This window comes from Pseudomonas sp. LARHCG127, assembly GCF_052871455.1.
On sequence record NZ_JBIXJT010000021.1, the window covers coordinates 1 to 57,671 of the forward strand.

The following is a 57,671-nucleotide window of genomic DNA, read 5'->3' on the forward strand; positions in this document are numbered from 1 at the left end:
AAAGGAGCGAGATCGAGAAAGGGATTGCGGGATAAAGAATCTGTAAAAAATATTGGCTGGGCTGGCCTCATCGCGAGCAAGCTCGCTCCCACAGGTATTCTCAGTGGACGCGGATTCTGTATTCACAACAGAACCATTGTGGGAGCGAGCTTGCTCGCGATAGCGGTGTACCAGTCAATCATTACGCAAGCTGACACACCGCTATCGCGAGCAAGCTCGCTCCCACAAAAGGAAAGTCCCATAGGGGGAATACGGTGGGTTCAGGACTTTCCGAAGCAACTCGCGATCAACTTGTCGAGCACCTTGTCGGACTTGGCCTCGGCCTTTTCCATCGTGGCGTGCCAGGTCGGTACGCAAGCGTGCAGATCGGTTTCTTCCTTGGCCCTGGCCAGCCATTGCCAGCAATCATGCCAGTCGCCCAGCGCGCCCTGGGCGGATTTGAGTCGGGGCATGGCCGCTTCGGGCAGGCGGTCGAGCTCAGGGTAAGCTTCGATGGCGTAGCGCACACGCTTGATCAACAAGCGCAAACGGTGGCGGTCATGGGCCGGATCGCGCAGGGCTTCGTCGAGTTTCTTCCATTGCTTGTCCAGGCGCTTTTCGATGCGTTTGCGCAAGCCCTTCAGCAACCCCTCACGCTGGGCGGCGCGAATGAAGCGCGGGAACGCATCGAGGATCATCAACAACTGGGCCAGCTCGACACTGGCGGCCACGGCGGGATAGGCATCGGCCATTTGCACCTGGCGTCGCCGCGCCGCCGCGATCTGGCCGTGTTGCTCAAGGTAAGCCGCCAACACTTCGCGGTCGCGCAGGGGGGTGGTCAACGTACCGACCGCCGAAGCCGCCGTTTCCAGTTGTTCGACGCCAGGCAATCCACGCAGCGGACGCAACAAGCTGCGCAAACGGCGTACCGTCGTGCGCAGGTCATGCAGGGCTTCGCTGTCGGTGTGGGCATTCAAGCGGGCCTGACAGGCCAGCAGGCGGACTTCCAGGCCCAGTATGCGGGCCACCAGCCGATCGATCATTGGGCGCACTCCGTACGCAGCTTCAAGTCGGGAGCTCAAGCCGCAAGTAAGGAGCGCGTCGCACGTTCCTTACTTATAACTTGTAGCTGTTTTTATCGTCCCGCGCGGGATTCGCGGATGTAGAAACGCGCCTTCTCGGCTTTTTTGGCGCAGCCTTCGAACGCTTCGAATTGCTGCTGGGTCTTGGCGCCAGTCAGCAGGGACAAGGCCTTGGAGTAGCTGACGGTGCCGGCAAAACCTTCGGCCTTGGCCAGGTCCAGTTCACGCCAGGCGCTGTCGAGTTGGCTGCCACAGCTGTCACGGTAAGCGGTTTTGCCTGCGCAACCAGCCAGGGCCAGAACCATCAGGGAAGCCACCAGGGGCAGGCAGATCCGGGCTTTCATCGATTACACCTCAAGTCAGGAAAACAGTCGTGCTGGTAAGACGGTCGCACCGGCAAAAAGTGCCAAGGCCCGACCGGGTAAATTCCAGTGTGGGAAAGAATACGCAAATGCCGCGCTGGCGTATCAAATAACGACGCGTGCGCCACAATGATTGAGCCGAGCCGTCGATGAGTGCATTGTTGAAGCCTGTTCGACAAGAGGCCGGGTCATGACAAAACGTGTCGCATTGGTATTGGGTTCGGGTGGAGCCCGGGGCTATGCCCATATCGGGGTGATCGAAGAAATCGAACGACGCGGCTATGACATCGCCTGCATCGCCGGTTGTTCCATGGGCGCTGTCGTCGGCGGGATCTATGCCGCGGGCAAGCTCAAGGATTACCGCGACTGGATCGAAAGCCTCGACTACCTGGATGTCCTGCGGCTGGTGGACGTCAGCTTTCGCCTGGGGGCGATTCGCGGTGAGAAAGTGTTCGGGCAGATCCACAAGATCGTCGGCGACATCAATATCGAGGACCTGCGCATTCCCTACACCGCCGTGGCCACCGACCTGACCAACCAGCAGGAAATCTGGTTCCAGGAAGGTTGCCTGCACCAGGCAATGCGCGCCTCGGCGGCGATTCCCAGCCTGTTCACGCCGGTGATGCAAGGCAATCGTATGCTGGTCGATGGCGGCCTGCTCAATCCGTTGCCGATCGTGCCGGTGGTGTCGAGCCACTGCGACCTGATCATCGCCGTCAACCTCAACGCCACCAATCAGAAACAATATCGCTTACCGGTGATTCCGCGCCCCGCCGCGTTCAGGCGTCGCTTCGACACCCTGGTCAGCTCGCTGGGTTCGCGCCTGCCGTTTCGCCGCAAGCAGGCCGAACAACTGTTGCTGCTGGAGCAGGAAGCCTTGAAGGCCGAGGCCGCCGACATCAACCCGTGGATCGACTCGGCCGAGCCCGAAGGCCAACAACCGGCTGCCGCGCCGGAGAACGAAGGCGCGCCGAAATCCGCCACCGGTTCATTCATCATCGATAACGTCGGCCCGGCCTCGTTGCTGGACTTGATCAACCAGAGTTTCGAAGTGATGCAGACCTCCCTGGCCCAGTACAAGATCGCCGGTTACCCGCCGGATGTGCTGATCAACGTGCCGAAGCGGGTGTGCCGGTTCTTCGAGTTCTACAAGGCGCCGGAATTGATCGCCCTGGGGCGGGAGATTGCCAGCGATACCCTGGATCGGTATGAGCGTGAGCAGAACTAGGGATTTGCGGTGGCTGTGCGGGCCTCATCGCGAGCAAGCTCGCTCCCACATTGGATCTGCGGTGGACACTGCCCCTGTGGGAGCGAGCTTGCTCGCGATGGCCACAGCCCAGACAACACAGAACTAAAGCCCACCCTCCCCCAACAACCGATACCCCACCCCCGCCTCGGTCACGATGAACCGCGGCCGGGTCGGGTCGTCGGCCAGCTTCTGGCGCAGGTGACCGACCACGATCCGCAGGTAGTGACTGTCTTCGGTGTGGGTCGGGCCCCAGATGTCCTTGAGCAGTTGTTGCTGGGTGATGACCCGCCCCGGATGCCGCGCCAGTTGCGCCAGGACGGCGTACTCCTTGCGGGTCAAGGCCACTTCGGTGTCGTCCAGCAGCACCCGTCGATAGGCCAGGTCCACCGTCAGCGGTCCGAACTTCAGCGCAGCCTCCTGGGGCTCGCCGGTCGGGGCCTGGCGCAACAGGGCGCGAATACGGGCGAGGAATTCCTGGATGCCGAACGGCTTGGTCACGTAATCGTTGGCGCCGTTGTCCAGCGCCTCGACTTTTTGCGCTTCGCTGGCCCGCACCGAGAGCACCAGCACCGGCACCGTCGACCATTGGCGAAACTCGCGCAACACCTGCTGGCCGTCCATGTCCGGCAGGCCCAGGTCGAGCACCAGCAAGTCGGGTTTGTTCAGCGCCGCTTGGGCCAGCCCTTCGGCGCCGGTGCCGGCTTCCAGCACCTTGTAGCCTTGGGAGCTCAGGCTGATGCGCAGGAATTTGCGGATCTGCGGTTCGTCATCGATGACCAAAAGGGTCGCGGTCTGGCTCATGGGGCTCGTTCATTGCAATCAAATGGAAAGGCTAGCAGGTCGCAAGCTGCGGGTAACAAAAGAGTATCTCAGCCGGGCTCAAGCTTCATCGTCCATGCCTGGTTGCGCCTGCAACGGCAGGTGCAACGTGATGCAGGTGCCGCGTCCCTCGAGACCTTCGGCCACGCTGATTCGCCCGCCGTGGGCGCCGACCATGCCCTGACAGATCGCCAGCCCCAACCCCGTGCCCTGCCCGCCCCGATCACCGCGCGCGGCGGTATAGAACATGTCGAAGATTTTCTCCCGTTCCTCTTCAGGAATCCCGGGCCCTTCATCGGCCACGGCAAAAAACACCTCGCTGTCGGTCGCCCCGGCGCTCAGCAACAGGCGTCCTTGGGCCGGCGAGAAGCGCGCCGCGTTCTCCAGCACGTTCACCAGCGCCTGCTCGATCAATGCTGCATGGACATGCAATAAGGGAAGTTCGGCAGGCACCTCGATACTCAGCGTCAGCGGCGCCAACACCGCCCGCAAGCGGCTCAGCGCGCTGCCGACGATATCAGCCGGCGCAACCCAGTCCCGCGCCAGTTTCAGGGCACCGTGGCCGAGGCGGGTCATGTCCAGCAGGTTCTGGATGTAGCGATCCAGCCGCTCGGCCTCATCGCGGGTGCCTTCCAGCAGCTCGCGACGATCGGCCAGCGGGATCGCCTCACCCAGCGCCAGCAGGCTGTCGATGCTGCCGCGCATGGCGGTCAGCGGTGTGCGCAGGTCGTGGGACACTGAAGCCAGCAAGGCGCTGCGCAGTTGTTCGGTTTCACCATGCAGACGCGCCGCCTCCAGGTCCTGGGCCAGTTGCGCCCGCGCCAGCGCCTGGGCCAAGGGCTGACTGAGGGCCGCCAGCAAACGGCGGCGCTGGCCACTCAACGGCTTGCCTTCTTTCGGGCATACGCCCAGCAATGCCAGCGGCCCCCCTTCCGCCGATAACGGCCACCACCACCAACGCCCGGAAGGCAGTGTCCCGGTGCCGGCGCCAGCCGGCTGGTCGTGCTGCCAGGACCAGTCGGCCGCCGCCCGTTCGGCCTCGGTGAAGGTCAACGGCTCACCACTTTCGGCCTTCCAACCGCCCTGGCCATCGCGATTGAGCAGGCACAGTTGCAAGTCGTGCCAATCGTTGAAGTGCTGCACGGCGGCGCTGATCACCGCCTGGCGGTCGGTGGCGGCCGTGAGTTTGCGGGACAGGTCGAGCAGCTCGCCGGTTTCCTGTTGGGTATCGCGCAAGGCCTGCAACTGGCGACGCTGGCGAGCGGCAAGATTGCCGGTCAGGGCCGCCATGAGCAGGAAAAACACCAGCGTCAGCACGTCTTCTTCGCGCTGGATGGTCAGGGAAAAGTTCGGCGGGATGAACAGGAAGTCATAAGCCAGGAACGACAGCGCCGCGCAGGCCAGCGCCGGGCCGAGACTGCTGCGCACCGCCACCAGCAAGACCGCCATCAGGAACACCAGGGAGATATTGGGCAACGCCAGCAACCCCGAGATACCCCAGGCCAATGCGCTGGCCGCCGCGGTCGCCAGCAATGCCAGCACATAATCGAACCCGGTCTGGACGGCGCTGGAACGCACGCGGGCAGGACGCGGTTGCTCATCGCTGTCCAGCACGTTGATCTCCAGGCCCCGGGCATCGCGCAGCAAACGCGAAGCGAGGCCGCCGCCAAACAGGCGTCGGCGCAGACGTGGCCGGGACTGCCCCACCAGCAGCAGCGTGGCACGCCGTTCGCTGGCATGCTGGATCAGCGTCCTGGCCACTTCCCCGGCCCGCAGCAACACGACCTCGCCACCAAGACGTTCAGCCAGTTGCTGGGCGTTCTGCAAACGCTGGCGCGAGAGTTCGTCACGGGCACTGCCGTTGTCCACATGCACCAGGCTCCACGGCAGATGCCGACGCTGGGCGACGCGGCTGGCATGGCGCACCAGGCGTTCAGCCTGCACGTCACCGTCCACACCTACCAGCAAGCGTCCGCGCACCGCCGGCGCGGCCTGGCCCAGTTGTCGATAACCCTGGGCCAAGTCATTGTCGACCTGGGCGGCGGCCGTCTGCATCGCCAGCTCACGCAACGCGGTGAGGTTGGTCTGGGAGAAAAACGCATCGATCGCCGCCCGAGCCTGCTCCGGCACGTAGACCTTGCCATCGCGCAGGCGCTCCAGCAGCTCACGTGGCGGCAGGTCAATCAGCAGCAGTTCATCGGCTTCCTGCAGGACCCAGTCCGGCAACGTCTCGCGCACCTGCACGCCGGTGATGCCGCGTACCTGGTCGTTGAGGCTTTCCAGATGCTGGACATTGACGGTGGTGTAGACATCGATGCCCGCCGCGAGCAGGTCCTGAATGTCCTGCCAGCGTTTGGCATGGCGGCTGCCGGGCGCGTTGCTGTGGGCCAGTTCGTCCACCAGGACCAAGGGCGGCCGGGCGGCGAGCAGACCGTCGAGGTCCATTTCCTCGAGCATCACACCGCGATATTCCGAACGCACCAACGGCTGCTGTACCAGGCCGCCGAGCAGCGCTTCGGTTTCGCTGCGACCGTGGGTCTCCACCACCCCGGCCATGACCCTCACGCCTTGGCGCAATTGGCTGTGGGCCGCTTGCAGCATGGCGTAGGTCTTGCCCACACCCGGGGCCGCGCCCAGGAAGACCTTGAGCCGGCCACGGCCGTTGCGGGGCAGATTGGCTAACAGTGCGTCGGCGCGGCCGGAGTCGCTCATGTTGGGGATTCTCATCTTTCGAATAGGTCAGTCACCCTGTGGGAGCGAGCTTGCTCGCGATAGCGACAGGTCAGCCGACATCGATGGCGACTGATACACCCTCATCGCGAGCAAGCTCGCTCCCCACAGGTTCCTACAGTTTTTCCAGGGCCAGGTTCAGCGCCAGCACATTCACCACAGGCGGTCCCACCAAGGGTTGCTCGGTGTTGGCATCGAGCAATGGCTGCAACGTCGAGATCGGCAGGTTGCGCGCCGCGGCGACACGCGCCAGTTGATAGGCAATCGCCGCCGGAGGCAAGTGCGGATCCAGCCCGCTGGCGGAGGTGGTCAACAGCGCCAGCGGCACCGGGCCCTGACCGGGCACCTGGAGCTTGCCGGCGGCATCGATCACCCGTGTGGCCAGGGCCGGGTTGCTCGGGGAGAAGTTGCTGGCACCGCTGGCGACCGTGGCGAAGGCACCGGCCGATGGCCGTGGATGAAACCAGGCATCACCGGTGAAATCCTGGGCGATCAGCGTAGAGCCTCGGACCTTGCCGGCGGCGTCGACGACCAGGCTGCCGTTGGCCTGGGCGGGAAACGCGACTTGCGCCACGCCGGTGACTACCAGCGGGTAAGCGACACCGGTGATCAGGCTCATCAGTAATAACAGGCTCAAGGCCGGGCGAATCAGAGTGGACATCTCAAAACCCTCGAATAAGAAAACAGCTGATTTGCAGGCACATCCATTTGTGGCGAGGGAGCTTGCTCCCGCTGGGCTGCGTAGCAGCCCCGAAGACCTGCGACGCGGTGTGGCAGATAGATTGCGTTCAGCTTCTTTGGGGCTGCTTCGCAGCCCAGCGGGAGCAAGCTCCCTCGCCACAAAAGCTTCTCCTGTCACAACAACCAAGCATCAGGCTCAAACCAGCCCCAACGCCGTCAGCAACATATCGATCGCCTTGATCCCCACGAACGGCACCACGATCCCGCCCAGGCCATAGATCAACAGATTGCGCCGCAACAACGCCGCCGCGCTTGCCGCTTGCACGCGCACGCCGCGCAGGGCCAGGGGGATGAGCACGACGATGATCAAGGCGTTGAAGACAATCGCCGACAAAATCGCGCTCTGCGGGCTGCTCAGGTGCATCACGTTCAACACACCGAGCTGCGGATAAATCGAGGCGAACAGTGCCGGCAGGATCGCGAAGTACTTGGCGATGTCGTTCGCGATGGAAAAGGTGGTCAGCGCCCCACGGGTCACCAGCAACTCCTTGCCGATCTGCACCACGTCCAGCAGTTTGGTCGGGTCGCTGTCGAGATCGACCATGTTGGCCGCCTCCCGAGCGGCCTGGGTACCGTCGTTCATCGCCATGCCGACATCGGCCTGGGCCAGGGCCGGGGCGTCGTTGGCACCGTCGCCGCACATGGCCACCAGCCGACCGTCATTTTGTTCGTGACGGATACGCGCCAGCTTCTTCTCCGGCGTAGCCTCCGCCAACACATCATCGACACCCGCCTCGGCGGCAATCGCCGCGGCAGTCAGCGGGTTATCGCCGGTGACCATCACCGTGCGGATCCCCAGCTTGCGCAACTCGGCGAAACGCTCGCGGATGCCCGGCTTGACCACGTCCTTGAGATGGATGGCTCCCAGCAACCTGCCGTCCATGCACACCAGCAGCGGCGTGCCGCCACTCTGGGCGATCTTGTCGACCTCCCGCGCCAGTGCCGACGGCAACTCATTGCGTGCGAGGCCGATGAAATCCAGCAAGGAATCCACGGCGCCCTTGCGGTAGATGCGGCCCTGATAGTCGACCCCGGACAAACGGGTTTCAGCACTGAACGGCACAGCCGTCAGCGCTTCGATGCCAGGCTCGGGCTGTGGTTGCAAACCGCGCAGGTACTCGACGATGGACTTGCCCTCCGCCGTGTCATCGGCCAACGAGGCGAACAGCGCGCCTTCGGCCAGTTCCTTGGCAGTCACACCGGGGGCGGCATAGACCGCCGTGCAGCGACGATTGCCAAAAGTGATGGTGCCGGTCTTGTCCAGCATCAACACATGCACATCCCCCGCCGCCTCGACCGCGCGGCCGGATTTGGCAATCACATTCAGGCGCACCAAGCGGTCCATCCCGGCGATGCCGATGGCCGACAGCAACCCGCCGATGGTGGTGGGAATCAAGGTGACCAGCAGGGCCACCAGAAACACCAGCGGCAGGCTGGCGTTGGCGAAATGGGCGAACGGCTGCAGCGTCACCACCACCAGCAGGAAGATCAGCGTCAGGCCGATCAACAGGATGTCCAGCGCCACCTCGTTCGGCGTTTTCTGGCGCTTGGCACCTTCCACCAAAGCGATCATGCGGTCCAGGGTGGACTCACCAGGATTGCTGGTGATGCGTATTAGCAGCCAGTCGGAGACCAGTCGCGTATTGCCGGTGACGGCCGAGCGATCGCCGCCGGATTCGCGGATGACCGGCGCCGATTCGCCAGTGATCGCCGCCTCATTGACCGCGGCGATGCCTTCGATCACTTCACCGTCGCCGGGGATCATGTCGCCGGCCTCGACGCGCACCACATCGCCTTTGCGCAGACGGGTGGCGGGGATGATTTCAAAACCGCTGGCGGTCTGGCGACGGGCATTGAGGCCTTCGCTGCCGGCCTTCAAGCTGTCGGCCCGGGCCTTGCCCCGCCCTTCGGCCAAGGCTTCGGCGAAGTTGGCGAACAGCACCGTGAACCACAACCACAGCGCAATTTGCGCGGCGACGAAGGTCGGCACGGCGCTGTCAGGAATGAAGCACAACACGGTGGTGAGGATCGCGGTCAGCTCCACCACCAGCATCACCGGTGCACGGTGCAACTGGCGAGGATCGAGCTTGACGAAGGCTTGCAACAACGCCGGGCGCCAGAGGGCCGACAGGTGAGTCTTGGGTTGCTCCGGCGCCTTGGCGGCGATGGTTTTGCTCATTGGCATATTCATCATCAAGTCCTCAGAAGCCCATGCTCAGGTGCTCGGCAATCGGCCCCAGCGCCAGGGTCGGCAGGAAGGTCAAGCCGCCGACCAGCAGGATGGTCACGGTCAACAGGGTCACGAACAGCGGGCCGTGGGTGGGAAAGCTGTTCTGGCCAATCGGCGCGGTCTTCTTCAAGGCCAGGCTGCCGGCCAACGCCAGCACCGGCAGGATGTAGCCGAACCGACCGATCAGCATGCCCAGGCCCAGCATCAGGTTGTGGAAGGGTGTATTGGCACCGAACCCGGCGAACGCCGAACCGTTGTTCGCCCCCGCCGAGGTGTAGGCGTACAACAACTGGCTGAAACCATGGGCGCCAGGGTTGCTCACCGCCGCGGCCGGTCCGGGCAGGCTGGCGGCGACAGCCCCCAGCAACAGCACGCTGACGGGCATCACCAGCAGCGTTGCGACCAACAGTTGTACCTCTCGGGCGCCCAGCTTCTTGCCCAGGTATTCCGGGGTGCGGCCGATCATCAAGCCGGCCAGGAACACCGCGATCAGCACGTTCAACAGCATCCCGTAGAGCCCGGCCCCGACGCCGCCGAAGATCACCTCGCCGACCATCATGTTCACCAGCGACACCATGCCACTGAGCGGGTTGAGGCTGTCGTGCATGCCATTGACCGAGCCGTTGGACGCAGCCGTGGTGGTCACCGACCACAGCACGGTGGCGGTGGTGCCGAAGCGGGTTTCCTTGCCTTCCAGCGGTGCGGTTTGTTCGACGGCCGGGTTGTCCAGGGCCGGGTTGGGCTGGTATTCGGCCCAGAGTGACGTCGCGCCGCCGATCAGGAACAGGGCCAACATGCAGGCGATGATCGCGCGGCTCTGGCGCAAATCCTTGACGTAATGACCGAAGGTGAACACCAGCGCGGCGGGAATCAGGATGATTGAAACGACTTCGAACAGGTTGCTCCAGGCCGTCGGGTTTTCGAAAGGGTGCGCCGAGTTGACGCCGAAGAAACCGCCGCCGTTGGTGCCCAGTTGCTTGATCGCGATCTGGCTGGCGGCCGGCCCCAGCGGGATGACCTGGTCGGCACCCTGCAGCGTGAGCCCATGCACATAGTGGGCGAAGGTCTGCGGCACGCCCTGCCAGACCAGGAATAACGCCAGCAGCAGGCACAGCGGCAACAGTCCGTAGAGGGTGGCGCGGGTCATGTCGACCCAGAAGTTACCCAGCGTCATGGCGGACTTGCGCCCGATGCCGCGACACAGCGCCACCAGCACAGCCAGGCCGGTGGCGGCGCTGACAAAGTTCTGCACGGTCAGGCCGACCATCTGGCTCAAGTAGCTCAGGGACGCTTCACCGCTGTAGGACTGCCAGTTGGTGTTGGTCATGAAGCTCACGGCCGTGTTGAAGGCCTGGGTCCACTCCATGCCGGGCAGTTGCTCGGTATTGAGGGGTAAATATCCCTGCAGCAGCAGAATCGCAAACAGCAAGACAAAACCCGCCAGGTTGAACGCGAGCAAGGCCAGGGTGTATTTCTGCCAGCTCTGCTCAACGGTGGCGTCGACACCGGCCAGGCGATAGCAACCGCGCTCCACCGGGCCGAGAATCGGCGAAAGCCACGTGCGCTGGCCTTCCATCACTCGGTAATAAAACCGCCCCAGGAACGGCGCCGGAACCAGCACCAGGGCGAAAAAGGCGAGGATCAGCCCGAAGTCATAACCGTGCATAACCGCTCCTAGTTCCGATCGGCGCGCAACAGCGCAACCAGCAGATAAATGAACAGCGCCACTGCCAGCAGCAGCGACACCCCGTCCAGAACACTCATGGGATTTCTCCGTGGTACGGCGTCGTGCCGTGTGGGGAGTGATTGTCGGTAGGGAGGCTGTAAAGGAGCGAGATCGAGAAAGGGATTGCGGGATAAAGAATCTGTAAAAAATATTGGCTGGGCTGGCCTCATCGCGAGCAAGCTCGCTCCCACAGGAATTCTCAGTGGACGCGGATTCTGTATTCACAACAGAACCATTGTGGGAGCGAGCTTGCTCGCGATAAGGCCAGCCCTGGCACCAACGCTCTGAACTGGGGCACAAAACCAAGCCATCCGGCAGCGAACATCCCCGATACGACACGATTTCACCCATTACGACTGCCCCCCGCCAGCCTGGCACGCCCGCTGCACAGCCCCTCCCCAGCGCTTTTGCTATGGATCGAGGGGAGCCACCGATGAACACACAACTCAAACCCACCCTGGGCACCCTGCATTTATGGGGCATTGCCGTCGGCCTGGTGATTTCCGGCGAGTATTTCGGCTGGAGCTACGGCTGGGGCGTGGCCGGGACACTGGGCTTCCTGGTGACCTCCTTCATGGTGGCGGCCATGTACACCTGCTTCATTTTCAGCTTCACCGAACTGACCACCGCCATCCCCCATGCCGGCGGGCCGTTTGCCTACAGCCGTCGCGCCTTCGGCGAGAAAGGCGGATTGATTGCCGGGCTGGCAACACTGATCGAATTCGTCTTCGCCCCACCAGCGATTGCCCTGGCCATCGGCGCCTACCTGAACGTGCAGTTCCCGGCGCTGGACCCGAAACACGCCGCCGTCGGCGCTTATATCGTGTTCATGGGCCTGAACATCCTCGGGGTCAAACTGGCCGCAACGTTCGAGTTGGTGGTCTGCGTACTGGCTGTGGCCGAACTGCTGGTGTTCATGGGCGTCGTCGCCCCGGCGTTCAGTTTCAGCAGCTTCGCCCTCAACGGCTGGGCCGGCTCCGATGTGTTCGGCGCACCGGCGATTGCCGGAATGTTCGCCGCGATTCCTTTCGCCATCTGGTTCTTCCTGGCCATCGAAGGCGCGGCCATGGCCGCCGAAGAAGCCAAGGACCCGAAACGCACGATTCCCAAGGCCTACATCAGCGGCATCCTGACGCTGGTGTTCCTGGCGATGGGCGTCATGTTCATGGCCGGCGGCGTCGGCGATTGGCGTACCCTGTCGAACATCAACGATCCCCTGCCCCAAGCCATGAAAACCGTGGTCGGCGAAAGCTCCGGCTGGCTGCACATGCTGGTGTGGATCGGCCTGTTCGGCCTGGTGGCGAGTTTCCACGGCATCATCCTCGGCTACTCACGGCAGTTCTTCGCCCTGGCCCGCGCCGGCTACCTGCCCGCCTCCCTGGCCAAACTGTCACGCTTCCAGACCCCACACCGGGCCATCATCGCCGGCGGACTGATCGGCATTGCCGCGATCTACAGCGACGGCCTGATCAACCTCGGCGGCATGACCCTCACCGCCGCGATGATCACCATGGCCGTGTTCGGTGCCATCGTCATGTACATCATGAGCATGCTCAGCCTGTTCAAGCTGCGCAAAACCGAACCCAACCTGGAACGTACTTTCCGCGCACCGGGTTACCCAATCGTGCCGGGGATCGCCTTGGTGCTGGCGGTGGTGTGCCTGGTGGCGATGGCCTGGTTCAACGCGCTGATCGGGCTGATCTTCCTTGGCTTCATGGCGGTGGGCTTTGTCTACTTCGTCCTCACCGCACAACTGCGTGCGGATGCTCCCGCCGACGCGATGCTGACCGGGCTGTGAGGTGAAGCCGGCCGAACGGGCGTAGTATTGAACCACTGCGAACAACATTCGCTCATAAGTGGTAAGTGCGATGGATTGGCGAAACGTTCGTCTGTCCATCGCGCCCTCAAGGAGAGCCCTATGCCCTGGTATGCCTGGTTGATTCTGATTGTCGCAATCGGCTCGATCGTGGGAGGCCTGATGATGCTGCGCGACACCGCCAACAAAGTCGAACTCACGGACGAACAGCGCAAGCGTGTTGCCGAGCGCAATGCGGAAATGGATGCGAAGGAAGCCAAGGATCGTTGATGACCTGGCTTGCTTAGTGCTTTTGTGGCGAGGGAGCTTGCTCCCGCTGGGGCGCGAAGCGGCCCTCACCCTGCTGGCGCGGAGTGTCAGGCTAATCGAGTTTTGGCCGTTGGGGCTGCTGCGCAGCCCAGCGGGAGCAAGCTCCCTCGCCACACAAGCAGGCACCCGATAGCAAACGCGGTGCTATTTTTCCCAATCCGCCTTGGCAATATGCAAGCCATGCAGCCCCTTGTACGCGGCCCGCTCAGGCTGGCTCCAGCCCTCCAGCAATGAATCCTCCAACCGATAGATCTCCACACCCAGCGGACGGCAGACGCTGAGAGGATCCTGCGCCTCCGGCCCCCACATCGCCAGCGACAGGTCACCACCCGGGCAGGTGGACAAGGCACACAACAAATCGATCTCGGCAAAAAACTCCAGGTAATCCCCCTTCTGCGCCGGACAGGCCTTCATGAAGTACATATCGTCATGATTGAGCCCTGTGCACTGGAAAATATTCAGCACGTCATGCACATCGAACTCCGTCAGGCCATGGGGCAACACCGCACGGGTCAGGTTCGAATGGCAGTGATGATGGAAATCCTCCCCGGTCAGCATCTTGTTCACATACGGATCACAGCGCGTACCCAGCAGGTCATGGAGTCGTCCACCATGCTCATCGATGCCGTAGCCAGCCAGGCTGTCGTCGGTGATGGTGACCAACGGCCGCAGGAATGGCAGGTTCGACCACAACCGATCATGGGTGCTGACATGAGCGCCCTGAAGCTGACGGGTGCGCGCCGCCCACAGGCGCTCCCGCGGGTCATGGGCATTCCAGACGTTGAAGTCCCCCACTTGCGGCCCTACTGGGGTGGTGACGCGGAACACATGACCTGCGGGCACGTGCCAAGCGCGGCCGGTGCGGATGGGTACTTCGAACTGCTCGATCAGGGTGCGTTTGTCCTGCTCGGTGCGGATACGGTCGTAGAAGGGTTTGTCCACCTGCAGGGCTGAACCTTTGCTGACTTGGTAGGCGGCTGGGTAGTCTTTGTGCATGGCGCGGGTCCTTGATCAGGGGTGATGGGTGGGAGCCAGCATCTGCAAAAGCAGTTGCTCGGAATCATCGAGATAAAGGCTCATCGCTTCGTGAGCCGCCAGCTTGTCACCTTCGGCCAGCCAATCATGGATGCGTCGGTCACGGGCCAGCCACGGCGCCTGGAAACGCGCCTCATCGGGTGCGGAGCTAAACACCAGTCGCAGTTGTGCGATCACATTAGTGAAGAACTCAGCAACGGACTGCGCATCATCCCTTTGTCGCGCATGCACCAGGTCAACCCTTCCTGGCCGAGGCGGTGTAGCGCTTCGCGGATGGTGTTCGAGGTAAGCGCTCCCCTCCCAACCTAGTCGAGCTTGAGGAACATATCGATGCACAGCCTCGCCTTGCGTCCTCTTACAAACAGCTTGATCGTCCTTCCTGCCGCATTATGTCGATGAGTAAGAAACCGCCTCAACCATGCCGGATGCACAGAATTTAGCACCGTTACCTCGCGGCTACGAGCCAGGGTGAGGCGCAGAGGACAGTAGGATTCCAAAGAAGTAAATTAAGGCTCTGCTGACCATGCCGACGAGAATGTAACGAGGTACTCAGCGGGGTACACCAATGATGTTTGGATTATATGAAGATGGGCGCAACCTGGGGCCGGTGGCCGTTTGTCAATAATATTCAGGTGCACAAGCCCAAGCCCAAAAAGGCACCTTTCGATTACTTTTACAGAGCGCCCAGACGAAGTTTTAGCATTGAATATCACTACAGTAATGTCAGAACGCAATATTCTTGCTATGCCCCCGGCATGATGAAGAGTTCGCCCGAAAAGTCTCTAGTGGTTCTGATCAACGGATTCCTCAGCGCAACAATCAGGGACTGATTGTTGACCCTTACTAACATCGGAGAAGCGAATTTCCCACTCTTAACCAGTTCGACCACGTGTCCTGTCGTTAGGTCTTTCCTGACCAATCCGCCATCAACAGGGGAAAAAACAGCGAAGAGTCCATCGTCTGTAATTGCCGATCCGCCAGCGTAAGTATGGACCGCCACGTCAGCAATTTCTCTATTAGAGAGGCATTGCCGATTCTCCACATCAACCAGAATAACTCTGCTGAGCCCGACATGCCGGCCTTCATCCATTTGGGTGTAGGACACCGACAACACGCTTTCAGAAACCCACTTGCTCTCAAATGGAACAGTGTCCGCCAATGCGCAGCCTCCAAGTTCGATAGGTATCTCGAGTTTTGTTTGAAAAGCATCGCCAGTAATTAGCACCGTCAGACCTTGATGACGTTTCGCCGCGGCTGAGTATATAGCGTATGTCATCGCGCAACGGCCATTGACCGAAGTTGACAATGCCGTTGAATATGGAAAAGTGCCTGGGCCAATACCTGCTATCAGTATCGGGTTGCTCCAAGTATCACCACCATCTTCCGAAGTCCTTGCCACGACTTTACGCCACTCACCTGCTGAATACTGCCCAACACGCTCTTGTAGCGTATGCATAAGAACGATTTTTCCGTCCGGCAGCGCTGCCAACGAAACATAGGTCGAGCGCCCACCATCGATTATACGAACCTTACCCCACTCTCCAATTGTTCCTGGGTGCGATGTGCGAGCGAAGAACAACGGCGAAGAATGGTTGCTGAAACAAGCAATCACATGACCGGCATATTTCCCTGAAGGAATTCTTAATAGCGACGGGGAACCGTGGTCGCTAGCCCCTTCGAAAGTATGTAACTTGGCTGTCTTATTAACAAGCAATCGCTCACTGACGTCAGATACCAGCACATCACCGGTTGAGCTGATATAACCAATACAGAACCCCCCAACGACTTCAGCGACAGCCGGGCGATTGTACCAAAGACTGTATGCGTTACTGATATTCAGTGGTCGATTCGGCATATAACGCCGAATTAAAGGAACTGAAGTGAACGCTGCAACAACCCCTGCCGATATCAGAAAGCTCCTACGGTTCATCAAAACAACTCGCCTGCTTGAAAAGGGTTGGATTATGACACCGTAAACGCCGCAAGCCACGGATTTGCTCATACCATTATTTCCACCACTTCAGGGACGGAGGCGTGGCATACCTCTACCCCGCCCATAGGCTGTATCCGTCCGGCCACCTCAGCTTCCTGACGCAACCTCCGAAGGCCTTGCTGTCCTAATTTAAGTGGACACCATTTCTGGCCCAACAAGCGGATTTTTCACGCACCCTCAGCCGTACCTAAGCAAATCTTTTAAAGACAAGGTCATCCAGAAGTGGCCGAGCCCGGCACCTCTATCGCAAGCATCGCCTTGGGCTACGGGCCTCAATCCCAATTTGGAACCGGATATACGCCGCCGAATAGGGCAAAAAAAGCGGTACCCGTGATGGATGAGTTGCATGCCTGGATGGTCGACCAGCGCAATATCGAGCACAACGGTTCGGCCATTGGCAAAGTCTGGTCATAGCTTGAAACGCTGGACGGGGCTGTGCCTATTGCTACGCAGCGGGCAAGCGCGATTGCAGCGCTACCGCCGCATAGGTGGCGTCCGGCTTAATCGTACGAGACGGTTTGCTCGTACGCTTAGGCGCTTCCAGAACTCATTCAAAACTCGCACCCGCCAGACGGCAAAAAGGCCAGTCAATTCGACCGGCCTTCTCAATCACAAACTCAATTCAATTCAATTCAATTCCAACTTATCAAGGTTCCTGTCGAGAATCGCCTTACCGATCCCCTTGACCTCCAGCAACTCCTCGACCGAAGAGAACGGCCCATTACTCTCCCGATAAGCAACAATCGCCTCGGCCTTGCCCTTGCCTATCCCTGACAGCTCGCGCTGCAACGTTGCAGCATCCGCCCGGTTTAAATCCACCTTGGCGCCCTGCGTTTTGGCGGGCTGCTCCACCGTGTGAGGCGTAACGACGGACTCATGCTTGGCCGCTGGGGCGGCGATAGCCGCGACTGAGGCACTGGTCAGAAGGGCAAAAATCAAAGAGTATAAGTAACCTGTACGCATAAATGACGCTCCATGACATCGTAAGAGAGAAGCAGCTTTCCCGAAGCTGCCTCTCAAACTTAGGCCATGAAGACAGCTTGTCAAAAGTCAGAATGTTACAGAAAGCGTAAAAAAAAGCGCCAGTCCACCGAAGTGAATTCATAATCGGCGGGATCCATGACTCCGGATATCGGGGCAACGAACCCGAAGCCTCTGGAAACGGGCCGTGGCGGTTGCACGCATCAGGACCATACGGCAAACTTGCCGCGCTTTTAATTTTGGGGAAAATGATGAGTTTAAAGATAAAGGGACTTGACGGTCTGCGAGGTATTTCGGTGCTACTTGTTATCATGTCCCATGCGGTCATCTGGCCTGTCATAGGGGTCACGAACCCCGCCTTACTGTCAGTTTTGAGTCCTCATGTGGGTGTTAGTATTTTTTTTGTTCTATCTGGCTTCCTGATAACTTTTTTGCTTATTAGAGAAAAAGAAGCAACTGGAAAAATTGACATCTTTTCCTTTATCAAACGACGAGCCCTGCGAATATTTCCACTCTATTATCTGGCCATTCTTTTCTTGGCTATCATGGATGTCACAGGCAAAGCCGGGATAACGAATTGTATTTACCCTTATGCATTGACATACACCATAAACTTTGTTCCAAAAGCGTGCGCTTTTTCTGCGATGTCACACTTCTGGTCTCTGTCCGTAGAAGAGCACTTTTATTTGTTCTGGCCAATTATTTTTGCTTTTGGCAAACGAACCGCCATCGCAACGATTTCGCTGCTAGTCTTTGGTTGCCTTTATTTCGGAACCAGTCTTTATGAACCTACAACACTCTACTATTTAGGCAGATGGACATTCCCGGCAATGCTGCCAATTCTGGTCGGCTGCCTGGTTGCCTTTGTTTGCAACGTTGATCATATCAAGAAGACTTTCTCCAGCCCTACCATATCTGGAATATTGTTAATCTCGATAGTGGCTGGACTCACTGCGCCGGCATTTATAAAATCGGAAACTGCCTGGCTTGTCTCAGTAGGGGCCTTAGTTTTATACATTTATCACAATCAAGAATCCTTGCTAGTCAAGTTGCTCGAACTCAAACCTTTAGTAGCCGTCGGAATCATTAGCTACGGTTTGTATGTATGGCAAGGCGTCTTTACGGGTAACGGCACTTATCGAACAGGACACGTGTTTCCACCCAGCGTGGATATCGGCGTATGGCTGACCTTTGTAGTCGCACCACTAAGTTATTTATTCTTTGAAAAACCGTTATTGAAACTAAAGAAAAAATATTCTTGGCAGGAGAAAAAGTCTCAAGACGATAAGATTTTCAGCGCGGAAAAATTAACTACTGCAACAAAGCCGGATTAACGGTTTCGTTTCAACCAGTTAGCCCAGCTGACAGCTTAACGACGCCTAGGGCCTGATGTCAGGCCCGGGCATATGCACTTCGTCAAGGTTCAAGACGACGCTGCTGATAGATCCAGTCGACGATCTCCCCGTCTGGGGCGTATCCACTGACAGTGTCACGTAGCAACTGACGGACTCTCGCGTAGTCATCATGCTCGATGGCAGCCAGCAGTTCAGTCAATCTCGCCTTAAGCACATCCCACGACAGATAGTCCTCGTTGGCACTCATGATCATCGGATGGGGGGTTGCGACGACGTTATCGCCAATCAGCAACTCTTCGTAAAGCTTCTCGCCAGGGCGCAGGCCTGTGAATTCGATTGAGATATCGCCGTGAGGATTCTTCTCCGAACGAACACTCAAGCCGGACAAGTGAATCATTTTTTCCGCCAGCTCTACAATTTTCACCGGCTCGCCCATGTCCAAAACAAACACATCCCCCCCCAGCCCCATCGAGCCCGCCTGAATGACAAGCTGAGCGGCCTCTGGGATTGTCATGAAGTAACGTGTGATCTTGGGATGGGTGACAGTTAGCGGTCCACCTGATTTGATCTGCTTATGAAACAGCGGGATAACCGAACCGGATGATCCCAGCACATTGCCGAAACGGACCATCGTAAAACGGGTCTTATTGACACGAGATACATTGGCCTTGTCGCCGAACAACACTGGCGCCAGTTCACGACTAAGCGCTTGCAGGGTCAGCTCAGCAAGGCGCTTGGTACTGCCCATCACATTGGTCGGACGCACAGCCTTGTCCGTCGAAATCAATACAAAATTCGATACACCTGCCTGAAGCGCCGCCTGCGCAGTGTTCAACGTCCCGACCACATTATTTAGAACGCCTTCGGCGATATTATGCTCCACCATCGGCACATGCTTATAAGCGGCGGCGTGATAGACCGTGTCGACATTCCATGTCTTCATCACGTCCAGCAACTTGTCTTGATCCCGCACTGACCCAAGGATCGGTAATAATCGAACCGACAGCGACTCACGAGCGATTCGAGGCTCAAGTTCGGACAAAATGCTATAGAGATTGAATTCGCTATGCTCGAATAACAGTAACGTAGTTGGCTTGAGCGCGAGGATCTGCCTGCAAAGTTCGGAGCCGATCGAACCTCCCGCCCCTGTCACTAAAACCGACTGCCCCGAGACACAATGCTCAAGCAAATCAGCCTGAGCAGGGACCGGATCACGCCCTAGGAGATCGGCGATATCGACTTCCTGGATGTCGTCGACCTTTACCCGACCACTGGCCAAGTCCATGAATCCGGGGACGCTACGTACATGCAGCGGAAAACCTTCGAGCAGCGTCAATATCTCCCGACGGCGTCCTCGAGACGAAGACGGAACGGCAAGCAAAATCTCTTGCGCGCCAGTGGTATCGATCATTTTTTGAATGTGTTTAGGTTGATAGACCTGCAACCCGGCAATGACTCTATCGGCGATGCTTCTGTCATCATCAATGAACGCGACCGGCCGCATCACTCGCCCCATGCGCAATGCCGCAACGAGTTGGTTACCTGCGGCTCCGGCACCATAAATAGCGACCTTCGGCAGGCCATCATCACGACTGGTAAACGGTACATGTTGGGCTGCGGTAAACCAGTCCCCCAGAAAATACTGCCGCATCACCAGGCGCAACCCGCCAATCATGATCAGGCTCAGCCACCAGTAGTTGAAAATGATAGAGCGAGGCACTACGGTCTTATGATTGCTGTACCAATACACCACAAGAGCCAGCAGCAAGGCCGAAAGACTGACCGCCTTGCAAATGGTGATCAGCGCGTCGTTACCGAAATAACGCATGACCGCGCGGTACATGCCAAAGCGGATGAAAATCGGTATGGCAATCAACGGAGCGGAGGCAAAAAGCCAAAGATGCGTTTCGATCGGGCTGGCCAAAGCCTCGACGCCGAGCCGTACGACGAATGCCAGCCATAAGGCAACCCAGACCAAAACGACATCAGTGGCCACTTGGATAGCGCGCTTGTGGCGTCTCGGCAGCCCCAGTAGGATTGTTCTTAATTTGTCCATAAACCCTTCACGCACCTTGGCCAGCTCCTAAACTAATCCATTTTCGATACACACAGTTACATCTTCGTTCGTTGGACAACCGACGAACAAAAAACGCGAACCCTACAGCGAAATCAGGCCTTCTCAAGCTCACCGGCATGAAACCGGATTGCCAGTACCAGCAGTGGCACGTAAGCCAATATTAACGCCAATGCTCCATCCATGTTCCACAACACGACACAAGCTGCCAAAGGCAGCAGCCAGAACAGATTGATTGCCGTCACCGCCAACGTAACCGGCAAGTGGCGGCCATAATGACGGGAAGCGAACTGATAGGCGTGACTGCGATGAGCCTCGTAGACCTTATCGCCGCGCAGCAGGCGCCGTAACAATGTTGCGGTTGCATCGACAATAAAGACTCCCAGCAAAATCAGCCAGACCCAAAGCAGCTTGGGTGAACTCCAGGCCGCCTGCAGCGATAGCAACCCCAGGATAATGCCAAGAAATCCACTCCCCGCGTCGCCCATGAAGATACGGGCAGGAGGAAAATTCCAGTACAGGAACCCCGCTACTGCCATCGCAAGTACCAACGGAGCCAAAATCAGGTTTTCAAAACCTCCCAACCAATAGAGCAGACAGGCTCCAAGGCAAGCACAAATCGCCTCGACGCTGGCGATTCCATCGATGCCATCCATGAAATTATAAAGGTTGAGCATCCAAACCAGATAAATCGCCGCGAGCACATGCCCGAGCCAGCCCAAATCCAATACAAAACCAAACATCTCCAGCGCAGGCAAGCCACCCAGCCAAAAAAGAGCCCAGCAAGCACCGAGGAAATGTCCTAGTAATCTCCAGCGTGCAGCGATGTGGCCGTGGTCGTCGAGAAAGCCCAAAAGCGCTATGCCTGCTCCAGCCCCCAACAAAGCCCAGGTAAATGTCCAACTGAGCCCCCCAAGAAAGGCCAGGATTGGCAACACTGCTAGAAACCCCAAGACGATGGCCACGCCCCCACCGCGAGGCGTTGGAACCGAATGAGAACTTCGGGCGTTCGGAACATCCATCAGGCTTCGGGTCAGGGCATAACGTCGCAAGCCGCTGGTTAAGGCCAATGAAACAAAAAACACAATACCCACTACAAAAGAAATTGCCATGAATTCAAACTCGACCTTTTTTTGATGAAAGGGCCATGTAATCCACTCCAGCCTTGAATAACGCTTCAGTTGTTCCAAGCGGGGGGGTCCAGTCAAGTAGCTGATGCGCCTTGCGGGAATCAATAACCAAGGAGCCAAATAATTGGGAGAACATATTTTCTTTTCCCAATAGTTTTGCTCCCAAACGGATGGCTCCTACAGGCACATAAATCAAGCGGGCTGTACGTCCCATGCCGCTGGCAACAGAACGTACAATATCTGCTGTAGAGACATCCGTCCCATCGGAAATCAAGAACAGCTCCCCGGCCGCAGCAGGATGCTTAATGCAATGCGCGATAAAATCTATGAGATTATCTAGCGCAATCATGCTGCGTTGATTATTGGCTGCCAAGAAAGGAAGTGGCATACCGAGCTGAACAATCTTTAGCAAGCGGTGAAAATTTCCAGGAGCATTTCCACCATAGACCAAGGGTGGACGGATAATGACAAGCTCCATGGAGGAGTTCTTGACCAGTTCCTTCAAAGCCTCTTCGGCTTCAAACTTTGAAAGCGCATACGGTGTACTTGGGTTATTTCCACTCAACTCCGAAATTTTTGAATCCGTTGTCTCAGTAGCACTGACGCCGATCGAGCTGACAAATATAAATCTCCTGACACCGCTACGCATTGCCTCTTTCGCCAAGCGAAGCGTCGCGTCCACATTTGCACGCCTGAAAGCCGAAAGAGGATCCTTTTCCTTGTCGTTCAGAATATGCGCTCGTCCTGCGAGATGTACGATTGTCTCCACATCAACACACGCTTCGGCTAAAGAGTCATTTTCAAGATCCAGGCAAACGTAGTCAAAATCCTGTGATGGAGGAATAGAACTCCGACCTACACCCTTTACGACATGACCTTGTGCACTCAAAATTTCACAAAGCAAACCGCCTATATAACCTGACGCTCCGGTAACCAACAGCATGCGAAATACCTTAATTAAATTTCCAGAATCCGCCGAGACAGAGACGCATACTCAAAATTAGCCTCTAAGAAACGTCGACCTTTCACGCCCATCTCTTTCAAAAGATTTTTATCAAGCAACAGCATCTCTTTGAATGTCTCTGCAAGCTGCTCAGGCTGACCAGGAATTAAGGACATACCGCAACCGGATTCTTTTACCGGATCATTAAAAGCGTTATACGAAGCAACGACAGGAACACTGGCAGCCATATAATCATACAGCTTGTTCAAGCTTACACCGAATCTATAAATAGGCAGGTCGTGCATCACGAAAAAACCAGCGTCTACAAGTGAAAGAGCTTGCTGGATTTGCGCTTTATCAACCTGCGAGTAAAACAGAACGAAGTCAAAACCAAGCTCTTTGCAGCGAGTTCGTAACTCGGCGTCTTGCTCTCCCTTACCAACTATGATGAATTTTACCGCTACGCCATCCGGAATTTCAAAAAAACGTAAAGCATCTAAAAATAAGTGCATTGCGTTGGGCTCACCCAAGGCCCCAGCATAAAAAAACAAGAAATCACCCTGAGACTTAAAGCGCCTTAAATCCGTCAATAAACAAGAGTTTGTAGAGTTCATAACGGAGTAAGCATCAGTAAGCGAGAAGCCATTAGGAACGTATCTAAATTTCTCAGGTTTCATTCCTCGAGATACCATATGCTGCTGGGCACCAGGCAATAAGGAAATAACTGTATCAGCTGAAAAATATGCAAAACGTTCAATAAGCGATAAAACGAGGACAACAGGATGAAATTTATTAAATCCGGCGATCTCCTTCAAGCTCAAGGGCCAGATATCCCGAACCTCGAAAGAAATTTTCGCCCTGAAAAATTTTGCGCAAATAAAAGCAGCCGGATAGCCGAAAGGGTGTGCAGAAGAGTATATAATGTGGTGTGGCTTTCTTTTTAGTCCCAAGCGTATTAAAGAAAAGAAAAGAACAAAACCAAAACACACCATGGACAAGAATCTACCGATACCATTGCCCCTGTATCTCATACTCCTTACAAAATTATATGAAATTCCTTCAATGAGTTCACGTCCCGATTTTCTTACCTCACCATCCATCAGATGATGATAGCTAGGCGTAACTATCTCAACGTTGTTCCCCTGAGCCTTCCATTCGCTTGCAAAATAAAAGGAACGCCAATAGCGCCCGACACCAGGACCACCAGCATAAGGATTAATGTACCAAATATTCATATCCGAACCTTAAAGTCCAGACTGAAAAGTGGAATAGAGGCTCAGTAGTTTTCTTTCTTCAACCCCCCAGTTGTAACGACTCAAGACAGCGGCTCTACCATTCGCCCCCATCTCAGAAGCAATGGAGGGATTCGATACAATATAATCAATAGCTTCTGCTATTTTATTTGGATCAAGCGGATCCACACATACTCCACATTCACTACTCTCGATGATTTCTCTCCATAATGGGAAGTCTGAAGCGATCACCGGTAAACCAGCGCACATATACTCAAACATCTTGACAGGCAAAGCATCTAAGTAATTAACAACAGGATGCAAAGTTACCAGTCCTGCCGACGAATGGGCTAGAGTATTTGCTATCAAATCTCTGTCTAGCCACCCCAGTTCTTCTACGCGCTCCCAACCAGAAAGCGACTTAGCTTTTAACTCAACATCCTTCTCGGAGAACTTCCCCCCCAATAGCAGGCTCACATCACTCTTGACAAACTCCATCGAAGAAACGATTTCATATATGCCCCTTATGACAGAAATCCCTCCCACGTAGCATATTTTCTTCCCGTCCCTAACAGAGGAAGTTGAATCAACAAACGAAAACTCGCTTAAAATAGGAAAATTATTTACCGAAACTGACAACGGGTTGATTTTTAAAAATTTCTCTTCGATGAACGGCGTAGCCGCTACAATTGCATTAAACTTTCTGCAAGCCCACCGCTCATAAAAATCAAATAATTTTGAGACTACTTTAGCGAGCGTTTTGTTAAGATAAGGCTTCGCCAACAACTGAGATGGGACATCTTCATGCGAATCAAAGATTACAACCTTACCAGCTTTTTTAAGTTTTATCCCACAAGGTATCAGTTCCGGATCATGTATATGATAAATGGCCGCATCTTCAAGCAGCGCGGCCTTAAATACTTTCCTGGTCGTAAAAAACACTCGATCTAACCGACCTGAAGCCCTACCAACATCAACAATTTTTATATTTTTCTTAGTTTCCCTACCCTTACCATCTGCCACAACAAGAATGACCTCATAGCCAGCAGCTTCGAGTGAGCAGCATTCCTTGTGGAAAATTCGCATGTCATCGCGAGGATGAGCAGATGTAAGATGAGCAACTTTCATATCGATCCCTTAAGCTTTTACGAATAAACAGCGATTTTTTTCCCAGTGACTTTCTGAATAAATTGTTGCGCTTTTTTGGTGCCTCGCTGTAGTCCGCCCCAGTTTTTAAATTTGGTAAAATCTTGGATTGGCGCTGCCATGAGCTCATCAAATTGGCTTCGTGTAACTCGCATTTTTTTACAAAAATACTCTATATCAACCTCAAGCTCATGAGGGTCATAAAGAGATTCTTCTAATTTCGCCAATGCCTCTTCCCGCGAGAGTTGCGCGGAAAGAATCATACTGGAATAGTGTAGCTTGCGCTTATCGTATCCAAATTTAGTAGGAAGATAGTAGTTCTGGAACAGCTTGGTAAAAATAGACTCTCCATGCTTACGAGCATATGAGCGGTAACCTATCGTTTCCTGAAGATATATTTCCGCTTCTTTTTTATTGTAATCCATGAAATTCAATGGTCTTACTGTCCGCATTCCTTTAATAAAAGGATACCAAAAATAGTAATCAAAAAAACTGATGGTTTTATAGTCTCGCAGAGGCTTCGAGCCGTACTTTTTGTGAATATCCTTTAAATTAATGGCGTCCATTGCACTTCCATGCCAAGAATCAGGAAACACCGCCTCAGTCGCTAAGTTACCGCCGCTTAGAATGTATTTAATACCATTCTTCACTGCAAAGTGATACATACTGGAAAAAAAGGCATGGTCTTGGGGAACATCTTGATTGGCCACTGCTGCCTTCATGTAGGAGAGCTGCAAGTCGCGCATCTCCTCCCAATTAATCACATGGGTATGAAGATCGTATCCGCAATATTTAATAATTTTTTCGATATTGCTAACTGCAAGCTCGCTATTCCAACCTGCATCGACATGCACTACTAATGGCCGCAGCCCGAAATCCTTAATTTTTACAGCCAAGTAAGAGCTGTCAACTCCACCGCTCAATCCGATAATGCAATCGTATTCCTTTCCAGCCCCTTCCTTTTTTATTTTATCGATAATACTTTGCAATCGAGTATTTCCATCGACGCCAGTAAATAATTGAAGAGACTGTACCTCATCAAATTTATGACAGTGATTGCAAACGCCATGCTCGTCAAATCTGATATTCGCGTCAGTCTCATCCATCACACAGCGTGAACATGTTTTATACACAATCTGCCCTCTCGAATTCATTACAAAACCTCCTGCTTTCGAATTAATCATGGCAGCGCATGGACAAACTCCACATGCGCGCCAAGATCAAGAAAAGCAAGTTATTTATTCCCGGACAACGAATTATTAAGATCCGGATAACTTATCAAAACTGCCTTATGTTTTCCGTGAAAGACGAAAAAACTTCCTGCCGCGACCGCGGACACACCCGCTTGTTCAAAGGGCTCGTTAAGGTCAGCTATCGAACCCGCGCCACCGCATGCGACGACAGGTATATGAACGCCAGCAACAACCGACTTGATGAGCGGTATGTCATATCCTTGCATAGTTCCATCACGATCTATGGAGTTTAGGAATATTTCCCCGGCTCCAGCGTCCTCGACCCTTTTGGCCCATTCGACTGGCGAGACCTTGGTATCTTTCGTGCCTGATTGGGAATAGACCGAATAACGGCCCAACAAGCTTTTTTTACAATCGATAGAACAGACGACACTTTGAGACCCGAATTGATCAGCTATTTTCCGAAGAAGTTCGACATCGGCCAAAGCCGCAGTATTCAAAGCTATTTTTTCAACACCCAAAGCAAAAACCCGCTGTGCATGCTCAAGCGTACGAATACCACCACCGTAGCAAATAGGCATGAAACACTCACCGGCTACCTCGGCTAACAGTTCATAGTCCGGCTCACGACCTAATGTAGACGCCTCTATATCAAGCAGAACCAGCTCATCAACTTCTTTTTCATTGAAAATGCGAATAGCATTAATCGGGTCGCCCACATATTTCGGAGCCTTAAATTTCACCGTTTTAACCAGCCCCCTGTCTTTTAACAGCAAGCATGGAATTACGCGTTTTCTCTGCATCAGATCAACTCGACGAAATTCTTGAAAAGCTGCATGCCGAAGCGATGACTCTTTTCCGGATGGAACTGAAAACCGAAAATATTATCCTTGGCAACCGCAGCCGTAAATTTCTGTCCATAATCGGCCGTCAAAAGCGTATCGCGCTCATTATCGGGACACATATAATAGCCATGGACAAAATAATAGCGACTTTCATCTGTTAGACCTTGCACCAATGGATGCTCATAATTACATGAGACATGACTCCACCCCATGTGAGGCACTTTTCGTTCCGGACGCTTCTCAAAACGCTTGATATCCATATCGATCCAGCCTAACCCTGGCTCGATACCTTCCTCAGAACGACGCCCTAGCATCTGCGACCCTAAGCATACTCCCATCACAGGTTTACGAGCGACAAGCACCTGTTGATTAAGTACATCTATGAGGCCGCTCTCACGCAAGGTTTTCATTCCGGCATCAAACGCGCCTACGCCGGGCAAAATCAGCTTTTCTGCGTTTACAATATCATCGATGAGGTTGGAGGCCTTGGCCTTCGCCCCAACTCGCTTCAACATATTCAGTACCGAGGCTATATTCCCCACACCATAATCGACCACTACAATCATGAGGAAACTCCCTTAGCACAACGATATGACATCGCAAAATAAATAACATACATTATGGCATAGCTTGCCGAGTACCACCACAGGGCTTCCAGCACCCCACCCGCGAGCAGAAAGCATGCCGCCGTGATGCCCAGCAATCCTAGTTGCCAAATCAGATCCAATCCTTGTCGTTGAGCGATATAAATAGTGTAACTAAGGGGGCTCACGACAAAACGCATATAGAACATTGGAATAAGCAGAATTGCATATCGCCCCGACTCCGTCCATTCGGCACCAAAGACAAACATGAATGCCCACTCCCCCAACCACCAGAACAAAACAAATGGGGGCAAGGCCAATAGAGCCAAGACAATGAAGGTGCGCAAGAAGATGGTCCGGCAAGATCCCGTAACTCTATAATCTCGAGCTGCTTGTTCTTTGAATACATCCAGGACTGAAGTAGCTAGCAGTGTAATGGGTGCCCCCATCATTTTTATTGTTAATGCAAACCAACCTGCAGCCTCCGCGCCGAACCGGGAAGCTATCAAGATGACTGGCAACTGGCTGGCGACAGTGTTGGTAAGATCAGCGGGCAGGGAGAACTTTGGAAAGTCTCTATACCTAAAAGCCACCGTCCTTACTGAGCGAGTGCTTTCATCCCAACATGACTTTAACCAAGAGCGATCAAACCAGAAAAATACCAATAAGGTAGCCAATAGCACGCCAATCGTTTGGCCGTAGACTAGCCCACTTACGCCCAGTGCGAAGTAACCAGCCAGCACCTGTGCCACCGCGATAGCACCCGCCAGAGCGACTCTGGCAATGCCAAGCTTGTTGAAGGCCTGTTGAAAAGCCAATAACGAAAGCAGCCCTTTATTTGCGCCCATCCCAAAAACGACAAAAGCCAAGACGAAGGAATAACTCTTGACTATAGAAGGAACCTGCTCAAAAAAAGAACTCGCTATTGCGACCAAAACCGTAGCTACAATTGACAGCGCGACGGTTATAAGTAAAACAAGCTTAATGATTGGCTTTGAATCATCATTCGTATTACCGCTGAATAATGCCAACTCATAACGCCCCGTGACCACAACAGCCATTATCGTAGCGAATGAAAGCCAAACGTTGAAAGAGCCCAGCTCTCCTGGAGAATACAGCCTTACCAGAAGCAACATAACGCCCAACGATATCACTTGGGCCCCTAAGGTCCCGATGAGCACGCTGCGTACCCGAGAAAAAAACTTACTCTTCAAGCTAATGCCCTCGTCTGCCCCGTTGGTTCTCTAGAGAAAGCCATCAACACGAGAAGCAGAAGCATGAAAGAGATACCTGACCCTAACAAAACCGTTGGCAATGACTGCTCAACAATTTTTGTTACAAAGAGCAGCGCAACGGGCATCGCAATAAACATGGAGCGCTTCATGTAAAGAAGATTCAGCAGCATAACAATCGCACCGACTATGAAAGCTTCGATTACCACAGCCATGTAACCCAGCCTCAAATACGCCACCGCAAAAAAATTGACGTTAGCATTAGTTTCCGTATTACTATAAATATACTCGCCAATTCGAAATGTAATCGGCTCACTTTTGCTAAAACCTGACAAAAGACCTATAGCCGTATCGCTATAATTATTAATTCCGTACGAATCATAAAACAGCTCCGCCGCACCTAGCATTGTGGAAGGCACGGTATACGCTCGCCTAATCAGGTAGTCATTCAGGTAGGAATACCCCATAATCTCGAATTCGAGAAAACCTGCAATCAACAAGCCTATTGCACCGAACAACAACCAAGAAACATTAACTTTCCCACAGTACCTAAAATAGGTCATCAAAACATAGACCAAAGCCAAAACAACAAAGGGGTACTTCTGTCCAAACGCCCCCCATAAAACCAGAACGTTAATCACCCCAAGCCAAAAAAAGAAATTGGACTTCTTGTAGACCCCCCAGGCAAATAAAACGGGGAAAAACGCCTGTGTTCCTATCGATGCAATATAACCTTCCATAGATCCCGCTGCAAAAACATCACGGGCGATTGAACGACGCAGATATTGCCCAGAAAAATCGATAGAAAAAAACGATACACTTTTGAGCAAAACAAACACTAGAACGAGGATATTAATCACTGAAACAGCAAATAGATATCTCTCACCACTACTGGACTGACCGCCGTCACGGCGAAATCTAATCTTATTAATAAGCGCAATAAGAACAACGCCTATTAAAACAGACAAGCACAACCCAGAAAATGGACTAGCCGCTGGGTAAAATGTATTTGCCCCGTTCAATACAAGCGCATGAGGCACGACAACCAAAAACAGCAATGCTACGACAATATCCCCAGGCTTACTTATACTTGAGCCGCATAAAAGAGAGCTTCCAACGGCTAACAGAAACAAGTAAACAACCTGGAGGCCATCCAAGCTTTTCTGGGCGGCCCCCATATAGTCATACAACAAGTACAGATAATTATTATTCATCCATAGAAGCAGGACAAAATATATAAAGAAGTACACTCCATTCAAAAAAGTTGCCTTGTCAACTTTTAAAGAAATATACATAGCTTAACCAGCTACCGCAGCGCAGATCGTTGCCACAGCCTCGTCATCCAGATAAGGATGCATTGGTAAACTCATGACCTGTTCTGCGACGCGGTCCCCCACAGGCAACTGGACGCTTGCATCGGCCACAGCAGGCTGTTTGTTCAGGGGAATAGGGTAATGAACAGCCGTCGGAATTCCCTGCTTCTTTAGCTTCTCTTGTATCTGGTCACGCCCATCAACGAGAATGGTATATTGAGCATAGGCACTGGTGTTCCACTCTTCGACATAAGGGATTGTCTTTATCCCCAAGGCTTTGAGTGACTCACCATACAAACTTGCAATACGTTGGCGCTGTTCAAGCTCCTCCTCAAAAACTTCAAGTTTAGGCAGGAGAATTGCCGCTTGCAGCGTATCCAGGCGACTATTAACTCCCACGCGCACATGATGATAGCGGCGGTCCTGTCCGTGTCGCGCGATCTGGCGCAGTACTTTGGCCAGTTCGTCGTCATTGGTAAACATCGCACCACCGTCCCCATAACATCCCAGCGGTTTGCTTGGAAAGAAACTGGTGCACGCTATTGTAGTGAGGTTGCAAGAGCGTTTCCCTTTGTAGGTAGCGCCGAAGCTTTGTGCTGCGTCTTCGATTACTGGGATTGAATATTTAGCGGCAATCGCATTAATCGCATCGTAGTCTGCACATTGCCCGTATAGAGAAACCGGAATGATAGCTTTCGTACGCGGGGTAATTGCTGCTTCCAGCTTTTGCGGGTCAAGATTATATGTCCGTGGATCAATATCCACATACACTGGTTTTGCACCGAGCAAGGCAACTGTCTCGGCGGTCGCAATATAGGTAAAACCTGGTGTTATGACTTCGTCACCTGGCCCAATTCCCAGCGCCATTTGAGCGATTTGCAAGGCATCGGTGCCGTTGGCGCAAGTTATGCAATGTTTAGCGCCAACAAACTGAGCAAGTTTTTCCTCGAGTTCCGCTACCTCTGGGCCGAGAATGTACTGGCCGTGGCTCAAGACACGCTGGATACCGGCATCGATCTTGTCCTTGATACGTGCTTGCTGGCTTTTCAGGTCAATGAATTCAATCATGCTCAGGCATCCGTCTTGTTCAAAAGTTTTCCGTTCAGCACGTAGCGTGCCCCCGTATGCGAGCAGAAGGCCTCGCCCTGCTCGTTCAACTGCAGTTGCTCGCCAAATTCGCTCATCCAGCCAATCTGCCGTGCGGGCACACCCACCATCAATGCGTAGGCCGGTACATCCTTGTTGATGACCGCGCCGGCACCGACGAAAGCATATTCACCAATGGTAACGCCGCAGACGATGGTGCAATTGGCGCCAAGCGTCGCGCCCTTTTTTACCAGCGTATCGAGGTACTGGTCCTTGCGCTCGATCAGCGAACGCGGATTATAGACATTGGTGAAAACCATGCTGGGACCACAGAACACGCCTTCTTCCAGCGTGACATTGTCGTAGACCGACACATTGTTCTGGATCTTGCAGCGGTCGCCGATCACGACCTTGTTGCCCACAAATACATTCTGCCCGAGCGAAACGCCGGCACCAATGTGGGCGCCCCCGCAAACATGGACAAAGTGCCAGACACGGGAGTTTTCACCGATCTGCGCGCCCTCATCGACGATCGCGCTTGGGTGCTGATAATAATTCATGGCGTCAGACTCACATTAGACTGAGGTTGATCGAAAGCACGCTGCAGTGGCTCGGCAGCATAGTGCCCATAACGACGTGCACCTACCTCGTTAAGGTGGTGGCTGTCACGGTAGATGAGCAAGCCTTGCTGATAAGGCGCAGCGGCAAAGAAGCTGCTATTGGAAAAGTCCAGGAAACGCACGCCCGGCGTTCGGTCGACAATAGCCTGAACTTGCTGGTTGGCAACCTGCCACTCACGATTGAATGTCAATGGCGCCGGCAGGCCAAGCTCGGTAAAGCGCCTTACCCGCTGCACGTCTGTTTCAAACATGGGTACCTGAGCAAGCACCACGATGTGTTTATGGGCTCCTGCAGTATCGACGAGAAACTCAGCAAACGCCTTGGCGAATGCTTGGCTCTGCATCTGGTACTGCCACATGCCCGCGATGATCACCCGCTCCACCTTCGGCAACTCACGAACCACGGCCTCGATCTGCGCACGGCAAGGTTTTTGCGCCCAGGTTGGCAGGCGTTCAATGTCGAAGCCGGGGATAGGCACGCAACTGCTGGCAGTGAGCACACGATAAGCAACGCCCTGCTCTTCGCCCACCTGGTCGAAGAAGTAGTTCAGTTGGGCAGCATGGCTATCGCCAATTACCAGGACGGACACTTCGGCATCCGCCTTGCCTCGCTTGCACGCGCCCACTTGGGTGCCATGGCAGATAAGCTCTGGAGCAGCATAACGTGTGAGTTCCACAGGCAACGGAGCGACCAGCGAGGCGTTGACACGTTGCCCACCCCACGCCACCAGCACGACAACAGCACCGGCTGCAGCCCACTTGGGCAACTGGCGCATCATGCCGGAAGCGTTTCTGGCGGGTGTTTCGACCAAGCGATAGGACAGCCATGCCAGCAGTACAGAGCTGGCCACGAAAATCAGCAACCATGCAGCCGTCAGCTCGTACTGCCCCGTGTAATAGCGAATGAACGCCAGCACCGGCCAATGCCACAGGTACAACGAATAGGAAATGCCACCGATCCAGACCATCGGCCGAGTGGCCAGCAACGCACTGACCGGACCACGCCGGGCGGCGATGAGCAGCCCTGCCGCGACACAAGGCAAGATGGACCAGAAGCCTGGGAAGTGTTGCTTATCGATAGCCAGCACTGCCCAAGCCAGCAGGATTGCGCCCAGCCCACCGAACACGCTTGCAAGTAACATGGGCAGCTCGCGCTGGCGCATCAGCAAGGCAACGATGGCACCGACCATGAATTCGGGAATCCGTGCCGACAGGGCAAAGTACATCCCCTCTTGCGATTCGCCCAGTCCACGGTAGCCGCTCCAGCCAAACAGACTGGCGGCGAGCAAGGCAAACGTTATGAGACGCCACTGCTTTGGCAAGCAAATGATCAGCACCGGGAAGAACAGATAGAACTGCATCTCGATGGCCAATGACCAAGTATGCAGAAGCGGCAACTCATGGGCCCGCGGCGCAAAATAACTGCCGAAGCCAGAAAAGTACTGGTTGCTGGTAAACAGTGCCGAGGACTTCAGGCTGTCGAGGAAAAATGCAAAGTCATCAGGCAGAAACAGGAGCGCGGACAGCGCGCACACCACCACCAGCATGACGAAATACGCCGGCAGAATGCGCTTGATGCGGCTGGCATAGAATGAAACGAGATCGACCTTGTCGCTTCGCTCGGTCAACAATGCCGTTATGATGAAGCCAGAGATGACAAAAAAGATGTCGACGCCAACATAGCCGGCTTTCAGCCAGCCACTATTGGCGTGATAAAGCATGACCGCCAGCACCGCAATTGCACGCAAGCCCTGAACATCGAGACGAATGCTGCGCACGCGGCGCATCGCACCCGCTTCGTTTGGCTTGTTGAAATTATCGTTCGACACGCTGGCTTGCGATCCTGCTTGGGAAACTTGAAACGGGTGGCGCAAGACCACCCGTGTTGTCTCGCCGCTCAGCGAGAAAGGGCTTGGACGAACGGATGCGCTTCGTTGTCCGCTGCCACGACGATGGCAGCACTGCGAATGGTGTTGACCGTCTCCACGCAGTGGCGAGCATCCTCGATGCCATAACCACGCCCAGCCAGGATTTCCTCGTAGCTGGTGGTGTGCAGGTCAGTGAAACCTTCGGAGAACTCCATTTCCTCACCGTTGACGGTAATCGAGCGGTAAGTCGGCTTCTTGCCCTTTACCGATTCCGGCAGGTCGTTGGCGTCGACCGACAAGAACCAGCGTACGCGTGCTTTCTCGTACTCCAGGTAACCGGCCGCCTTGTGTTCGGAAGTGAAGTGCACAACGTTACGCTGCAGCTTGCCGAAGATGAAATGCAGCATGTCGTAGAAGTGCACGCCGATGTTGGTGGCGACGCCGAAGGACTTGCGTGGATCACCTTTCCAGCTTTGCAGGTACCACTTGCCGCGGGAGGTGATGTAGGTCAGGTCGACTTCATACTTATGGGGGTTGTTCTCGCGGGCAACCTTGTCCTTCAAGGCAATGATTGCCTGGTGATGGCGCAGTTGCAGGATGTTGAACAGGCGCTTGCCGGTTTCCTGCTCGATCAGGGCCAACTGGTCCAACTGCTGCGGGGTCGGAACCAGCGGTTTTTCGCAGATCACGTCACAGCCCATGCGCAGACCGGCGGCAATGTGCGGCTGGTGCAGGTAGTTAGGCGAGCAGATCGACACGTAATCCAAGGCGGTCGCTGGGTCGCGCTTGAGGCTGTGGGCGTGATCAAGGAAGAACTCGAACTCGGTAAAGAATTCGCTTTGCGGTGAAATGCTGTCGATGATGCCTACCGAGTCATTGATGTCATAAGCGGACACCAATGTATTACCAGTATCCTTAATGGCGCGCATATGGCGTGGGGCGATATATCCGGCGGCGCCAATTAGAGCAAAACGTTTCATCCAGAACTCTCCTGTCATCAAGCTTTGATAATATTCGATTGAGGGGCGCGATATTTACCACGACTATCGATGATCAGTTGAGCATGTTGACTGATAAGCTCATAGTCGAACCTATCGTGGTCGGTGGCCAGGATAACAGCATCATAAGCCTTTAGGACTTCAGCGGTCAGAGGCTCACTGGAAAGGTCAAAGTGGTGCTCACGCATCTTCGGAAACTTCAGGACGTGGGGGTCGGAATATCCTACGACACCTCCTTTGGCCTCGATCAACTCCATGATTTCAACAGAAGGTGACTCACGCATATCATCTACGTTCTTCTTGTAGGCGATACCAAGTACCAGAACTTTACTGCCTTTCAAAGGCTTGCCGCGCTCATTCAGACCGTCCATCAGTTTGTTCAGCACGTACTCTGGCATAGCTTGGTTGACTTCACCCGAAAGCTCGATAAACCGTGTGTGCAAACCATACTCACGGGCTTTCCAAGTCAGATAGAACGGGTCGATTGGAATGCAGTGACCACCAAGACCAGGGCCCGGATAGTAGGCAGTGAAGCCGAAGGGCTTGGTTGCAGCGGCGTCGACGACTTCGAAAATATCAATGCCCATGCGGTCTGCGACCACTTTCATTTCATTCACCAAGCCGATATTGACCGCACGGTGGATATTTTCCAGCAGCTTGGTCATTTCAGCAGCTTTGGTAGAACTAACCTGTACCACTTGGTCAATCGCATGCTCATAGAGAGCGACACCGACCTCAAGGCACTCCGGCGTATGCCCGCCGATTACCTTTGGAATGGTACGGGTCTCAAAGTTTGGATTGCCCGGATCTTCGCGTTCAGGAGAGTAAACCAGGAAGATGTTCTCACCCACACGCAACCCTTTCTCCTGGACACGCGGCAGCAGCTCTTCTTCTGTGGTGCCCGGGTAAGTCGTACTTTCAAGCGAAACGATCTGGCCCGCCCTTAGATAGGGCTTTATTGCATCAGTCGTATTTATCACGAAACTCATATCGGGTTCGCGATATTTATTCAACGGTGTGGGTACACAGAGAATCAGCGCATCACATTCAGGCACACGTGTAAAATCGGTAGTGGCTTCAAATCCGCTTTGGCAAGCGACTTCGATTTTCTCGCTCGGAATGTGTTCAATGTAACTTTTCCCCGAGTTCAGCAGCTCAACCTTTGAACTATCGATATCGAGACCAATGACTTTAAATCCAATCGCATTATAACGCAGCATCAAAGGCAGGCCGACGTATCCAAGACCGACGATACCGATGACGGCCTCTTTTGCTTTAAATTTGGCGACGCTCGCCTGCTTTATGCTCGACATCCAACTCTCCATTTAACTTGTCAAAATTATCTAATTCATCAGGGCTATGAATCAGGCCTGAATCTGCCTGACCCCTACCATTGCAAACCCGCTAAACCTGCGTCTCAGCCCGACGGACCGGTACTGGGGCGCATCCACCTCAGCTTTTCTATCGCGAGGCAAAAAAAACCGTCAAGGGACAGCACGATCCGGCACCAACCGCCGCCCCTACAGATGTCTCACCATGCTCTGATTCACAAGACATCTACAGAACTTATTGATAGCGGCCGCTGAGCGACAGGACCACCCGCCCCCTCGCAAACCGCCATTATGCCTGTTGTGCAGCAAAATGGCTTTCTTGGATTGCACTTTACTGATCTCCGGCAAGCTTTTTCAGGGTTTGCTTCCGTTAGCTAGCTTGCCTTTTTTTGCCATCATTACGACATCTGAGCTCTTAAGCCCCCCCATCTAGCGGCCCTGATGAATACAGCAGACGGGGCTTCGGCACACCTACTACCGCATCATATTTCATACTCAACCTTCAACTCTGCTCCAGATCAGGACCCCGACTTCCATTAACTTTCTCATATCAGCAAAAAGCCCGGCTTCACGAAGATAATCCTCACAAAGACGGGCTTAAGTAATCATTTGGAGGCGCCACTCTAAAAGCGCTGCGGAAACATTCTAGAATCGAGAAATCAACCCTCTCAATCCTGTATTTGTTGCTCCTTACTCCGAACAATCGCAAATCGAATTAACGCTATGAAACCACCCAACGCCCCGCCAGCAAGAATACCCAGCAGCAAAATCATAGCTTTTCTTGGCTTAATTGGGCTTTGCGGCACCTCGACACTACCATCTTGTCGATAAACCGAAATGCTTTCTGGATCAATATTCAACTTACGGTAAAAATTGTATCGCATTTGGAGTGAACGCAAATCCGATATGAAGGCGTCATCAGAAGCTCTTGACTCCAGCGCTTTCACTTCCGCAGCCAAGGCTTTGCTGCCTCGCTGGTAATCCATTTTATTACCCGTTTCTACTGTTATATCAACGGCTGCCGTGGAGTTTATACTCGGACTGGTAAGACCAATTGCTTCCGCGATCTTCAATGCTTCGCGCAACTGCTGGATCCGATCCTCACGTATTCGCTGTGCAGTCTCGCGCAAACTGACAATACGCTGTTCCAGATTACGCGCCCTTACTGCAGCCTCAGCCGTAACGTTCTTGATCAGCTCTGACTCAGCCGCCTCACTGGCACGCGCCACATAAGCCTTCGCCCACTCCGTAGCTCGAACGGGATCCTTACCCTGGACCGTCACCGAATAGCGGTCTGGCGTATCTTTACCAGCCCCCTTTATCACCAGCTCTCGAGAGAAACGCTCATACAAGCGGTCAAGCGCACCCTTTCGCTCGGACTCATCAAGTGAAGGAAGATAAACCTCATTGAAAAATGTCTGACGAAGAGATTCACCTTGTAGATTTCGGGCAAATACGTCATAGACATGCTTGATGGAATAAGGATCGAGCTCAGTGCTTTTCCCTCGACCATAGTTCAACTCAGCAATACCGTTCTGAGTAGGAGGCATGATGAAAAGCTGGGCTTGATAGATCGGTTTACTGAGGAACGCATAAGCAGCTGCACCCACGGTAACCAACAAGGTGACCGCAAGGATCAACCACTTTTGCCCCCAGAGCCCGCGCGCAAGCGCAATCAGATCGATCTCATTGGCGCCTGGGGTTTCAATACGATTATTTTGCATGGCTGACCCCGACTCCCTTTTTTGGCATTGCGCCTACAGACACATCGAACTCACTAAAAGGCAAGACGGGCACAGCGACAAACTGAATCAACTTAATTTTGAACAAAACGCACCCAAAGTCAGAAAAAAATGTTGGCCGTGATCCTTACACCAAGACTACTGGGCTCACATATCCATTATTTCGGCCGTCTACGCATACCTAGAAGCCACGCAAGCGACGGCCCGACTATCATACCAGCGAGCAACGCCAGAATCACCAAAACTGAAACAGGAAGTTGCGGGGCTGACCAGCCCAGAAACAGCAGTGTGACCGGCTGGTTGTTTTCAAGCACAAACAGGACGATAGCTGAGGCCACGAGCAGCGCAAGTACGACAAGGGCCAGGCGTTTAAAGTTCCGCATGAGAACTCCTTTGTCTTAGCGCTCCGTCAGAGCTCATCCCCCTCCTCCTCATTCACCCGATCCCTAAGCTCTTTGCCTGGCTTGAAATGAGGAACAAACTTTCCATCAAGGCTGACGGACTGGCCGGTCTTTGGATTGCGACCTACCCGCGGGGCGCGGTAATGCAGGGAAAAGCTGCCGAAACCACGGATTTCAATACGATCACCCGTAGCCAGGCACTGGGACATTTGTTCAAGCATGGTCTTGATAGCCAGCTCCACATCCTTGGATGAGAGCAGCCCTTGATGGGTGACAATTCGTTCGATCAACTCCGACTTCGTCATATTTTTCCCTTCTTTTTCAAGCAGCTAGGAAAATCGCTTGAAAAGGTTTTAGCATGACCAGAGGGATTTGAACAGCCCAAGTATTGACATTCTTCTTTGCTCCCTTGCCGCTTCTTTCCATGCAGGCCAGGAGCTTTCTCAAACTATCTACAGATGACCAACATCGTGCGAGTCAGATAGCCAGCAGGATTAAAACCAAAGGGGTATTGATCGTTATCCTTCGCGTCGTCGGATCGGGTAATGACCTTGTAGCCTGCACCCTTGCACTCTCTTGCGGCTCTCTTATGGCATTTCTCCCAGCCAGAGCCCAACCCTGAGCAGTCGACCTCGATACCACTGACACCACGCACTGCGTGGGTCTTGGCACTCGTAGCGCAACCTGCCAAGGCCAATATTGCGAATATCAGGATGTACCTGTTCATTCATCTCCTTAAATATCCATCACTCGACTGGGTGGTGCCTGATCTGGCGCTATCGCGAGCAGGCTCGCTCCCACATTGCTCAGGGGGAACCATGACATCTGTGGTCCAACCTTGATAGATGGCTGATACGCTTAAAGAAAGAGACAGCTGGGCTTGGAGGTTGGTTTCGCGACTGGAGAAAGATCGCAGCCTTCGGCAGCTCCTACAAGGTAATCGCAGGCACAAAAAAGGGCGACCGAAGTCGCCCTTTTTCATGGTCTGACAGAACTTAGTTCTGTTTTTCCATCTGTGCACGCAGCAGGTCGCCCAGAGTGGTAGGACCAGGAGCATCAGTAGCTGGCTTCTCGCGCAAGCTCTGGATTGCTTCTTTCTCTTCAGCATCGTCTTTCGACTTGATGGAGAGCTGGATTACGCGGCTCTTGCGGTCAACGCTGATGATCTTGGCTTCTACTTCTTCGCCTTCTTTCAGAACGTTGCGCGCGTCTTCAACGCGGTCACGGCTGATTTCGGAGGCTTTCAGAGTCGCTTCGATATCGTCGGCCAGAGTGATGATGGCGCCTTTGGCGTCAACTTCTTTCACGATGCCCTTAACGATTGCGCCTTTGTCGTTCTCTTGAACGTACTCGGAGAACGGATCGCTTTCCAGTTGCTTGATACCCAGGGAGATACGCTCGCGCTCTGGGTCAACCGACAGGATAACGGTGTCCAGCTCGTCGCCCTTCTTGAAACGGCGTACGGCTTCTTCGCCCACTTCGTTCCAGGAGATGTCGGACAGGTGAACCAGGCCGTCGATGCCGCCGTCCAGACCAATGAAGATACCGAAATCGGTGATCGACTTGATGGTGCCGGAGATTTTATCGCCCTTGTTGAACTGGCCAGAGAAGTCTTCCCATGGGTTGGACTTGCACTGCTTGATGCCGAGGGAGATACGACGACGCTCTTCGTCGATGTCCAGAACCATGACTTCCACTTCGTCGCCGACTTGTACGACTTTCGAAGGGTGGATGTTCTTGTTGGTCCAGTCCATTTCGGAAACGTGTACCAGGCCTTCAACGCCTTCTTCCAGCTCAGCGAAGCAGCCGTAGTCGGTGAGGTTGGTAACACGAGCGGTGACGCGGGTGCCTTCTGGGTAACGGGCTTTGATAGCGACCCATGGATCTTCACCCAGTTGCTTGAGGCCCAGGGAAACACGATTGCGCTCGCGATCGTACTTCAGAACCTTGACATCGATCTCGTCGCCAACGTTGACGATTTCCGAAGGATGCTTGATACGCTTCCAGGCCATGTCGGTGATGTGCAGCAGGCCATCGACGCCACCCAGATCGACGAATGCGCCGTAATCGGTGAGGTTCTTGACGATACCCTTGACCTGTTGGCCTTCCTGCAGCGATTCCAGCAGAGCTTCACGCTCGGCGGAGTTCTCGGCTTCCAGGACACTGCGACGGGAAACGACAACGTTGTTGCGCTTCTGGTCCAGCTTGATGACCTTGAATTCCAGCTCTTTGCCTTCCAGGTGCGTGGTGTCGCGCACTGGACGGACGTCAACCAGGGAACCTGGCAGGAACGCACGGATGCCGTTAACGTCGACAGTGAAGCCGCCTTTAACCTTACCGTTGATAACGCCCTTGACCACTTCCTCAGCTGCGAAGGCCGCTTCCAGAACGATCCAGCATTCAGCGCGCTTGGCTTTTTCACGGGACAGCTTGGTTTCACCAAAGCCATCTTCAACCGAGTCCAGCGCAACGTGAACTTCGTCACCGACGTTGATGTTCAGTTCGCCAGCGTCGTTGTAGAACTGCTCAAGCGGGATCAGCGCTTCAGACTTCAGACCAGCGTGAACGGTTACCCAGCGAGCCTGGTAATCGATATCAACGATAACGCCGGTGATGATGGAGCCTGCCTGAAGGTTCAGGGTTTTCAAGCTTTCTTCAAAGAGTTCCGCAAAGCTTTCGCTCATTTTAATTCCTGTTGATTAGGGCGAAGTAAACGCCCATCTCCACACCCCAGACGGTGTGGGTTAGTTTCATATAAAAGAAGCGCCGCAGGACTATGACTGGTCCCCTGCGGAGCTTCCTGTCACCCGGCGATATCGCGAAGCGCGATCTCGCTCATGATGCGTTGCAACACCTGATCAATGGACAACTCCGTGGAATCCAGCTGTATCGCATCGGCCGCCGGCTTTAGCGGGGCTACTGCGCGCTGGGTGTCACGCTCATCGCGTGCACGGATCTCATCTAGCAGACTCGACAGACTAACATCCTCGCCTTTGCCCTTCAACTGCAAATATCGGCGGCGCGCCCGTTCCTCGGCGCTGGCCGTCAGGAAAATCTTCAGCGGCGCATCGGGGAACACCACCGTGCCCATGTCGCGACCATCGGCCACCAGCCCCGGCGGCTCCTGGAATGCGCGCTGGCGTTGCAGCAAGGCTTCGCGCACCGCCGGCAGCGCGGCGACCTGGGAGGCTCCGGCGCCCACGCTTTCGGTACGGATGACGTCGCTGACTTCGTCGCCTTCCAGAATAATGCGCTGGAGCTGGCCGTCGGTCGCCGCGATGAATTGCACGTCCAGATGAGCGGCCAGCGCCTTGAGCAATTCCTCGTTGGTCAGGTCGACGCCATGGTTGGCGGCGGCGAACGCCAACAGACGGTACAAGGCGCCCGAATCGAGCAGGTTCCAGCCCAACTGCCTGGCCAGGATCCCGGCGACGGTGCCCTTGCCCGAACCGCTTGGGCCATCGATGGTGATGACCGGTGCCTTGATGTTCACGACTGTGCCTCTTGTGCTACTCGGATACCGACCTGCGCGCACAGCGCCAGGAAGTTCGGGAACGACGTCGCGACGTTGGCGCAGTCATGGATGCGAATCGGCGCACTGGCGCGCAAAGACGCAACACTGAAGGCCATGGCGATGCGGTGATCACCGTGACCATGGACTTCGCCGCCGCCGATCTGGCCGCCGTCGATAATGATGCCATCCGGGGTTGGCTGGCACTTGACGCCCAGGGCGAGCAAGCCGTCAGCCATCACCTGGATGCGATCCGATTCCTTGACCCGCAGCTCTTCGGCGCCCGTCAGCACGGTACGCCCTTCTGCACAGGCGGCCGCCACGAACAGCACCGGGAACTCGTCGATGGCCAGTGGAACCAGCGCCTCCGGAATCTCGATACCCTTGAGTTTAGCCGCTCGTACGCGCAGGTCAGCCACCGGTTCGCCACCCACTTCACGCTGGTTTTCCAAGGTGATGTCGGCGCCCATCAGGCGCAGGATGTCGATCACGCCGGTACGGGTCGGGTTGATGCCAACGTGCTCCAGAACCAGGTCGGAGCCTTCGGCGATCGAGGCGGCCACCAGGAAGAACGCCGACGACGAGATATCGCCCGGCACTTCGATGTGGGTCGCGGCCAGCTTGCTGCCAGACTCGACGGACGCCGTGGCGCCATCGACCGTGACCGGGTAGCCGAAGCCGCGCAGCATGCGCTCGGTGTGGTCGCGGGTCGGGGCCGGCTCGGTGACGGTGGTCTTGCCTTCGGCGTAGAGACCCGCCAGCAGCAGGCAGGATTTCACCTGGGCGCTGGCCATTGGCATGGTGTAGGTCAAGCCCTTGAGCTTGTTGCCACCACGAATGATCATCGGCGGACGACCCTCGGCGGCCGTCTCGATGACCGCGCCCATTTCCCGCAACGGGTTGGCCACGCGATTCATCGGACGCTTGGACAGCGACGCATCACCGGTCAGGGTGCTGTCGAAATCCTGGGCCGCCAGCAGGCCGGACAACAGGCGCATCGAGGTTCCGGAGTTACCCAGGTAGATCGGCCCCGGAGCAGGCTTGAGGCCGTGCAGGCCGACACCATGGATGGTCACGCGACCGTGGTGCGGGCCTTCGATGACCACGCCCATGTCGCGAAACGCTTGCAGCGTCGCCAGGGCGTCTTCGCCCTCGAGGAAGCCTTCCACTTCGGTTACGCCTTCGGCCAGGGAGCCGAGCATGATCGAGCGGTGGGAAATCGATTTATCGCCCGGTACACGAATACGCCCACTCAGGGAGCCACCAGGTTGTGCCAGGAAAATCAGATCGTTGGAGTTCATAGCGTCCACATAGGCCCGACGGGCCAGGATTTTACTGAAATGCTCGCGGGCCACCCTGGCGCGTGTGAAAACGCCCAGCAATTGGTGCCCGTCCCCTGCATCGACCGCGTCGCGCAAGGCGTCGAGATCGCTGCGAAATGTATCGAGTGTGCGCAAGACAGCTTCGCGGTTGGCGAGGAAGATGTCGTGCCACATGACCGGGTCGCTTCCGGCGATTCTCGTGAAATCGCGGAAACCGCCGGCAGCGTAACGGAAGATCTCAAGATTTTCATTGCGTTTGGCCAATGAATCCACCAGGCCGAACGCCAACAGGTGCGGCAAATGGCTCGTGGCCGCCAACACTTCATCGTGACGCTCGACCTGCATGTGCTCGACATCGGCGCCCAATTCGCGCCACAAACGGTCCACTACGGCGAGCGCGGCAGGGTCCGTCTGGTCCAGGGGCGTGAGGATCACTTTGTGACGACGAAACAGTTCGGCGTTGGAGGCTTCCACCCCGCTCTGCTCGGAACCGGCAATCGGATGACCGGGCACGAAACGCGCCGGCATCCCACCGAAAGCCTCGGTGGCTGCACGCACCACGTTGCCCTTGGCACTGCCGACGTCGGTCAGGATCGCTTGCCCCAGGTTCATGGTTGCCAGACGCGCCAGCAATTTTTCCATGGCCAGGATCGGCACCGCCAGCTGGATCACATCCGCGCCTTGGCATGCGATTGCCAAGTCATCTTCGCAGCGATCAACCACGCCCAACTCCACGGCCAGCCTGCGCGACTGCGGATCCAGGTCGACACCGACCACTTCACGGCACAAGCCGCTTTCACGCAAGCCCTTGGCAAACGAGCCGCCGATCAAGCCCAGGCCGACCACCACCAGGCGATCGATCATAGAGACAGCAGGTTGCAGCGAAGTGACATCAACCACGAACCAGGACCTTGCTCAACGCCTCGAGGAAACGGCTGTTTTCCGCCGGCAGGCCAATGGTGATGCGCAGATGGTTCGGCATGCCGTAATTGGCCACCGGACGCACGATCACACCTTCGCGCAACAGCCCCTGGTACACCGGCGCGGCGACGCGCCCCAGGTCGACACAGATGAAGTTGCCTTTCGAGGGAATCCAACCCAGGCCCAGTTCACGCAGGCCTGCCTCCAACTGCTCCATGCCGGCCGCGTTCAGGCGACGGCTTTCAGCCAGGTAGGCTTCATCCTGCAAGGCCGCACAGGCGGCGGCCAGGGCAAAGCTGTTGACGTTGAACGGCTGGCGCACGCGGTTCAGCACATCGGCCACCACGGCAGTGGACAGGCCGTAGCCGACCCGCAGCGAGGCCAAGCCGTAGGCTTTGGAGAACGTACGCGATACCAGCAGGTTCGGGTAGGCCGCGAGGAAGTCCAGGCCATCGGGCAAATCGCTGCCTTCGGCGTATTCGATGTAGGCCTCGTCCAGCACCACCAGCACGTGGGCGGGCACGTCCTGGAGGAAGTCATCCAAGGCCTGGGCATCGAACCAGGTGCCAGTCGGGTTGTTCGGGTTAGCGATGAAGACCACTCGGGTATTGGCGTCGATGGCCGCCAACATGGCCAGCAGGTCGTGCCCCCACTCCTTGGCCGGAACCACATGGGCATCCGCGCCGACGGCCTGGGTGGCGATCGGGTAGACCGCGAACGCGTGCTCGCTGAATACAGCGTTGAGACCTGGCGCCAGATACGCCCGCGCCACCAACTCAAGAATGTCGTTGGAGCCGTTGCCCAGGGTCACCTGGTTCAGCTCGACACCGCAACGCTCGGCCAGCAGGCTTTTCAACGCAAAGCCATTGCCATCGGGGTAACGGGTCAGCTCGGCCAGTTCGTCGCGGATTGCCGCCAGCGCCTTGGGGCTCGCGCCCAGCGGGTTTTCGTTGCTCGCCAACTTGACGATGCTGGCCGGATCCAGGTCCAGCTCGCGGGCCAGTTCGTCCACGGGTTTGCCCGGAACGTAAGGCGAGAGTTGTTGCACGCCTGGCTGAGCCAGAGCGAGGAAGTTGCCACTCATTTGCTATCCGCCCTTAAAGAACTGCCTTGGGGTAGGAACCCAGCACCTTGAGTGCCACTGCTTCCTGACTGATTTTTTCCAGCACACCTTTTACCAGCGGATCGCGGTGATGGCCGACAAAATCGATGAAGAACACGTAGGTCCATTTACCGCTACGCGACGGACGGGTCTCGATCCGCGTCAGGTCGATACCGTTGTCGTGGAACGGCACCAGCAGCTCATGGAGCGCGCCCGGCTTGTTGCTCATGGAGACGATGATCGATGTCTTGTCGTCGCCGGTCGGCGGCACTTCCTGGCTACCGATCATCAGGAACCGCGTGGAGTTGTCCGGACGATCCTCGATTTTCTCGGCCAGGCGAGTCAGCCCGTAGAGGCCGGCCGCCATGTCGCCGGCAATCGCCGCCGAGTTCCACTCGCCCTTGACCCGCTTGGCCGCCTCGGCGTTGCTCGAGACCGCCACGCGCTCGACGTTCGGGTAATGAGCGTCCAGCCACTTGCGGCACTGGGCCAACGACTGGGCGTGGGAATAGATCCGGCTGATGCTGTCGGTCTTGGTGTTCTCGCCCACCAGCAGGTGATGGTGGATACGCAGCTCGACTTCACCGCAGATCACCATGTCGTGCTCGAGGAAGCTGTCCAGCGTGTGGTTGACCGCACCTTCGGTGGAGTTCTCCACCGGCACCACGCCAAAATTCACCGCGCCGGCGGCGACTTCACGGAACACTTCATCGATGGCCGCCATCGGCTTGCTGATCACCGCGTGACCGAAGTGCTTCATGGCCGCAGCCTGGGTGAACGTGCCTTCCGGCCCCAGGTAGGCGACTTTCAGCGGCTGCTCGAGGGCCAGGCACGAGGACATGATTTCGCGGAACAAGCGCGCCATCTCTTCGTTGCCCAGCGGCCCCTTGTTGCGCTCCATGACACGCTTGAGCACCTGGGCTTCACGCTCGGGGCGATAGAACACCGGCACTTCGCCTTCAGCCAGGGAGGCCATCTTCACCCGGGCGACTTCCTGGGCGCAGCGCGCGCGCTCGCTGATCAGTTCCAGGACCTTTTCATCCAGGGCGTCGATGCGCAGGCGCAGCGCCTTGAGTTCTTGCTCAGACATCAGCCATGTTCCTTCTCGAACTCTGCCATGTAGGCGATCAGCGCATTGACGGCGTTGATGTCGACGGCGTTGTAGATGGAGGCGCGCATGCCACCGACCGAACGGTGGCCCTTGAGGTTCAGCAGGCCGCGTTCGTCGGCACCGGCCAGGAACGGTTTGTCGAGACGGTCGTCGGCCAGGCGGAACGGCACGTTCATCCATGAGCGATCGGTCTTGTTGATCGGGTTGCTGTAGAGGCCGCTGGCGTCGATGAAGTCATACAGCGTGCGCTGCTTCACTTCGTTGAGCTTGCCGATGGCTTCGACACCGCCCTGCTCCTTCAGCCATTCGAACACCAGCCCGGACAGGTACCAGGCCAGGGTCGGCGGGGTGTTGTACATCGAGCCGTTGTCGGCCGCGACCTTGTAGTTGAGCATGGTCGGGCACAGGGAACGGGCACGCCCCAGCAGGTCTTCGCGAATGATGGCGACCAGGATGCCGCTTGGGCCGATGTTCTTCTGGGCACCGGCGTAGATCATGCCGAAACGGGAGATATCCACAGGGCGCGAGAGAATGTCCGAAGACATGTCGGCCACTAATGGCACGTCGCCAGTTTCCGGGATCCAGTTGAATTCCAGGCCGCCAATGGTTTCGTTCGGCGCGTAGTGAACATAGGCCGCGTCCTTGGACAGCTTCCACTCGTTCTGGCCGGGAATGGCGAAATAGTCGTAGGGCTTGGCGGTGGCCGCCACGTTGACGTGACCGTAGCGCGACGCTTCTTCGATGGCTTTCTGCGACCAGATGCCGGTGTCGATATAGTCGGCGCTGCCGTTTTCCGGCAACAGGTTCAACGGGATCTGGGCGAACTGCTGGCTGGCGCCGCCCTGCAGGAACAGCACCTTGTAGTTGGACGGGATGTTCAGCAGATCACGCAGGTCCTGCTCGGCCTTGGTGGCAATGGACACGAACTCATCGCTGCGATGGCTCATCTCCATGACCGACAGGCCCTTGCCGTGCCAGTCGAGGAGTTCACCCTGGGCACGCTTCAGGACCGCTTCAGGAAGCGCCGCCGGGCCGGCACAGAAGTTATAGGCTCTCTTGCTCACATCCAATCTCGCTCTGATCTGGTGGTCACTAAATCTTTTGATCTATACACAACTCCACTGTGGGAGCGAGCTTGCTCGCGATAGCGGCACAACAGTCAACGTTGATGTTGAATGCCAGTCCGTCATCGCGAGCAAGCTCGCTCCCACAGGGGCCGTTCACTCAAGGTATGAAACCTCAGGGGAGCAGCATTCCCCCGGCAGGGGATGGTGCAGTGTCGCAAATTTTCAAACAGAACAAACAACAAGGGGGCGAATCTTCATCCGCCCCCTGCGTGTCCGCTTAGTCCTGCGGTTCTTCTTCGTCTGCGGCAGCGTCAAGCGGTTGGTCGCCGACAGCATCGTCGACATCGGCGCCGAGGGTGCCGTCGAGCGCCACGCCGTCTTCGCCTTCCAGCTCCTCGCCTTCGACTTCCGACGGCTCCTGGACCCGCTCGAGCCCGACCAGCGTTTCGTCGCTGGCCAGCTTGATCAGCGTCACGCCCTGGGTGTTACGACCCAGGCTCGAGACTTCGTCGACCCGCGTACGCACCAGCGTGCCCTGGTCGGAAATCAACATGATCTCCTCGCCGTCGAGCACCTGCACGGCGCCGACCAGGCGACCGTTACGCTCGTTGCTGACCATGGCGATCACGCCCTGGCCGCCACGCTTGTACTCGGGGAACTCGCTGATGGCCGTGCGCTTGCCATAACCACGGGCCGAAGCGGTGAGGATCTGGCTGCCTTCTTCAGGGATCAGCATGGAAATCAGCTTCTGCCCTTCCGGCAGGCGCATACCACGGACACCGCGGGCGGTACGGCCCATGGCGCGAACGTCGGATTCCTTGAAGCGGGTAACCTTGCCGCCGTCGGAGAACAGCATGACCTCACGCTCGCCGTCGGTGATGGCGGCGGAAATCAGCACGTCGCCTTCGTCCAGCTCCAGGGCGATCAAGCCGACGCTGCGCTGGCGGCTGAAGGATTCCAGCGGGGTCTTCTTCACGGTGCCGTTGGCGGTGGCCATGAAGATGTAGTGACCTTCGGTGTATTCCTCCACCGGCAGCATGGTGGTGATGTATTCACCCTCGTCCAGCGGCAACAGGTTGACCAGCGGACGGCCGCGGGCAGCACGGGATGCTTCCGGGATCTCGTAGGTCTTGAGCCAGTACACCTTGCCTTTGCTGGAGAACAGCAACAGCGTGGTGTGGCTGTTGGCGACCAACAGGTGAGCGATGTAATCCTCGTCCTTGACACCGGTCGCCGACTTGCCTTTGCCACCGCGACGCTGGGCCTGGTAGGCGGCCAGCGGCTGGGTCTTGGCGTAGCCGCCGTGGGAGATGGTCACCACGCGCTCTTCTTCCGGGATCATGTCACCCAGGGTCAGGTCCAGGCGCGCATCGAGGATCTCGGTGCGGCGCACGTCGCCATATTCGGCGCGGATCACTTCCAGTTCTTCGCGGATCACTTCCATCAGGCGCGTGGCGCTGTTGAGGATGCGGATCAGCTCGCCGATCTGGTTGAGGATCTCCTGGTACTCGGCCAGCAGCTTCTCGTGCTCCAGGCCGGTCAGGCGGTGCAGGCGCAGTTCCAGGATGGCTTGCGCCTGTTCCGGGGACAGGAAGTACTTGCCTTCGCGCAGGCCGTATTGCGGATCGAGGTTTTCCGGACGGCACGAATCGGCGCCGGCGCGCTCGACCATGGCCACCACCGCGGAGGACTCCCAAGGGGTGCTGATCAGCGCCTCCTTGGCTTCCGACGGCGTTGGCGAGGCCTTGATCAAGGCGATCACCGGGTCGATGTTCGACAGGGCAACGGCCTGGCCTTCGAGAATGTGACCCCGCTCGCGAGCCTTGCGCAGTTCGAACACCGTGCGACGGGTCACCACTTCGCGACGGTGACGTACGAAGGCTTCCAGCAGGTCCTTGAGGTTCAGGATCCGCGGACGACCGTCGATCAGCGCAACGATGTTGATGCCGAACACGCTTTGCAGCTGGGTCTGGGCGTAGAGGTTGTTGAGGATCACCTCAGGCACTTCGCCACGGCGCAGCTCGATCACGACGCGCATGCCGTCCTTGTCGGACTCGTCACGCAGCTCGGTGATGCCTTCGAGCTTCTTCTCTTTCACCAGCTCGGCGATCTTCTCGATCAGGCGGGCCTTGTTCAGCTGGTATGGCAGTTCGGTGATAACGATCTGCTGGCGACCACCGACCTTGTCGATGTCCTCGACCGTCGAGCGGGCGCGCATGTAAATGCGGCCACGGCCGGTGCGGTAGGCTTCGATGATACCGGCGCGACCGTTGATGATCGCGGCGGTCGGGAAGTCCGGACCCGGGATGTATTGCATCAGCTCATCGACGGTCAGCTCGGGATTGTCGATGAGGGCCAGGCAACCGTCGATGACTTCACCGAGGTTGTGCGGTGGGATGTTGGTCGCCATGCCCACGGCGATACCGCTGGAGCCGTTGACGAGCAGGTTCGGGATACGGGTCGGCATGACCGCCGGGATCATTTCGGTGCCGTCGTAGTTCGGCACCCAGTCCACGGTTTCCTTGTGCAGGTCGGCCAGCAGCTCGTGGGCCAGCTTGGTCATGCGCACTTCGGTGTATCGCATGGCCGCGGCGTTGTCGCCGTCCACGGAACCGAAGTTGCCCTGGCCGTCTACCAGCAGGTAGCGCAGGGAGAATGGCTGCGCCATACGAACGATGGTGTCGTACACGGCAGTGTCGCCGTGGGGGTGATACTTACCGATCACGTCGCCGACGACACGGGCGGATTTCTTGTACGGCTTGTTGAAGTCGTTGCCCAGCTCGCTCATCGCGAACAGCACGCGCCGGTGCACGGGCTTCAAGCCATCGCGCGCATCCGGCAGCGCCCGCCCGACGATTACGCTCATCGCGTAGTCGAGGTAGGACTGTTTCAGCTCGTCTTCGATATTGACCGGGAGGATTTCTTTGGCCAGTTCGCCCATGAGAAGCCTGATTCCTTTTTCTGGTGAAACCTCGTCACATCCAGATGGGACGAACGAAGCTCGCCGCTGCAGAACAAGTGCCGTGCAGCGACTTACGACAAATCAACGAGTTATGCCATGGATCTGCGCAGTAAAGACCACCTCGCGAGGCGGCCTTGGAAACCGCCGGATGTTATCACAAGAGCCGCCACGCACCTATCCCCCAGATGCGCATGGTGCGTAGTTAGTTGACCGGTGACAGGCTGATATGGGATCAGAGGGGCTTAGAAGCGCAACGAATGAAGATTTATGGCTGGATTCCGACTCATTTGTTGACTTTTCAGACCTCATCGCGAGCAAGCTCGCTCCCACAGGAATTTTGTGAACACCGAAAATCCAGTGTGGGAGCGAGCTTGCTCGCGATGGCGGCCGATCAAACCCTGGAAATCCTCAGTGCAGCCGCTTGCGGCACATCAATTGCGCCAGCTTGGCAGTGTCCGGACGCTCGATGATGCCCTTCTCGGTCACAATCACATCGATCAAATCCGCCGGCGTGACATCGAATACCGGGTTGAAGGCGTCAATATCCGCGCCGAGCCCCTTGCCGCCGACTTCCAGCAGTTCGCGCCTGTCGCGCTCTTCCATTGGAATGTCGTCACCGCTGGCCAGGCTCAGGTCGACGATCGAACTCGGCGCCACCACCATGAAGCGCACGCCATGGTGCATGGCACAGACGGCCAGCTGATAAGTGCCGATCTTGTTCGCCACGTCGCCATTGGCGGCGATGCAATCGGCACCGACGATCACCCAAGTCACCCCTTTGGTCTTCATGATGTGGGCAGCGGCGGAGTCGGCATTGAGGGTCACCGGGATGCCTTCACGAGCCAATTCCCATGCCGTCAGGCGCGAGCCTTGCAGCCACGGCCGGGTTTCGTCGGCATAGACACGCTCCACCATGCCCTCGATATAGGCACCCCGGATGACCCCCAAGGCCGTGCCGAAACCGCCGGTGGCCAGGGCGCCGGTGTTGCAGTGGGTGAGGATGGCCTGGGCGTTGCCCTGGTGCTTGCGGATCAGGTCGACACCCAGTTGGGCCATGGTCAGGTTGGCTTCGCGATCACTCTCGTGGATGGCGATGGCCTCGGCCTCGAGCACCGCCAGTGGCTCGGCATGCCCTTTCAAGCGCCCCAGCCGGTCACGCATCCGATCCAGCGCCCAGAACAGGTTCGCCGCCGTCGGCCGGGCCTCGGTCAGCAAGGCAAAATCGGCCTCCAGCGCCGCCTGCCAATCGCCGCCCTCGGCCATCCTGGCCCGCGCCGCCAGCACAACGCCATACGCCGCGCTGATGCCGATGACCGGCGCGCCGCGCACGACCATCGAGCCAATGGCCTCGGCCACGTCGGCGACACGGGTGCAGGCGATCCAGTTCTCCTCGAACGGCAGGCTACGCTGGTCCAGCAGGTACAGGACGCCATCACGCCAATCGATGGCCTTCACCTTCTCCGCAGCCAATAGTCGATCGCGCATCCTTCACCCCGTACTCATGAACAAAAGCCGCCGATTATAGCGATCCCTCCGCGAAGACGCTCGGGTATACTTCGCCATCCTTTATACCCCATGGAACCGTTCCACGATGCCCAAGCCTGCCGTTGCGCTCGACTTATTATTGCTGCCGACCTGGTTGGTGCCTGTCGAACCCGCCGGTGTTGTGCTCAAGGATCATGGCCTGGGCATCCGCGACGGTTGCATCGTGTTCATCGGCCCACGGGCAGAAGCCCTGAAATGTGACGCCACCGAGGTCCGTGAGCTACCCGGCATGCTGCTCAGCCCCGGCCTGATCAACGCCCACGGCCACGCGGCCATGACCTTGTTCCGTGGCTTGGCCGACGACCTGCCCTTGATGACCTGGCTGGAACAGCACATCTGGCCGGCCGAGGCCAAATGGGTCGATGAAGATTTCGTGCGCAATGGTACCGACCTGGCGATCGCCGAGCAGATCAAGGGCGGCATCACCTGTTTCTCCGATATGTATTTCTACCCCAAGATCGCCAGCCAGTGCGTCCACGACAGCGGGATCCGCGCGCAAATCGCCATTCCGATCCTCGACTTCCCGATCCCCGGTGCCGCCAGCGCCGACGACGCCATTCGTCAGGGCATCGAATTGTTTGGCGACCTCAAGCATCACCCACGGATCAAAGTCGCATTCGGCCCGCACGCGCCCTACACGGTGGGCGACGAGAACCTGGAGAAAATCCGCGTGATCGCCGAGGAACTGGACGCGGCCATTCATATGCACGTTCACGAAACCGCCTTCGAAGTGCAGCAGGCTGTGGATAACACCGGTGAGCGGCCGATGGCTCGCCTCGGGCGCCTGGGCCTGCTGGGGCCACGCTTCCAAGCCGTGCACATGACTCAAATCAGCGACGAAGACCAGGCCTTGCTGGTAGAAAGCAATTGCAGCGTGATCCACTGCCCGGAGTCGAACCTGAAGCTGGCCAGCGGTTTCTGCCCGGTGGAACGCCTGTGGCAGGCCGGCGTCAATGTCGCCCTTGGCACCGATGGCGCGGCGAGCAACAACGACCTTGACCTGCTCGGCGAAACCCGCACCGCCGCCCTGCTGGCCAAGGCCGTCGCCGGTTCGGCCACGGCCCTGGATGCCCATCGGGCCCTGCGCATGGCCACGCTCAATGGCGCCCGGGCGCTGGGCATCGAAACGACCGTCGGCTCCCTGGAAATCGGCAAGGCCGCCGACTTGGTGGCGTTCGATTTGTCGGGCCTGGCCCAGCAACCGATCTACGACCCGGTGTCGCAGTTGATCTATGCCACCGGTCGCGATTGCGTCAAACACCTGTGGGTAGGCGGCAAGCCGTTAATGGAGGATGGCCGGCTGACCCGGATGGACGAACCGACACTGATCGCCACGGCCCAGGCCTGGGGTCGCCGCATCAGCGGCCACAACGAATGACCACGCCCCTTGAGCCACGGCTCGGGGCACCTGATTTTTCAAGCTTTTCGAGGATCTGCACATGAGCAACGTCGACCACGCCGAAATCGCCAAATTCGAAGCCCTGGCCCATCGCTGGTGGGACCGTGAAAGCGAATTCAAACCGCTGCACGACATCAACCCGCTGCGGGTCAACTGGATTGACGAACGGGTCAATCTGGCCGGCAAGAAAGTCCTCGACGTCGGTTGCGGCGGCGGCATCCTCAGCGAAGCCATGGCCCAGCGCGGTGCAACGGTGATGGGCATCGACATGGGCGAAGCCCCGCTGGCGGTGGCGCAACTGCACCAGTTGGAATCCGGCGTCAGCGTGGAATACCGGCAGATCACCGCCGAAGCCCTGGCCGAAGAAATGCCCGGCCAATTCGACGTGGTCACCTGCCTGGAGATGCTCGAGCACGTGCCAGACCCTTCCTCGGTCATCCGCGCCTGCTTCCGCATGGTCAAGCCGGGCGGCCAAGTGTTCTTCTCCACCATCAACCGCAACCCGAAGGCCTATCTGTTCGCCATCATCGGTGCCGAATACATCATGAAGCTGTTGCCACGGGGCACCCACGACTTCAAGAAATTCATCCGCCCTTCCGAACTGGGCGCCTGGAGCCGCGCGGCCGGGCTGACGGTCAAGGACATCATCGGCCTGACCTACAACCCGCTGACCAAGCACTACAAGCTGGCCGCCGACGTTGACGTCAACTACATGATCCAGACCCTGCGCGAGGAATAAGTCGATGCGTCTCAAAGCGGTTCTCTTCGACATGGACGGCACGCTGCTCGACACCGCGCCAGACTTCATCGCCATCTGCCAGGCCATGCGCGCCGACCGTGGCTTGCCACCGATGAACACCCAGCACATACGCGACGAGATTTCCGGCGGCGCCCGGGCGATGGTCGCGGTGACCTTTTCCATGGACCCGGAATCACCGGGGTTCGAGGAACTGCGCCAGGAATTCCTTGATCGCTACCTCAAGGGGTGCGCGGTCCACAGCCACCTGTTCGACGGCATGGCCGAGGTGCTGGCCGATATCGAGGCGGCCAACCTGATCTGGGGCGTGGTCACCAACAAGCCGGTACGTTTCGCCGAACCGATCATGCAGCAACTGGGCCTGGCCGAGCGCTCGAAAGTGTTGATCTGCCCTGACCACGTGAAAAACAGCAAGCCGGACCCGGAACCGCTGACCCTGGCGTGCAAGCTGCTCGACCTGGACCCGGCCAGCGTGCTGTTCGTGGGCGATGACCTGCGGGACATCGAGTCCGGCCGCAGCGCCGGCACCAAGACCTGCGCGGTGACCTATGGCTACATTCACCCGGACGACAACCCCAAGCACTGGGGCGCGGATGTGGTGATCGACCATCCATTGGCGTTGCGTAAAGTGCTGGATAGCGCATTGTGCAGTTGCTGAGCTGAGGACCGCTCTAGTGGCGAGGGAGCTTGCTCCCGCTCGGCGGCGACGCCGTCGCCTGGGGACCGCTTCGCAGTCCAGCGGGAGCAAGCTCCCTCGCCACAAAAGCTCACTAAATTCATTAAGCTCAGTTAGCTCAGTTAGCTCACTGGCCATGACTGCTCTGCACAAACGGTAACGTGCCGCTTTATTTTGTTGAGGTTTTTTATGTTTGATTATTCCCCCCGCCCCGATCTGCTCAATGGCCGGGTGATCCTGGTCACCGGCGCCGGTCGCGGGATCGGTGCCGCTGCTGCGAAAGCCTACGCCGCCCACGGTGCCACCGTCCTGCTGCTGGGCAAGACCGAAGCCAACCTGACCCAGGTCTACGATGAAATCGAAGCGGCCGGTCATCCGCAACCGGCGGTAATCCCGTTCAACCTCGAAACCGCCCTGCCGCATCAATACGATGAACTGGCGGCGATGATCGAAACCGAGTTCGGTCACTTGGACGGCCTGCTGCACAATGCCTCGATCATCGGCCCACGTACGCCACTGGAACAGTTGTCCGGTGAGAACTTCATGCGGGTGATGCACGTCAACGTCAACGCGATGTTCATGCTCACCAGCACCTTGCTGCCCTTGCTCAAATTGTCCAAGGACGCGTCGGTGGTGTTCACGTCCAGCAGCGTCGGCCGCAAGGGCCGGGCCTACTGGGGCGCCTATGGTGTGTCCAAGTTCGCCACCGAGGGGCTGATGCAGACCCTGGCCGACGAAGTCGATACCGTCGCCCCGGTGCGCGCCAACAGCATCAACCCCGGTGCCACCCGCACCAGCATGCGCGCCCAGGCCTATCCGGGAGAAAACCCGCTCAACAATCCGACGCCCGAAGAAATCATGCCGGTCTACCTGTACCTCATGGGCCCGGACAGCAGCGGCGTCAACGGCCAGGCGTTCAACGCGCAATAACGATCCGAGCCGGCGGCGCGACGATTTACCGTCGCGACACCGGCCCTGATCCATGCCAAACCAGGCGAACCGCCAAGCCCACGTCGCCGACGCTTATCGCGAGCCGTTTTCAATCCATTGATTCCTAATCGGTTTTTACTGAAATGAACCGAATGGCACGACTTTCGCTCTAACCTCTTCAAACATGCCATGTTCGGCAGGTAATGGACGTTGAGACGAGACTTATGCCTGCCATGGAAAGCGGACTAAACTCAAATCAGTTGTCCTACGGGACTGATGGACCAGTACGACGCGCAGCCCGAAGCCGTCACACCCAACCTGCGGGACAGATTTAGCTTAGGGGCTAACGCCATATGAAAACGCCCACCCAGATCAACGCGATCGACTTCGACAGCGCCAAATTGCAGCGCCTGGGCCTGGCCCAGCCATCGCCGCTTGCTGCACGCTCTGTCAACCTGTCGCAATTGCGCCAACAACTGAGCCAGCAACTGCAGACCAGCCTGGAGCCACAGCGCATCCTGGGCCTGTTTTTCCGCGAAATTCAGCGACTGGTGCCCCTGGATGCGTTGGCCTATCAGCACAAAGCCAGTGACCTGCGCCTGGAGTTCGGGCAACGGGGGCATCACACCCTCAGCTACAACCTGAGCCATGAAGGCGAACACCTGGGGGAACTGGTATTTCGCCGCAACCAGCGTTTCACCGAGGCGGAACAGAGCGATCTCGAATCCATCATGTCGACGCTGCTGTACCCACTGCGCAACGCGCTGCTCTACCGCGCCGCCACCCGTAGTGCCCTGCGCGATCCGCTGACCGGTACCGGCAACCGCATCGCCATGGACCAGACCCTGATGCGGGAAATCGACATGGCCAAGCGTCATTCGCAGCCCTTGTCAGTGCTGATGCTCGATATCGATCATTTCAAGCGCATCAACGACAACCATGGTCACGGCGTCGGTGACGAAGTGCTCAAGGCCGTGGCCGAGTCGATCAAGGACCAACTGCGCAACGTGGACATGGTGTTCAGGTTCGGCGGTGAAGAATTTCTGATCCTGCTGGCCAATACCAGCCGGGATGCGGCGGCCATGGTCGGCGAACGGCTGCGTTATGCCGCCCAGGCCCAGGATTACTTCGCCGCTGGCACCCGGATCGAGCTGACCGTCAGCCTGGGCTGCGCCACCCTGCTACCGGGGGAATCTTCGGAAAGCCTGCTGCGCAGGGTCGACAGCGCGCTGTACGTGGCCAAGCGCGAAGGCCGCAATCGACTGGCGATGGCTGGCTGACAAGTATCGACAGCAAAGAATATCGAAATACTTGTGGGAGCGGGCTTGCTCGCGAAAGCGGTGGGTCAGCCTACGACTATGTTGCATGTGCCAGAGCCTTCGCGAGCAAGCCCGCTCCCACAAGGTTTAAGGCGATTCAAGACAGCGCTCATCCAAAACAACTGTGGGAGCGAGCTTGCTCGCGATAGCGATCTGGCAGTCAACCTCCCCGTCGACTGTCAGACCGCTTCGCGAGCAGGCTCGCTCCCACAGGTTGTGGCTATCTGTAGCGGTAGTAATCAGCTCCCGGCCAATGCCAGGCGCTCGCGGGTGGATGACGACTTACTCACCGTTTCCGACTGTTCCAGTTGCATGCAACGCTCCAGGAACAGGTACATGTAGTCATAGCTCTTGCACACGGCCTGGCGCAGCTCCGTTTGCAGGGCTTTGCTCGGGTTCATCCCCGCCAGCGTACAGATGATTTCCAAGGCTTCCCAAGGATGGGCATCGTCGTACTGGGCATGCATCTTCAGCCATTTCATGGCCCGCTTGCGGTCTTCCTCGGCGAAGGCGGCCGCATAGACACCGTTGGAACACACCAGCGCCGACCACTCTCCCGTGGCACCCTCGATGGCATAGTTGGTCGCGGCGATGGCCACGATCAACGCGTCCGAGGAACTGGTGTGCCAGCACCAATGGCTCAAGGCATGAAGCTCAGGCGGTACCTGCTGGGCTTGCAGGTCTTCAAGGGTCACGCCATGGGCGGCGCTCCAGTTGACCCAATAGTCGGCATGATTGAGTTCGACACGAATGTTGCGCATCAGCCAGCGACGCGCCATGTCCTCGCCAGGGTGGCGGGCAAAGCGGGTCTTGGTGAGGTTCTGTGCCATGTATAAAGCGAACTGCTCGACGACCGGCCAACCACCAATGAGGTAGTGGCGCATGGTCTTGGCGCTGAGCTTGT

The 57,671-nt window shown here is 56.7% G+C and carries 48 protein-coding genes and 1 pseudogene (1 of these 49 running past the window's edge); 9 read left to right on the plus strand and 40 right to left on the minus strand.

Annotated elements, in window-relative coordinates:
* Positions 1 to 260: 260 nt before the first annotated feature.
* On the minus strand, positions 261 to 1,022 hold the full coding sequence (locus tag ACIPQ1_RS26140) for a CHAD domain-containing protein (protein WP_250962382.1): 762 nt from the start codon (positions 1,020 to 1,022) through the stop codon (positions 261 to 263).
* 92 nt (positions 1,023 to 1,114) lie between these two features.
* Positions 1,115 to 1,405 carry a hypothetical protein gene (locus ACIPQ1_RS26145; RefSeq protein WP_014337256.1) on the minus strand — a complete coding sequence of 97 codons (291 nt, stop codon included), beginning with the start codon at positions 1,403 to 1,405 and terminating at the stop codon, positions 1,115 to 1,117.
* Between the two features lie 208 nt (positions 1,406 to 1,613).
* Between ACIPQ1_RS26145 and ACIPQ1_RS26150 the strand changes: the two genes are divergently transcribed.
* Positions 1,614 to 2,651, plus strand: a complete 1,038-nt coding sequence (locus ACIPQ1_RS26150) for a patatin-like phospholipase family protein (protein WP_186710805.1) — start codon at positions 1,614 to 1,616, stop codon at positions 2,649 to 2,651.
* Between the two features lie 123 nt (positions 2,652 to 2,774).
* Here ACIPQ1_RS26150 and ACIPQ1_RS26155 read toward each other — a convergent pair whose 3' ends face one another.
* The 6 genes from ACIPQ1_RS26155 to kdpF form a co-directional block, all read right to left on the minus strand.
* The gene (locus tag ACIPQ1_RS26155; protein ID WP_411386868.1) at positions 2,775 to 3,473 is read right to left on the minus strand and encodes a response regulator; all 699 of its coding nucleotides are present in this window, start codon (positions 3,471 to 3,473) and stop codon (positions 2,775 to 2,777) included.
* A gap of 78 nt (positions 3,474 to 3,551) precedes the next feature.
* Positions 3,552 to 6,203 carry a DUF4118 domain-containing protein gene (locus ACIPQ1_RS26160; RefSeq protein ID WP_446535033.1) on the minus strand — a complete coding sequence of 884 codons (2,652 nt, stop codon included), beginning with the start codon at positions 6,201 to 6,203 and terminating at the stop codon, positions 3,552 to 3,554.
* A gap of 133 nt (positions 6,204 to 6,336) precedes the next feature.
* On the minus strand, positions 6,337 to 6,882 hold the full coding sequence (kdpC, locus tag ACIPQ1_RS26165; protein WP_250963489.1) for a potassium-transporting ATPase subunit KdpC: 546 nt from the start codon (positions 6,880 to 6,882) through the stop codon (positions 6,337 to 6,339).
* Between the two features lie 216 nt (positions 6,883 to 7,098).
* Positions 7,099 to 9,153 carry a potassium-transporting ATPase subunit KdpB gene (gene kdpB, locus ACIPQ1_RS26170; RefSeq protein ID WP_411386866.1) on the minus strand — a complete coding sequence of 685 codons (2,055 nt, stop codon included), beginning with the start codon at positions 9,151 to 9,153 and terminating at the stop codon, positions 7,099 to 7,101.
* Between the two features lie 10 nt (positions 9,154 to 9,163).
* Entirely contained in the window at positions 9,164 to 10,858 is a 1,695-nt protein-coding gene (kdpA, locus tag ACIPQ1_RS26175; RefSeq protein WP_446535034.1) for a potassium-transporting ATPase subunit KdpA, read from the minus strand.
* Between the two features lie 8 nt (positions 10,859 to 10,866).
* Entirely contained in the window at positions 10,867 to 10,956 is a 90-nt protein-coding gene (gene kdpF / locus ACIPQ1_RS26180) for a K(+)-transporting ATPase subunit F (protein WP_003218754.1), read from the minus strand.
* 395 nt (positions 10,957 to 11,351) lie between these two features.
* On the opposite strand from kdpF, the gene eat reads away from it, so the two are divergent.
* The gene (gene eat, locus ACIPQ1_RS26185) at positions 11,352 to 12,716 is read left to right on the plus strand and encodes an ethanolamine permease (protein ID WP_186704738.1); all 1,365 of its coding nucleotides are present in this window, start codon (positions 11,352 to 11,354) and stop codon (positions 12,714 to 12,716) included.
* A 120-nt stretch (positions 12,717 to 12,836) separates the two neighbouring features.
* On the plus strand, positions 12,837 to 13,004 hold the full coding sequence (locus ACIPQ1_RS26190) for a DUF2897 family protein (RefSeq protein WP_003183831.1): 168 nt from the start codon (positions 12,837 to 12,839) through the stop codon (positions 13,002 to 13,004).
* A gap of 183 nt (positions 13,005 to 13,187) precedes the next feature.
* Here ACIPQ1_RS26190 and ACIPQ1_RS26195 read toward each other — a convergent pair whose 3' ends face one another.
* The 4 genes and pseudogenes from ACIPQ1_RS26195 to ACIPQ1_RS26210 form a co-directional block, all read right to left on the minus strand.
* Positions 13,188 to 14,039: an urea carboxylase-associated family protein gene (locus ACIPQ1_RS26195; protein WP_411386864.1), complete on the minus strand. Its 852-nt coding sequence runs from the start codon at positions 14,037 to 14,039 to the stop codon at positions 13,188 to 13,190.
* 15 nt (positions 14,040 to 14,054) lie between these two features.
* Positions 14,055 to 14,293 (minus strand): annotated as a pseudogene (locus ACIPQ1_RS26200) (GntR family transcriptional regulator); the annotation flags it as partial.
* Positions 14,294 to 14,820: 527 nt separating this feature from the next.
* Positions 14,821 to 16,080 (minus strand): hypothetical protein, encoded by a 1,260-nt coding sequence (locus ACIPQ1_RS26205; RefSeq protein WP_411386863.1) that lies wholly within the window; start codon positions 16,078 to 16,080, stop codon positions 14,821 to 14,823.
* Between the two features lie 618 nt (positions 16,081 to 16,698).
* Positions 16,699 to 17,034 carry a ComEA family DNA-binding protein gene (locus ACIPQ1_RS26210; protein WP_411386862.1) on the minus strand — a complete coding sequence of 112 codons (336 nt, stop codon included), beginning with the start codon at positions 17,032 to 17,034 and terminating at the stop codon, positions 16,699 to 16,701.
* 212 nt (positions 17,035 to 17,246) lie between these two features.
* Here ACIPQ1_RS26210 and ACIPQ1_RS26215 point away from each other — a divergent pair, with 212 nt between their 5' ends.
* Positions 17,247 to 18,386, plus strand: coding sequence for an acyltransferase family protein (locus ACIPQ1_RS26215; RefSeq protein ID WP_411386861.1), 1,140 nt, complete (start codon positions 17,247 to 17,249; stop codon positions 18,384 to 18,386).
* An 82-nt stretch (positions 18,387 to 18,468) separates the two neighbouring features.
* Here the strand turns inward: ACIPQ1_RS26215 and ACIPQ1_RS26220 are convergent, their stop codons facing one another.
* From ACIPQ1_RS26220 to mtnA, 27 genes are all read right to left on the minus strand, one after another.
* Positions 18,469 to 20,463 (minus strand): polysaccharide biosynthesis protein, encoded by a 1,995-nt coding sequence (locus ACIPQ1_RS26220; protein WP_411387484.1) that lies wholly within the window; start codon positions 20,461 to 20,463, stop codon positions 18,469 to 18,471.
* 113 nt (positions 20,464 to 20,576) lie between these two features.
* Entirely contained in the window at positions 20,577 to 21,593 is a 1,017-nt protein-coding gene (locus ACIPQ1_RS26225; protein ID WP_411387483.1) for an MraY family glycosyltransferase, read from the minus strand.
* Between the two features lie 4 nt (positions 21,594 to 21,597).
* On the minus strand, positions 21,598 to 22,554 hold the full coding sequence (locus tag ACIPQ1_RS26230) for an NAD-dependent epimerase/dehydratase family protein (protein WP_411386860.1): 957 nt from the start codon (positions 22,552 to 22,554) through the stop codon (positions 21,598 to 21,600).
* Between the two features lie 14 nt (positions 22,555 to 22,568).
* The gene (locus tag ACIPQ1_RS26235; protein WP_411386859.1) at positions 22,569 to 23,789 is read right to left on the minus strand and encodes a glycosyltransferase family 4 protein; all 1,221 of its coding nucleotides are present in this window, start codon (positions 23,787 to 23,789) and stop codon (positions 22,569 to 22,571) included.
* Between the two features lie 9 nt (positions 23,790 to 23,798).
* Complete coding sequence (locus tag ACIPQ1_RS26240) at positions 23,799 to 24,914, minus strand: glycosyltransferase family 4 protein (protein WP_411386858.1); 1,116 nt, start codon at positions 24,912 to 24,914, stop codon at positions 23,799 to 23,801.
* Between the two features lie 17 nt (positions 24,915 to 24,931).
* On the minus strand, positions 24,932 to 26,065 hold the full coding sequence (locus tag ACIPQ1_RS26245) for an N-acetyl sugar amidotransferase (RefSeq protein WP_411387482.1): 1,134 nt from the start codon (positions 26,063 to 26,065) through the stop codon (positions 24,932 to 24,934).
* Positions 26,066 to 26,166: 101 nt separating this feature from the next.
* Entirely contained in the window at positions 26,167 to 26,928 is a 762-nt protein-coding gene (locus tag ACIPQ1_RS26250) for an AglZ/HisF2 family acetamidino modification protein (RefSeq protein WP_411386857.1), read from the minus strand.
* Positions 26,928 to 27,536 (minus strand): imidazole glycerol phosphate synthase subunit HisH, encoded by a 609-nt coding sequence (gene hisH / locus ACIPQ1_RS26255; protein WP_411386856.1) that lies wholly within the window; start codon positions 27,534 to 27,536, stop codon positions 26,928 to 26,930. Before hisH ends, ACIPQ1_RS26250 begins: the two co-directional genes overlap by 1 nt.
* Positions 27,533 to 28,768, minus strand: a complete 1,236-nt coding sequence (locus tag ACIPQ1_RS26260; RefSeq protein ID WP_446535035.1) for an oligosaccharide flippase family protein — start codon at positions 28,766 to 28,768, stop codon at positions 27,533 to 27,535. The genes hisH and ACIPQ1_RS26260 overlap by 4 nt, the downstream gene beginning before the upstream one ends.
* Positions 28,765 to 30,081: a hypothetical protein gene (locus tag ACIPQ1_RS26265; RefSeq protein WP_446535036.1), complete on the minus strand. Its 1,317-nt coding sequence runs from the start codon at positions 30,079 to 30,081 to the stop codon at positions 28,765 to 28,767. The genes ACIPQ1_RS26260 and ACIPQ1_RS26265 overlap by 4 nt, the downstream gene beginning before the upstream one ends.
* A gap of 3 nt (positions 30,082 to 30,084) precedes the next feature.
* Positions 30,085 to 31,167, minus strand: coding sequence for a DegT/DnrJ/EryC1/StrS family aminotransferase (locus ACIPQ1_RS26270; protein WP_411386853.1), 1,083 nt, complete (start codon positions 31,165 to 31,167; stop codon positions 30,085 to 30,087).
* A gap of 2 nt (positions 31,168 to 31,169) precedes the next feature.
* Positions 31,170 to 31,745, minus strand: a complete 576-nt coding sequence (gene wbpD, locus ACIPQ1_RS26275; RefSeq protein ID WP_446535037.1) for a UDP-2-acetamido-3-amino-2,3-dideoxy-D-glucuronate N-acetyltransferase — start codon at positions 31,743 to 31,745, stop codon at positions 31,170 to 31,172.
* Entirely contained in the window at positions 31,742 to 33,592 is a 1,851-nt protein-coding gene (locus ACIPQ1_RS26280) for an acyltransferase family protein (protein WP_411387481.1), read from the minus strand. Before ACIPQ1_RS26280 ends, wbpD begins: the two co-directional genes overlap by 4 nt.
* Positions 33,593 to 33,702: 110 nt before the next feature.
* Positions 33,703 to 34,653, minus strand: a complete 951-nt coding sequence (wbpB, locus tag ACIPQ1_RS26285; RefSeq protein WP_411386851.1) for a UDP-N-acetyl-2-amino-2-deoxy-D-glucuronate oxidase — start codon at positions 34,651 to 34,653, stop codon at positions 33,703 to 33,705.
* Positions 34,654 to 34,670: 17 nt separating this feature from the next.
* Positions 34,671 to 35,984, minus strand: a complete 1,314-nt coding sequence (wbpA, locus tag ACIPQ1_RS26290; protein WP_411386850.1) for a UDP-N-acetyl-D-glucosamine 6-dehydrogenase — start codon at positions 35,982 to 35,984, stop codon at positions 34,671 to 34,673.
* Positions 35,985 to 36,670: 686 nt separating this feature from the next.
* A complete protein-coding gene (locus ACIPQ1_RS26295; RefSeq protein WP_411386849.1) occupies positions 36,671 to 37,726 on the minus strand; it encodes an LPS O-antigen chain length determinant protein WzzB in 1,056 nt (351 codons plus the stop codon).
* A 176-nt stretch (positions 37,727 to 37,902) separates the two neighbouring features.
* A complete protein-coding gene (locus ACIPQ1_RS26300; RefSeq protein ID WP_411386848.1) occupies positions 37,903 to 38,127 on the minus strand; it encodes a LapA family protein in 225 nt (74 codons plus the stop codon).
* A gap of 26 nt (positions 38,128 to 38,153) precedes the next feature.
* Positions 38,154 to 38,450, minus strand: coding sequence for an integration host factor subunit beta (gene ihfB / locus ACIPQ1_RS26305; protein ID WP_003199243.1), 297 nt, complete (start codon positions 38,448 to 38,450; stop codon positions 38,154 to 38,156).
* Between the two features lie 143 nt (positions 38,451 to 38,593).
* On the minus strand, positions 38,594 to 38,872 hold the full coding sequence (locus ACIPQ1_RS26310) for a hypothetical protein (RefSeq protein WP_411386847.1): 279 nt from the start codon (positions 38,870 to 38,872) through the stop codon (positions 38,594 to 38,596).
* A gap of 268 nt (positions 38,873 to 39,140) precedes the next feature.
* A complete protein-coding gene (gene rpsA / locus ACIPQ1_RS26315; RefSeq protein WP_186704721.1) occupies positions 39,141 to 40,829 on the minus strand; it encodes a 30S ribosomal protein S1 in 1,689 nt (562 codons plus the stop codon).
* Between the two features lie 119 nt (positions 40,830 to 40,948).
* Entirely contained in the window at positions 40,949 to 41,638 is a 690-nt protein-coding gene (gene cmk, locus ACIPQ1_RS26320) for a (d)CMP kinase (RefSeq protein ID WP_003183882.1), read from the minus strand.
* A complete protein-coding gene (locus tag ACIPQ1_RS26325) occupies positions 41,635 to 43,830 on the minus strand; it encodes a bifunctional prephenate dehydrogenase/3-phosphoshikimate 1-carboxyvinyltransferase (RefSeq protein WP_411387480.1) in 2,196 nt (731 codons plus the stop codon). The genes cmk and ACIPQ1_RS26325 overlap by 4 nt, the downstream gene beginning before the upstream one ends.
* Before the next feature lie 40 nt (positions 43,831 to 43,870).
* Positions 43,871 to 44,983 (minus strand): histidinol-phosphate transaminase, encoded by a 1,113-nt coding sequence (hisC, locus tag ACIPQ1_RS26330; protein ID WP_411386846.1) that lies wholly within the window; start codon positions 44,981 to 44,983, stop codon positions 43,871 to 43,873.
* Between the two features lie 13 nt (positions 44,984 to 44,996).
* Positions 44,997 to 46,091 (minus strand): prephenate dehydratase, encoded by a 1,095-nt coding sequence (gene pheA, locus ACIPQ1_RS26335; RefSeq protein ID WP_003199233.1) that lies wholly within the window; start codon positions 46,089 to 46,091, stop codon positions 44,997 to 44,999.
* Positions 46,091 to 47,176, minus strand: coding sequence for a 3-phosphoserine/phosphohydroxythreonine transaminase (gene serC / locus ACIPQ1_RS26340; protein WP_186704718.1), 1,086 nt, complete (start codon positions 47,174 to 47,176; stop codon positions 46,091 to 46,093). The genes pheA and serC overlap by 1 nt, the downstream gene beginning before the upstream one ends.
* A gap of 280 nt (positions 47,177 to 47,456) precedes the next feature.
* Positions 47,457 to 50,120 carry a DNA gyrase subunit A gene (gyrA, locus tag ACIPQ1_RS26345; RefSeq protein ID WP_250963512.1) on the minus strand — a complete coding sequence of 888 codons (2,664 nt, stop codon included), beginning with the start codon at positions 50,118 to 50,120 and terminating at the stop codon, positions 47,457 to 47,459.
* Between the two features lie 429 nt (positions 50,121 to 50,549).
* Complete coding sequence (gene mtnA, locus ACIPQ1_RS26350) at positions 50,550 to 51,626, minus strand: S-methyl-5-thioribose-1-phosphate isomerase (RefSeq protein WP_250963513.1); 1,077 nt, start codon at positions 51,624 to 51,626, stop codon at positions 50,550 to 50,552.
* Between the two features lie 106 nt (positions 51,627 to 51,732).
* Here mtnA and ACIPQ1_RS26355 point away from each other — a divergent pair, with 106 nt between their 5' ends.
* The 5 genes from ACIPQ1_RS26355 to ACIPQ1_RS26375 all read left to right on the plus strand — a co-directional run bounded on the left by ACIPQ1_RS26355 (position 51,733) and on the right by ACIPQ1_RS26375 (position 56,728).
* Complete coding sequence (locus tag ACIPQ1_RS26355) at positions 51,733 to 53,064, plus strand: TRZ/ATZ family hydrolase (protein ID WP_411386844.1); 1,332 nt, start codon at positions 51,733 to 51,735, stop codon at positions 53,062 to 53,064.
* Between the two features lie 61 nt (positions 53,065 to 53,125).
* A complete protein-coding gene (gene ubiG, locus ACIPQ1_RS26360) occupies positions 53,126 to 53,824 on the plus strand; it encodes a bifunctional 2-polyprenyl-6-hydroxyphenol methylase/3-demethylubiquinol 3-O-methyltransferase UbiG (protein ID WP_063322361.1) in 699 nt (232 codons plus the stop codon).
* A 4-nt stretch (positions 53,825 to 53,828) separates the two neighbouring features.
* On the plus strand, positions 53,829 to 54,500 hold the full coding sequence (gene mupP, locus ACIPQ1_RS26365; protein ID WP_411386843.1) for an N-acetylmuramic acid 6-phosphate phosphatase MupP: 672 nt from the start codon (positions 53,829 to 53,831) through the stop codon (positions 54,498 to 54,500).
* A gap of 207 nt (positions 54,501 to 54,707) precedes the next feature.
* Positions 54,708 to 55,448: a YciK family oxidoreductase gene (locus ACIPQ1_RS26370; protein WP_446535038.1), complete on the plus strand. Its 741-nt coding sequence runs from the start codon at positions 54,708 to 54,710 to the stop codon at positions 55,446 to 55,448.
* 353 nt (positions 55,449 to 55,801) lie between these two features.
* Positions 55,802 to 56,728: a GGDEF domain-containing protein gene (locus ACIPQ1_RS26375; RefSeq protein WP_446535039.1), complete on the plus strand. Its 927-nt coding sequence runs from the start codon at positions 55,802 to 55,804 to the stop codon at positions 56,726 to 56,728.
* Positions 56,729 to 57,006: 278 nt separating this feature from the next.
* Here ACIPQ1_RS26375 and ACIPQ1_RS26380 read toward each other — a convergent pair whose 3' ends face one another.
* Positions 57,007 to 57,671 carry the 3' portion of a TenA family transcriptional regulator gene (locus ACIPQ1_RS26380; protein ID WP_284739108.1) on the minus strand. It continues 106 nt past the right edge of the window, so 665 of the gene's 771 nt are visible here — the last part of the coding sequence; the start codon falls outside the window, past its right edge — the gene reads right to left on this strand; it ends in the stop codon at positions 57,007 to 57,009.

What these genes read in the sequence shown, in the direction of transcription:
- eat (WP_186704738.1), top strand. Translation starts at nt 11,352, where the DNA reads ATGAACACACAACTCAAACCCACCCTGGGCACCCTGCATTTATGGGGC.
- ACIPQ1_RS26235 (WP_411386859.1), bottom strand. Translation starts at nt 23,789, where the DNA reads ATGAATATTTGGTACATTAATCCTTATGCTGGTGGTCCTGGTGTCGGG.
- ACIPQ1_RS26160 (WP_446535033.1), bottom strand. Translation starts at nt 6,203, where the DNA reads ATGAGCGACTCCGGCCGCGCCGACGCACTGTTAGCCAATCTGCCCCGC.
- ACIPQ1_RS26310 (WP_411386847.1), bottom strand. Translation starts at nt 38,872, where the DNA reads ATGAACAGGTACATCCTGATATTCGCAATATTGGCCTTGGCAGGTTGC.
- kdpF (WP_003218754.1), bottom strand. Translation starts at nt 10,956, where the DNA reads ATGAGTGTTCTGGACGGGGTGTCGCTGCTGCTGGCAGTGGCGCTGTTC.
- ACIPQ1_RS26155 (WP_411386868.1), bottom strand. Translation starts at nt 3,473, where the DNA reads ATGAGCCAGACCGCGACCCTTTTGGTCATCGATGACGAACCGCAGATC.
- mtnA (WP_250963513.1), bottom strand. Translation starts at nt 51,626, where the DNA reads ATGCGCGATCGACTATTGGCTGCGGAGAAGGTGAAGGCCATCGATTGG.
- ACIPQ1_RS26250 (WP_411386857.1), bottom strand. Translation starts at nt 26,928, where the DNA reads ATGCAGAGAAAACGCGTAATTCCATGCTTGCTGTTAAAAGACAGGGGG.
- ACIPQ1_RS26220 (WP_411387484.1), bottom strand. Translation starts at nt 20,463, where the DNA reads ATGGACAAATTAAGAACAATCCTACTGGGGCTGCCGAGACGCCACAAG.
- hisH (WP_411386856.1), bottom strand. Translation starts at nt 27,536, where the DNA reads ATGATTGTAGTGGTCGATTATGGTGTGGGGAATATAGCCTCGGTACTG.
- ACIPQ1_RS26300 (WP_411386848.1), bottom strand. Translation starts at nt 38,127, where the DNA reads ATGCGGAACTTTAAACGCCTGGCCCTTGTCGTACTTGCGCTGCTCGTG.
- wbpB (WP_411386851.1), bottom strand. Translation starts at nt 34,653, where the DNA reads ATGAAACGTTTTGCTCTAATTGGCGCCGCCGGATATATCGCCCCACGC.
- ACIPQ1_RS26270 (WP_411386853.1), bottom strand. Translation starts at nt 31,167, where the DNA reads ATGATTGAATTCATTGACCTGAAAAGCCAGCAAGCACGTATCAAGGAC.
- ACIPQ1_RS26295 (WP_411386849.1), bottom strand. Translation starts at nt 37,726, where the DNA reads ATGCAAAATAATCGTATTGAAACCCCAGGCGCCAATGAGATCGATCTG.
- ACIPQ1_RS26210 (WP_411386862.1), bottom strand. Translation starts at nt 17,034, where the DNA reads ATGCGTACAGGTTACTTATACTCTTTGATTTTTGCCCTTCTGACCAGT.
- ACIPQ1_RS26370 (WP_446535038.1), top strand. Translation starts at nt 54,708, where the DNA reads ATGTTTGATTATTCCCCCCGCCCCGATCTGCTCAATGGCCGGGTGATC.
- ACIPQ1_RS26190 (WP_003183831.1), top strand. Translation starts at nt 12,837, where the DNA reads ATGCCCTGGTATGCCTGGTTGATTCTGATTGTCGCAATCGGCTCGATC.
- kdpB (WP_411386866.1), bottom strand. Translation starts at nt 9,153, where the DNA reads ATGAATATGCCAATGAGCAAAACCATCGCCGCCAAGGCGCCGGAGCAA.
- ACIPQ1_RS26355 (WP_411386844.1), top strand. Translation starts at nt 51,733, where the DNA reads ATGCCCAAGCCTGCCGTTGCGCTCGACTTATTATTGCTGCCGACCTGG.
- ACIPQ1_RS26375 (WP_446535039.1), top strand. Translation starts at nt 55,802, where the DNA reads ATGAAAACGCCCACCCAGATCAACGCGATCGACTTCGACAGCGCCAAA.
- ACIPQ1_RS26240 (WP_411386858.1), bottom strand. Translation starts at nt 24,914, where the DNA reads ATGAAAGTTGCTCATCTTACATCTGCTCATCCTCGCGATGACATGCGA.
- gyrA (WP_250963512.1), bottom strand. Translation starts at nt 50,120, where the DNA reads ATGGGCGAACTGGCCAAAGAAATCCTCCCGGTCAATATCGAAGACGAG.
- mupP (WP_411386843.1), top strand. Translation starts at nt 53,829, where the DNA reads ATGCGTCTCAAAGCGGTTCTCTTCGACATGGACGGCACGCTGCTCGAC.
- rpsA (WP_186704721.1), bottom strand. Translation starts at nt 40,829, where the DNA reads ATGAGCGAAAGCTTTGCGGAACTCTTTGAAGAAAGCTTGAAAACCCTG.
- ihfB (WP_003199243.1), bottom strand. Translation starts at nt 38,450, where the DNA reads ATGACGAAGTCGGAGTTGATCGAACGAATTGTCACCCATCAAGGGCTG.
- ACIPQ1_RS26230 (WP_411386860.1), bottom strand. Translation starts at nt 22,554, where the DNA reads ATGCTGTTGGTTACCGGAGCGTCAGGTTATATAGGCGGTTTGCTTTGT.
- pheA (WP_003199233.1), bottom strand. Translation starts at nt 46,091, where the DNA reads ATGTCTGAGCAAGAACTCAAGGCGCTGCGCCTGCGCATCGACGCCCTG.
- kdpC (WP_250963489.1), bottom strand. Translation starts at nt 6,882, where the DNA reads ATGTCCACTCTGATTCGCCCGGCCTTGAGCCTGTTATTACTGATGAGC.
- ACIPQ1_RS26225 (WP_411387483.1), bottom strand. Translation starts at nt 21,593, where the DNA reads ATGGCAATTTCTTTTGTAGTGGGTATTGTGTTTTTTGTTTCATTGGCC.
- hisC (WP_411386846.1), bottom strand. Translation starts at nt 44,983, where the DNA reads ATGAGTGGCAACTTCCTCGCTCTGGCTCAGCCAGGCGTGCAACAACTC.
- ACIPQ1_RS26205 (WP_411386863.1), bottom strand. Translation starts at nt 16,080, where the DNA reads ATGAGCAAATCCGTGGCTTGCGGCGTTTACGGTGTCATAATCCAACCC.
- ACIPQ1_RS26280 (WP_411387481.1), bottom strand. Translation starts at nt 33,592, where the DNA reads ATGCGCCGCGTGCGCAGCATTCGTCTCGATGTTCAGGGCTTGCGTGCA.
- wbpA (WP_411386850.1), bottom strand. Translation starts at nt 35,984, where the DNA reads ATGTCGAGCATAAAGCAGGCGAGCGTCGCCAAATTTAAAGCAAAAGAG.
- ubiG (WP_063322361.1), top strand. Translation starts at nt 53,126, where the DNA reads ATGAGCAACGTCGACCACGCCGAAATCGCCAAATTCGAAGCCCTGGCC.
- ACIPQ1_RS26150 (WP_186710805.1), top strand. Translation starts at nt 1,614, where the DNA reads ATGACAAAACGTGTCGCATTGGTATTGGGTTCGGGTGGAGCCCGGGGC.
- ACIPQ1_RS26145 (WP_014337256.1), bottom strand. Translation starts at nt 1,405, where the DNA reads ATGAAAGCCCGGATCTGCCTGCCCCTGGTGGCTTCCCTGATGGTTCTG.
- ACIPQ1_RS26265 (WP_446535036.1), bottom strand. Translation starts at nt 30,081, where the DNA reads ATGTATATTTCTTTAAAAGTTGACAAGGCAACTTTTTTGAATGGAGTG.
- kdpA (WP_446535034.1), bottom strand. Translation starts at nt 10,858, where the DNA reads ATGCACGGTTATGACTTCGGGCTGATCCTCGCCTTTTTCGCCCTGGTG.
- ACIPQ1_RS26195 (WP_411386864.1), bottom strand. Translation starts at nt 14,039, where the DNA reads ATGCACAAAGACTACCCAGCCGCCTACCAAGTCAGCAAAGGTTCAGCC.
- wbpD (WP_446535037.1), bottom strand. Translation starts at nt 31,745, where the DNA reads ATGAATTATTATCAGCACCCAAGCGCGATCGTCGATGAGGGCGCGCAG.
- ACIPQ1_RS26140 (WP_250962382.1), bottom strand. Translation starts at nt 1,022, where the DNA reads ATGATCGATCGGCTGGTGGCCCGCATACTGGGCCTGGAAGTCCGCCTG.